Origin of the sequence: Pseudomonas sp. UBA4194, from assembly GCF_002379585.1 — a bacterium.
In the GTDB taxonomy this organism is placed as follows: domain Bacteria; phylum Pseudomonadota; class Gammaproteobacteria; order Pseudomonadales; family Pseudomonadaceae; genus Aquipseudomonas.
The window spans coordinates 1-53,512 of sequence record NZ_DFUE01000021.1 but is presented as its reverse complement, the minus strand read 5'-3'; the positions used below and the strand labels follow the sequence as shown (position 1 = coordinate 53,512).

General features: G+C 64.0%; 44 protein-coding genes. 23 read left to right on the top strand and 21 right to left on the bottom strand.

The features are described from left to right. Positions 1 to 365 precede the first annotated feature (365 nt). Both B3397_RS06125 and B3397_RS06120 read right to left on the bottom strand, forming a co-directional pair. Positions 366 to 572 carry an SEC-C metal-binding domain-containing protein gene (locus B3397_RS06125; protein WP_296248219.1) on the bottom strand — a complete coding sequence of 69 codons (207 nt, stop codon included), beginning with the start codon at positions 570 to 572 and terminating at the stop codon, positions 366 to 368. 152 nt (positions 573 to 724) lie between these two features. Then, complete coding sequence (locus B3397_RS06120; RefSeq protein ID WP_296248217.1) at positions 725 to 1,210, bottom strand: LEA type 2 family protein; 486 nt, start codon at positions 1,208 to 1,210, stop codon at positions 725 to 727. Between the two features lie 134 nt (positions 1,211 to 1,344). On the opposite strand from B3397_RS06120, the gene B3397_RS06115 reads away from it, so the two are divergent. Continuing rightward, positions 1,345 to 1,884: a hypothetical protein gene (locus tag B3397_RS06115; protein WP_296248216.1), complete on the top strand. Its 540-nt coding sequence runs from the start codon at positions 1,345 to 1,347 to the stop codon at positions 1,882 to 1,884. Here the strand turns inward: B3397_RS06115 and B3397_RS06110 are convergent. Continuing rightward, the gene (locus tag B3397_RS06110) at positions 1,874 to 2,350 is read right to left on the bottom strand and encodes a YchJ family protein (protein ID WP_296248214.1); all 477 of its coding nucleotides are present in this window, start codon (positions 2,348 to 2,350) and stop codon (positions 1,874 to 1,876) included. The genes B3397_RS06115 and B3397_RS06110 overlap by 11 nt on opposite strands. A gap of 2 nt (positions 2,351 to 2,352) precedes the next feature. Next, a complete protein-coding gene (locus tag B3397_RS06105; RefSeq protein WP_296248212.1) occupies positions 2,353 to 2,850 on the bottom strand; it encodes a DUF6231 family protein in 498 nt (165 codons plus the stop codon). A 164-nt stretch (positions 2,851 to 3,014) separates the two neighbouring features. On the opposite strand from B3397_RS06105, the gene B3397_RS06100 reads away from it, so the two are divergent. From B3397_RS06100 to B3397_RS06085, 4 genes are all read left to right on the top strand, one after another. Next, positions 3,015 to 3,719: an OmpA family protein gene (locus B3397_RS06100; protein WP_296248210.1), complete on the top strand. Its 705-nt coding sequence runs from the start codon at positions 3,015 to 3,017 to the stop codon at positions 3,717 to 3,719. Between the two features lie 97 nt (positions 3,720 to 3,816). Beyond that, positions 3,817 to 4,545 carry an OmpA family protein gene (locus B3397_RS06095; protein ID WP_296248221.1) on the top strand — a complete coding sequence of 243 codons (729 nt, stop codon included), beginning with the start codon at positions 3,817 to 3,819 and terminating at the stop codon, positions 4,543 to 4,545. A gap of 189 nt (positions 4,546 to 4,734) precedes the next feature. Continuing rightward, complete coding sequence (locus B3397_RS06090; RefSeq protein ID WP_296248209.1) at positions 4,735 to 5,013, top strand: DUF1145 domain-containing protein; 279 nt, start codon at positions 4,735 to 4,737, stop codon at positions 5,011 to 5,013. Beyond that, complete coding sequence (locus B3397_RS06085) at positions 5,006 to 5,764, top strand: collagen-like protein (protein ID WP_296248207.1); 759 nt, start codon at positions 5,006 to 5,008, stop codon at positions 5,762 to 5,764. The genes B3397_RS06090 and B3397_RS06085 overlap by 8 nt, the downstream gene beginning before the upstream one ends. Here the strand turns inward: B3397_RS06085 and B3397_RS06080 are convergent. After that, positions 5,761 to 6,225, bottom strand: a complete 465-nt coding sequence (locus tag B3397_RS06080) for a CopD family protein (RefSeq protein ID WP_296248205.1) — start codon at positions 6,223 to 6,225, stop codon at positions 5,761 to 5,763. The two genes, B3397_RS06085 and B3397_RS06080, sit on opposite strands and share 4 nt — an antisense overlap. Before the next feature lie 97 nt (positions 6,226 to 6,322). On the opposite strand from B3397_RS06080, the gene dinG reads away from it, so the two are divergent. From dinG to B3397_RS06055, 5 genes are all read left to right on the top strand, one after another. Beyond that, positions 6,323 to 8,467: an ATP-dependent DNA helicase DinG gene (gene dinG, locus B3397_RS06075; RefSeq protein WP_296248203.1), complete on the top strand. Its 2,145-nt coding sequence runs from the start codon at positions 6,323 to 6,325 to the stop codon at positions 8,465 to 8,467. Between the two features lie 189 nt (positions 8,468 to 8,656). After that, positions 8,657 to 9,802 (top strand): serine hydrolase domain-containing protein, encoded by a 1,146-nt coding sequence (locus B3397_RS06070; protein ID WP_296248202.1) that lies wholly within the window; start codon positions 8,657 to 8,659, stop codon positions 9,800 to 9,802. A gap of 123 nt (positions 9,803 to 9,925) precedes the next feature. After that, entirely contained in the window at positions 9,926 to 10,894 is a 969-nt protein-coding gene (locus B3397_RS06065) for an OmpA family protein (protein ID WP_296248200.1), read from the top strand. An 18-nt stretch (positions 10,895 to 10,912) separates the two neighbouring features. Beyond that, positions 10,913 to 11,560, top strand: coding sequence for a pyridoxamine 5'-phosphate oxidase (pdxH, locus tag B3397_RS06060; RefSeq protein ID WP_296248198.1), 648 nt, complete (start codon positions 10,913 to 10,915; stop codon positions 11,558 to 11,560). A gap of 169 nt (positions 11,561 to 11,729) precedes the next feature. After that, positions 11,730 to 12,194, top strand: coding sequence for a glycine zipper 2TM domain-containing protein (locus tag B3397_RS06055; protein ID WP_296248196.1), 465 nt, complete (start codon positions 11,730 to 11,732; stop codon positions 12,192 to 12,194). Between the two features lie 193 nt (positions 12,195 to 12,387). Here B3397_RS06055 and B3397_RS06050 read toward each other — a convergent pair whose 3' ends face one another. The 7 genes from B3397_RS06050 to B3397_RS06020 form a co-directional block, all read right to left on the bottom strand. Further along, positions 12,388 to 13,998 (bottom strand): NAD(P)/FAD-dependent oxidoreductase, encoded by a 1,611-nt coding sequence (locus B3397_RS06050; RefSeq protein ID WP_296248194.1) that lies wholly within the window; start codon positions 13,996 to 13,998, stop codon positions 12,388 to 12,390. A gap of 107 nt (positions 13,999 to 14,105) precedes the next feature. After that, complete coding sequence (locus tag B3397_RS06045) at positions 14,106 to 14,783, bottom strand: hypothetical protein (protein WP_296248192.1); 678 nt, start codon at positions 14,781 to 14,783, stop codon at positions 14,106 to 14,108. A 183-nt stretch (positions 14,784 to 14,966) separates the two neighbouring features. After that, positions 14,967 to 15,668, bottom strand: a complete 702-nt coding sequence (locus B3397_RS06040; RefSeq protein WP_296248191.1) for an ABC transporter ATP-binding protein — start codon at positions 15,666 to 15,668, stop codon at positions 14,967 to 14,969. Further along, positions 15,668 to 16,435 carry a high-affinity branched-chain amino acid ABC transporter ATP-binding protein LivG gene (gene livG, locus B3397_RS06035; protein ID WP_296248189.1) on the bottom strand — a complete coding sequence of 256 codons (768 nt, stop codon included), beginning with the start codon at positions 16,433 to 16,435 and terminating at the stop codon, positions 15,668 to 15,670. Before livG ends, B3397_RS06040 begins: the two co-directional genes overlap by 1 nt. Next, positions 16,432 to 17,685 carry a high-affinity branched-chain amino acid ABC transporter permease LivM gene (locus tag B3397_RS06030; RefSeq protein WP_296248187.1) on the bottom strand — a complete coding sequence of 418 codons (1,254 nt, stop codon included), beginning with the start codon at positions 17,683 to 17,685 and terminating at the stop codon, positions 16,432 to 16,434. The genes livG and B3397_RS06030 overlap by 4 nt, the downstream gene beginning before the upstream one ends. After that, positions 17,682 to 18,605 (bottom strand): high-affinity branched-chain amino acid ABC transporter permease LivH, encoded by a 924-nt coding sequence (gene livH, locus B3397_RS06025; RefSeq protein WP_296248185.1) that lies wholly within the window; start codon positions 18,603 to 18,605, stop codon positions 17,682 to 17,684. The genes B3397_RS06030 and livH overlap by 4 nt, the downstream gene beginning before the upstream one ends. Positions 18,606 to 18,816: 211 nt before the next feature. Next, complete coding sequence (locus tag B3397_RS06020) at positions 18,817 to 19,932, bottom strand: branched-chain amino acid ABC transporter substrate-binding protein (protein WP_296248184.1); 1,116 nt, start codon at positions 19,930 to 19,932, stop codon at positions 18,817 to 18,819. 365 nt (positions 19,933 to 20,297) lie between these two features. Here B3397_RS06020 and B3397_RS06015 point away from each other — a divergent pair, with 365 nt between their 5' ends. Further along, the gene (locus tag B3397_RS06015) at positions 20,298 to 20,606 is read left to right on the top strand and encodes a DUF2288 domain-containing protein (protein WP_414704350.1); all 309 of its coding nucleotides are present in this window, start codon (positions 20,298 to 20,300) and stop codon (positions 20,604 to 20,606) included. A 101-nt stretch (positions 20,607 to 20,707) separates the two neighbouring features. Here the strand turns inward: B3397_RS06015 and B3397_RS06010 are convergent, their stop codons facing one another. Together B3397_RS06010 and rapA are read right to left on the bottom strand one after the other, a co-directional pair. Further along, positions 20,708 to 22,882: a putative bifunctional diguanylate cyclase/phosphodiesterase gene (locus B3397_RS06010; RefSeq protein WP_296248182.1), complete on the bottom strand. Its 2,175-nt coding sequence runs from the start codon at positions 22,880 to 22,882 to the stop codon at positions 20,708 to 20,710. Positions 22,883 to 23,140: 258 nt separating this feature from the next. Further along, a complete protein-coding gene (rapA, locus tag B3397_RS06005; protein ID WP_296248181.1) occupies positions 23,141 to 25,987 on the bottom strand; it encodes an RNA polymerase-associated protein RapA in 2,847 nt (948 codons plus the stop codon). Positions 25,988 to 26,152: 165 nt separating this feature from the next. Between rapA and apbC the strand changes: the two genes are divergently transcribed. Beyond that, entirely contained in the window at positions 26,153 to 27,247 is a 1,095-nt protein-coding gene (gene apbC, locus B3397_RS06000; RefSeq protein ID WP_296248178.1) for an iron-sulfur cluster carrier protein ApbC, read from the top strand. A gap of 117 nt (positions 27,248 to 27,364) precedes the next feature. On the opposite strand, the gene B3397_RS05995 is transcribed toward apbC, so the two are convergent. Further along, positions 27,365 to 27,574 carry a cold-shock protein gene (locus tag B3397_RS05995; RefSeq protein ID WP_049862192.1) on the bottom strand — a complete coding sequence of 70 codons (210 nt, stop codon included), beginning with the start codon at positions 27,572 to 27,574 and terminating at the stop codon, positions 27,365 to 27,367. A 348-nt stretch (positions 27,575 to 27,922) separates the two neighbouring features. On the opposite strand from B3397_RS05995, the gene dcd reads away from it, so the two are divergent. Both dcd and B3397_RS05985 read left to right on the top strand, forming a co-directional pair. Beyond that, entirely contained in the window at positions 27,923 to 28,489 is a 567-nt protein-coding gene (gene dcd / locus B3397_RS05990) for a dCTP deaminase (protein ID WP_017126297.1), read from the top strand. Positions 28,490 to 28,587: 98 nt separating this feature from the next. Further along, positions 28,588 to 28,791, top strand: a complete 204-nt coding sequence (locus B3397_RS05985; RefSeq protein ID WP_296248174.1) for a hypothetical protein — start codon at positions 28,588 to 28,590, stop codon at positions 28,789 to 28,791. A 15-nt stretch (positions 28,792 to 28,806) separates the two neighbouring features. Here the strand turns inward: B3397_RS05985 and pdeM are convergent, their stop codons facing one another. The 6 genes from pdeM to mnmC all read right to left on the bottom strand — a co-directional run bounded on the left by pdeM (position 28,807) and on the right by mnmC (position 38,376). Then, entirely contained in the window at positions 28,807 to 29,463 is a 657-nt protein-coding gene (pdeM, locus tag B3397_RS05980) for a ligase-associated DNA damage response endonuclease PdeM (protein ID WP_296248173.1), read from the bottom strand. Further along, positions 29,460 to 31,928: a ligase-associated DNA damage response DEXH box helicase gene (locus B3397_RS05975; RefSeq protein ID WP_296248171.1), complete on the bottom strand. Its 2,469-nt coding sequence runs from the start codon at positions 31,926 to 31,928 to the stop codon at positions 29,460 to 29,462. The genes pdeM and B3397_RS05975 overlap by 4 nt, the downstream gene beginning before the upstream one ends. A 177-nt stretch (positions 31,929 to 32,105) precedes the next feature. Further along, positions 32,106 to 33,179 carry a lipocalin-like domain-containing protein gene (locus B3397_RS05970; RefSeq protein WP_296248170.1) on the bottom strand — a complete coding sequence of 358 codons (1,074 nt, stop codon included), beginning with the start codon at positions 33,177 to 33,179 and terminating at the stop codon, positions 32,106 to 32,108. After that, on the bottom strand, positions 33,169 to 35,640 hold the full coding sequence (locus tag B3397_RS05965; protein ID WP_296248168.1) for an ABC transporter permease: 2,472 nt from the start codon (positions 35,638 to 35,640) through the stop codon (positions 33,169 to 33,171). The genes B3397_RS05970 and B3397_RS05965 overlap by 11 nt, the downstream gene beginning before the upstream one ends. A 1-nt stretch (position 35,641) precedes the next feature. Then, positions 35,642 to 36,310, bottom strand: coding sequence for an ABC transporter ATP-binding protein (locus tag B3397_RS05960; protein ID WP_296248167.1), 669 nt, complete (start codon positions 36,308 to 36,310; stop codon positions 35,642 to 35,644). A 92-nt stretch (positions 36,311 to 36,402) separates the two neighbouring features. Next, complete coding sequence (mnmC, locus tag B3397_RS05955) at positions 36,403 to 38,376, bottom strand: bifunctional tRNA (5-methylaminomethyl-2-thiouridine)(34)-methyltransferase MnmD/FAD-dependent 5-carboxymethylaminomethyl-2-thiouridine(34) oxidoreductase MnmC (protein ID WP_296248165.1); 1,974 nt, start codon at positions 38,374 to 38,376, stop codon at positions 36,403 to 36,405. Positions 38,377 to 38,493: 117 nt separating this feature from the next. Between mnmC and B3397_RS05950 the strand changes: the two genes are divergently transcribed. The 9 genes from B3397_RS05950 to B3397_RS05910 all read left to right on the top strand — a co-directional run bounded on the left by B3397_RS05950 (position 38,494) and on the right by B3397_RS05910 (position 53,069). Continuing rightward, a complete protein-coding gene (locus tag B3397_RS05950; protein WP_296248164.1) occupies positions 38,494 to 42,798 on the top strand; it encodes an NEL-type E3 ubiquitin ligase domain-containing protein in 4,305 nt (1,434 codons plus the stop codon). A 38-nt stretch (positions 42,799 to 42,836) separates the two neighbouring features. Next, on the top strand, positions 42,837 to 44,318 hold the full coding sequence (gene pap / locus B3397_RS05945) for a polyphosphate:AMP phosphotransferase (RefSeq protein ID WP_296248163.1): 1,482 nt from the start codon (positions 42,837 to 42,839) through the stop codon (positions 44,316 to 44,318). A gap of 132 nt (positions 44,319 to 44,450) precedes the next feature. Next, positions 44,451 to 45,458 carry an aspartate-semialdehyde dehydrogenase gene (locus tag B3397_RS05940; RefSeq protein ID WP_296248162.1) on the top strand — a complete coding sequence of 336 codons (1,008 nt, stop codon included), beginning with the start codon at positions 44,451 to 44,453 and terminating at the stop codon, positions 45,456 to 45,458. 112 nt (positions 45,459 to 45,570) lie between these two features. Continuing rightward, positions 45,571 to 48,177 carry a FimV/HubP family polar landmark protein gene (locus B3397_RS05935; protein WP_296248160.1) on the top strand — a complete coding sequence of 869 codons (2,607 nt, stop codon included), beginning with the start codon at positions 45,571 to 45,573 and terminating at the stop codon, positions 48,175 to 48,177. 336 nt (positions 48,178 to 48,513) lie between these two features. Next, positions 48,514 to 49,386, top strand: a complete 873-nt coding sequence (gene truA, locus B3397_RS05930) for a tRNA pseudouridine(38-40) synthase TruA (RefSeq protein WP_296248158.1) — start codon at positions 48,514 to 48,516, stop codon at positions 49,384 to 49,386. Between the two features lie 39 nt (positions 49,387 to 49,425). Further along, positions 49,426 to 50,052: a phosphoribosylanthranilate isomerase gene (locus tag B3397_RS05925; protein ID WP_296248156.1), complete on the top strand. Its 627-nt coding sequence runs from the start codon at positions 49,426 to 49,428 to the stop codon at positions 50,050 to 50,052. Positions 50,053 to 50,222: 170 nt separating this feature from the next. Continuing rightward, on the top strand, positions 50,223 to 51,143 hold the full coding sequence (gene accD / locus B3397_RS05920) for an acetyl-CoA carboxylase, carboxyltransferase subunit beta (protein ID WP_296248155.1): 921 nt from the start codon (positions 50,223 to 50,225) through the stop codon (positions 51,141 to 51,143). Then, positions 51,140 to 52,447: a bifunctional tetrahydrofolate synthase/dihydrofolate synthase gene (folC, locus tag B3397_RS05915; RefSeq protein WP_296248153.1), complete on the top strand. Its 1,308-nt coding sequence runs from the start codon at positions 51,140 to 51,142 to the stop codon at positions 52,445 to 52,447. Before accD ends, folC begins: the two co-directional genes overlap by 4 nt. Then, positions 52,431 to 53,069 carry an SPOR domain-containing protein gene (locus B3397_RS05910; RefSeq protein ID WP_296248151.1) on the top strand — a complete coding sequence of 213 codons (639 nt, stop codon included), beginning with the start codon at positions 52,431 to 52,433 and terminating at the stop codon, positions 53,067 to 53,069. Before folC ends, B3397_RS05910 begins: the two co-directional genes overlap by 17 nt. Positions 53,070 to 53,512 lie beyond the last annotated feature (443 nt).

The window sequence follows — 53,512 nt, the reverse complement described above, 5'->3', positions numbered from 1 at the left end:
CTCTGGCGGGCATGGGGAGAGAGTGCACCGCAAAAATCTCATGTGGGAGCGGGCTCTGCCCGCGATGGAGCCCTTACGGGCGCTGCACATGCTGAATCCTGCGACGCCCGGCACACCGCCATCGCGGGTAGAACCCGCTCCCACAGGGATCTCTGGCGGGCAGGGGGAGAGGGTGCGGCGCAAATCTCATGTGGGATCTCTGGCGGGCAGGGAGCGAGGGTACGCCGCAAATTTCATGTGGGAGCGGGCTCTGCCCGCGATGGGGCCCTTGCGGGCGCTGCACATGCTGAATCCTGCGACGCCCGGCACGCCGCCATCGCGGGTAGAACCCGCTCCCACAAGGGTGCGCCGCGCGCTTGGTTCAATCAGGCGCCATGGCACTTCTTGAATTTCTTCTCGCTGCCGCAGGGGCAGGGATCGTTGCGGCCAACATCTTTCAACGCATTGCGCGTCGGCTCCTGGGGAGCATGATTGCAGTGCGGGCCATGAACGTGGCCATGGTCGTGGTGGTGATGATCGTGGTGATGGTCGTGGTTGCAATCGGGACCGTGCACGTGGGGTTGCTGGGACATCGTGGTGACTCCGCTGTATCGAGATTGGCAGGAATTATCTCACCCAGGATGGGGATGTGAAGGGTGTTATGCGTTCTTTCCCACATATTTGTCAGAAACACTATCGGAACCTATCCCTGGAAACTGGCGGCGCTTCGGCGCTGAAGCCGTGACTAATCTTGCGACCAATCTCCAGGCTTGATCTCCCCGGTATGGTTGAGCACCACGTCGTGCCCGAACAATACGCCGGTGCGCAGTTCGCCTTGCAGGTCGTAGCGGATGGGTTGGTCGGGGTGCTTGAGCATCCGCGCGATGTCGCGCAGGTTGCGCCACAGGTTGGTGCGTACCGGGACTTCGTAGTATTCGCGGCTGTTGGCGGCCACGGTGAACCAGTCGCTGGTCTCCCCCTCGGTCAACAGCATGCCGCCCAGGCGCACGCTGTACGTCAGGCCGCGCACTGGCAGGCTTGAGTCGTTGGGGTTGTCGATACGAAAGCGCAGCATGAATTCCTGCTGCAACAGTTTGGCCTTGATCACCTCGACCTTGACCAGATGCACCTGCGGGTCCTGATAGTTGCCGGTGAACCAGGTGGCGCAGCCCGACAATCCCAGCAGGAAAACCAGGCCGATGCTGCGAAGGAGGACGGTGCGCGCTGACATGCTGAAGCCTCAGTGGATGCCTTCAGTCTAACCATGCCCCGCGCCAGCACAAGCCGAGGTTGTTGCGGCAAAACATCGTGGTCCATAATCCACGCCTCGGTCGCCCCCGTGGCAGCCCTTCAAGGAGAGTCGCCATGAGCTTGTACGAGATCGTCTTTGCCGGTGAACTGGTGCCGGGAGCACCACTGGATCAGGTCAAGAGCAATCTGGCCAAGCTGTTCCAGGCCGACGCTCAGCGGGTTGAAGTGTTGTTCTCTGGCCGCCGTCTGGTGCTCAAGAACAACCTCGATGCCACCAACGCCGAGAAATATCGCAGCACCCTGGCCCGTGCCGGTGCCTTGGTCACGGTCAATGCCATGGCGGTGGACGTCGAAGAAATCGAAATGGCCGCGCCGCCACCCAGCACGCCTGCCCTAGTGAACGTCAGCACCACTCGACGTGCCGAAGTAGTGCCCCGGGATGCGTACATGGCCGCGTTCAGCGACGTTGACGCGCCGGATTTCGACATGGCCGCGGTGGGCGCGGATCTGCAGGATGAGCCGCCGCGCGCGCGGCCTCCGGCGCTGGATCTGGAGCAATTCAGTCTGGCCCCGGCCGGCAGCGATATGGGCCAGGCGTCGCGCTCGGTTCAGGTCCGTGTGCCGGACATCTCCCATCTCAAGCTCATTGGCTGATATAGGCTGCACAGCATTTCTTGAATTTCTGCCCACTGGCGCACGGGCAGGCATCGTTGCGTCCGGCAGCGAGTTTGACGGTGGGGTCGATGAAGTACCAGCGCGCGCCGTTCTGCACGAAAGACGACCGCTCGCGGTGGCAGTGCTCGCCGGCGTTGTCATGCCAACGCGCGGTGAAGCTGACGAAGGCGTGCTCCGGCTGGCCGCCGAAGACTTCGGCGGCCAGTACCTCCAGCCCCAGCCAGGTGCTTTGCGCACTCCATTGGCCAATGGCCTCGCGGTCCAGGCCAGGTTGCTGGGCGGGCAGGGTGGTGGCAACCAGATAGTCCACCAGCCCCAGTACATAGGCGCTGTAGCGCGAACGCATCAGGGTTTGCGCATCGGGCGCTGCGACGCCGCCATGGTAATGCCCGCAGCAGGCATCGAGCAGGCTGCCGCTGCCGCAGGGGCAAATGGATACGCTCATGATCACCACCAATACTTGCCGAAGTTTTCCGGATTCGCCCAGAACTTGGCGTTGAGCCAGTCGGGCACCTGTTTGTATTCGCGCAGGTCGTAGGTGTAGAGCTTGAGAACCTGCTCGTCACGTTTGAAGCGTTCGCTGGCTTGCAAGGCCAGCGAGTAGAAATCGGTGTCGCTCCAGCCGCTGGCCGCGGGGTCGGTGAGCACGGCGATGCGGCTGGCGTTCAAGTTGCGGATGCCGCCCAGCAGGCGCAGGCCGTCGGGCTTGTTCAGGTGCTCCAGGCAATCGACGACCAGGGCCAGGTCGAAGCGTTGGCTGGCCAGATCGGCGCTCAGGGGACCGGGCGCGGCGAGCGCCACAACGGTTTCGGGGTGCGCAACCTGAAAGGCTTCCAGGGCCGGAAACTCGCTGGCGCCGATCAGCAGCAGGCGCTGCGGCGCATAGCGCTCGAGCAGCGCCGCCAGGGCCTGTTGCGGGGTGCGGGAAGAAAACGCGTCTGTCATCGAAGCTCCTCGGTCTGAGCCCACAAGATTATAGGGCTACGCGGCCGTGGCCCAGCATTGATTGGCGTTGCTCCTTCATGGCTTATTGCTGGCGCATATGCAAACGGCGGTCTTTACTCCCAGAGCATCGGTCTTATTACCGATTCCCCTAAGGAGAAACCTTGATGAGCATAGTTCGGACAGCATTACCCCTGGTTCTGCTAACCAGCGTGTTGACTGGTTGTGCAGGCTTGCAGAAAACCGATTGGCCGATGTGTGCTGCCGTCGGTGGCGTCACCGGTGCGGCATTGGGTGCCATCGAGAGCGGTTCGCTGGCCGCGGGTGTGGGCGCGGCGGCGGCCGGCGTGGGCGCGGCCTACTGCTGGGTGCATGGCGATGGCGATGAAGACGGGGATGGCGTACCGGACAGCCGCGACAAGTGCCCAGGTACTCCTAAAGGCACGCCGGTAGACGCCGACGGCTGTCCACCGCCTGCTCCAGCACCGGCTCCCGTGGTCACGGAACCTGCGCCGTTGCCCAAGGAAGAAACCATCGTGATCCGCAATGTGCACTTCGAGTTCGACAAGGCCACCTTGACCACCGCCGACAAAACCCAGCTTGATACCGTTGCCAGCCGTCTCAAGACCGAAGCCAGCAGCGCTAGGCTGAGCGTCAGCGGTCACACCGACAGTGTCGGCAGCGACAGCTACAACCAGCGTCTGTCCGAGAAACGTGCCACGTCGGTGCGTGATTACCTGATCAGCAGCGGCGTGCCGAGCAGCAGCTTCATTTCGGTCAAGGGCGTGGGTGAGGCCCAGCCGGTCGCGGACAACAAGACCGCCGATGGGCGTGCCATGAACCGTCGTACCGAGATCCTTATCCAGCGTTGAACCTTTCGTCGCTGTCGTGAGTCGCCTTGTGAAGTGACCAACGGCAGGCTTTACTCCGGGTTGCCGGCGCCTGCCGGTGACTCAGGAGCATTGAATGATGAGAGATTTCTCGCGGGCGTTACTCCCCGTTCTTCTGGTCAGTAGTGTTCTCTCCGGTTGTGCCACTACCAGCGATGGGAGTTCCCCGCTCAACCAGAGAACTTGGCCTGTTTGCAGTGTCCTCGGCGGTCTCGCCGGGGGTGGATTGGGCGCTATCGAAAGTGGCGCCTGGGCTGCCGGTGGCGGCCTTGCCGGTGCCGTGGCCGGTGGGCTGATCTGCTATGCCCTGGACGGTGACGAAGATGGCGATGGCGTGTTCGATCGCCGCGACCGTTGCCCGGATACTCCCGCCAATACGCCGGTCAAGCACAACGGCTGCCCGCTGCCCAATTATCCGGCCGTGGTCAAAACCCCCGAACCCATACCTCCCGCCGCGCCCCAGGTCATCACCCTGAGCGACGCCGGGGATGTGCTGTTCGAGTTCGATCGCTCCGATCTGACCCCCGCGGCGCGTACCGAGTTGACCGCGCTGATGCCGCAGCTGATGGCAGCCGATGTGGTGAGCGTCAAGGTGGTCGGCCATACCGACAGCAAAGGGAGTGATGCGTACAACCAGTCGCTGTCCGAGCGGCGCGCGGCCAGTGTGGTGGCATTCGTCCTCAGCCAGGGCGTGCCGACCAGCAAGTTGAGCAGCGAGGGTCGTGGCGAGAGTGAACCGGTGGACACCAACGACACCGACGCGGGTCGGGCGAAGAATCGGCGAGTGGAGATTCATTTGAATCAGTGAGGGGTGTGTAGGCTCTCGGCCTCATCGCGGGTAGAACCCGCTCCCAGAGGGGATCTGCGTTGCAGCCTTAATCCTCTGTGGGCGCGGGTTCTACCCGCGATGGTGTCGCCACTTTCTATCAAGATCCACTGGCATCCCCACCCCCTCAGCCGTTACTGTGCCTCCAGCACAAATGGCCGAGAGGAGCATATGAAGGGATTCCTGGTTCTGGGTAAATGCTTGACGCTGGTGTTCTGGTGGGTAGTCCTGCTCAACCTGTTCATGCCAATGGTCAAGCCGTTTCATGCACTGATCAATCTGGCCGGTGCCACATTGCTGGTGTTGCATCTGCTGGAAATCATCGGCTTCGGCAAGCGCCTGCGGGGGCGCACCCATCCCTGGTTTGACCGCCTGCAGATTCTGCTGCTGGGCATCTTTCACATTCAATCCATTCCCAAGCCGCTCATTGCCGAGGCTCCCCATGCGTAACCTGTGTCTATTGGCGGCATTGTTCAGCCCTCTGGCGCTGGCTGAATCGGTCAGCGTCGATGCGCACTCGCTGTTGCGCCTGCCGGCCAATTCCAGCGTCTTGAGCCTGGAACGCCTGGACGTGGCCGACTACGGCACGCTGTTGATTCCTGCCAATCTGACTGACTTGAGCGTGGGCGAACTGCGGTTGGGTCATGAGGCGCGTATTGCCCTGGTGCCCAGCGAGCGGGAATTGCACCTCTATGCCGCCCATGCCGAACTGGGCACGGGCAGCCAGATCCTTGCGCGTGGCGCGCCCGGTACCCATCAGAAGGCGGCGCGTCCTGGGCGCAATCTGGACCTGCAACTGCAGTCTCTCGATGCCGTCGAGCTGAACATCGATGGCCGCGGCGGGGCGGGGGCCGCTGGGTACGCTGGGCTGGACGGTGGCAGTGGCCAGGCGCCGGGGTGCACCTGGGGCGCGGCCGGACGAGGCGGCAACGGCGACAATGGTGGCGATGGCCTGCCGGGCGCTGCGGGTGCCCAGGTACGCGTGCGGCTGCCGGCCAGCTTCGCCGCCGACGCTATCAAGGTAAGGACCGACGGCGGCAATGGCGGTGAAGCCGGAGCGCCTGGCAAAGCCGGAGCGGGCGGAAAATCCAAGGGCTGTCTGGTCTATCGCGCCGACGGCGGCAAGGCCGGCCGCGAAGGGTTGCCTGGCCGCCCCGGAGAGACGGGTGCGGCTGGCTCGGTGAGCATTCAGCGCTTCTAGAACATGGGGCGGGCGGCCGCCAGCGCCACCACGGCCATACCGATCAGCAAGTTGATGCCCACCAGCCGGCGGATATGGCCCATGATCGTCGCGCCGTCGGCCCACGCCTGAGCCGCCACCGCCTTGCGCAGTTGCGGGAGCTGCAGGCCCTGGATGCGCAGAAACAGCGCCACCATTACCACATACAGGCCCATCATGATCTGCACATAGCGTGGCGCCGTCTCGAAACCGGCGAAGCGCATGTGCACGATGGCCACGCCGCTGATCGGAAGAATCACCACGGCGAGCCAGACCCAGACGAAAAAGCGTGGGAAAATTTCCCCCCACAACTGCAGCCGCGCCGGCCCCTGCAAGGCTGCAACCGCCGCAGGGCGCAGGATCATCCAGGCGAAGAACGTGCCCCCTACCCATACCAGGGCAGCCAGGACGTGCAAAGTGTAGAACAAGGCAAAAGCAGTCACGGGTATCTCCGTTCAGCACATCGGGGTTGAGCGCGGTATGATAGCGGCCCGTTGAGAAACACTGAAAATATATCCAGCCTTTCACCATGACGCGTCGATGATCAGTAACGAACTCAAAACCACCATCCAGGGCGCGTACACGCGTTTTCTCGAGGCCAAGAGCCTCAAGCCGCGCTATGGGCAACGCCTGATGATCGCCGAAGTCGCCAAGGTACTGGGCGATATCGACTGCGACGACGAAGGCCGGCGCAGCGGTGAGCCGGCGGTGGTCGCCGTGGAGGCGGGTACTGGTACCGGCAAGACGGTGGCCTACAGCCTGGCAGCGATTCCCGCAGCCAAGGCAGCGGGCAAGCGCCTGGTGATCGCCACAGCGACAGTCGCCCTGCAGGAACAGATCGTCTTCAAGGACCTGCCGGACCTGATGCGCAACAGCGGCCTGAATTTCACCTTCTCGCTGGCCAAGGGGCGCGGTCGCTACCTGTGCCTGTCCAAGCTCGACGTGCTGCTGCAGGAAGGGCATGCGCAGACAGCCACGGCGCAGCTGTTCGAGGAGGAAGGCTTCAAGATCGAAGTCGACGAGGCCAGCCAGAAGCTGTTCACCAGCATGATCGAGAAGCTGGCCGGCAACAAATGGGACGGCGATCGCGACAGCTGGCCCGTGGCCCTGGAAGATGCGCAATGGTCACGCCTGACCACCGACCACAGCCAATGCACCACACGCCACTGCCCCAACTTTCAGCAGTGCGCTTTCTACAAGGCCCGCGAGGGTATGGGCAAGGTGGATGTCATCGTCACCAACCACGACATGGTGCTGGCCGACCTGGCGCTGGGTGGTGGAGCGGTACTGCCGGACCCGCGCGACACCCTCTATGTGTTCGACGAAGGCCATCACCTGCCAGACAAGGCGATTGGTCACTTCGCTCACTACAGTCGCTTGCGTTCCACGGCGGACTGGCTGGAAACCACGGCCAAGAATCTTACCAAGTTGCTGGCGCAACACCCGCTGCCCGGCGACCTGGGACGGCTGATCGAACAGGTGCCGGAGCTGGCCCGCGAGATCAAGACCCAGCAGCAGTTCATGTTTTCGGCTTGCGAGCAACTTGCCGACTTCAAGCCCGGCGAAGACATGGAAGGCCGCGAGCGGCCGCGCCATCGCTTCGTAGGGGGGGTGATTCCCGAGCACATGCGCGAGATGGGCATCGAGCTCAAGAAAGGCTTTTCCAAGCTCACCGACTTGTTCACCCGCTTGAGCGACCTGCTCAAGGAAGGTATGGACGGCGAGAAGAACATCGGCATTGCCAGCCATCAGGCCGAAGAATGGTATCCCCTGTTCGGCAGTCTGTTGGCGCGTGCGCAGGGCAGTTGGGAACTGTGGACGGCCTTCACGGCCGAGGATCCGGAAGACAGCCCGCCCATGGCCCGGTGGCTGACCCTGGCCGACAGCGGCGCAATGTACGACATCGAGGTCAACGCCAGCCCCATCCTGGCTGCGGAAATGCTGCGTCGCAATTTGTGGAATGTGTGTTACGGAGCGTTGGTTACGTCGGCGACCCTGACCGCCCTGGGCAAGTTCGATCGTTACCGCATGCGTGCCGGCATTCCCAAGGCCTCGGTTACCACTATCGTGCCCAGCCCGTTTCACCATGCCGATGCCGGTGTGTTACGGGTGCCGGATCTGCGCGCCGACCCGCGCGATGCCCCGGCTCATACCGCGGCGATCATCCGCGACCTGCCCGACCTGGTGGAAGGCTACCGTGGTTCGCTGGTGCTGTTCTCGTCGCGTAAGCAGATGCAGGACGTGTTCGACGGCCTGGATCGGGATTGGCGCAAGCAGGTGTTCATCCAGGGCAACCTGTCCAAGCAGGAAACCCTGAACAAACACAAGGCGCGGGTCGATGGCGGGGACTCCAGCGTGTTGTTTGGCCTGGCGAGCTTCGCCGAGGGTGTCGACTTGCCCGGGGCGTACTGCGAGCACGTGATCATTGCCAAGATTCCGTTCGCCGTACCGGACGATCCGGTAGAGGCGGCACTGGCTGAGTGGATCGAGGCGCGGGGTGGGAACCCGTTCATGGAAATTGCCGTGCCCGATGCATCGCTGCGCTTGATTCAGGCCTGTGGACGCTTGCTGCGTACCGAACAGGACCGGGGCACGATTACCTTGTTGGACCGCCGCGTGGTGACGCAGCGGTATGGCAAGGCCATTCTGAATGCGCTGCCGCCGTTTCGGCGGGAGATTTCCTGATCGGTGCTGGAGGGTCTCCTCACCTCAGCCTTCTCCCTTTGGGAGAGGGCGCCGTTCGCAGTACGCTTGGGGTGAGGCGAGCGTTGACCCGCGGTCGAGAAACAAATCTCCCCAACCCGCCGGTTCACAAAACCACCATTCACTGAAACAATGCCCGTCATTTTTCGCAGCGCGGTCGCGGGAGTCAGGGTGCAGGTTCAAGGTCATTTCGAGCTCAAGTTCGAAGCCGTACGCGAAGCGTTCGCGGCGTTGTTCGATAATCCCCAGGAGCGCGGGGCAGCGCTGTGCATACAGGTGGGCGGCGAGACCATGGTCGACCTGTGGGCCGGCAGCGCCGACAAGGACCACAGCGAGGCTTGGCACAGCGATACCATTCTCAATCTGTTCTCCTGCACCAAGACCTTCACCGCGGTCACTGCCCTGCAGTTGGTGGCCGAAGGCAAGCTGTCACTGGATGCACCCGTTGCCAACTACTGGCCCGAATTCGCCGCCGCCGGCAAACAATCGATCACCCTGCGTCAATTGCTCAGCCATCAGGCCGGTCTGCCTGCATTGCGCGACTTGCTGCCTGCCGAAGCCCTGTATGACTGGCAGGCCATGACCGCAGCACTGGCGGCCGAAACGCCCTGGTGGGAGCCTGGCAAGGGGCATGGTTATGCGGCTATCACCTATGGCTGGCTGGTCGGTGAATTGCTCCGTCGCGCCGACGGTCGCGGCCCGGGGGAGTCTATCGTGGCGCGAGTGGCCAAGCCCCTGGGGCTGGATTTCCATGTCGGCCTGGCGGATGAGGAATTCCATCGCGTCGCTCATATCGCTCGGGGCAAGGGCAACGTCGGTGACGAAGCCGCCCAGCGTCTGCTGCAGGTGACGCTGCGCGAACCCGAGGCGATGGCTACCCGCGCCTTCACCAACCCGCCGTCGGTGCTCACCAGCACCAACAAGCCGCAATGGCGTCGCATGCAGCAGCCTGCCGCCAATGGTCACGGCAATGCGCGCAGCCTGGCGGGTTTCTATGCGGGGCTGCTCGACGGCAGCCTGCTGGAGTCGGAATTGCTGCAGGAGCTGACCCGCGAGCACAGCATTGGTATCGACAAAACCCTGATGACCCAGACCCGCTTCGGCCTGGGTTGCATGCTCGATCAGCCGACCGTGGCCAATGCCACCTTTGGCCTGGGCAGTCGCGCCTTTGGTCACCCCGGGGCAGGGGGCTCGGTAGGTTTTGCCGATCCCGAGTACGACGTGGCCTTTGGTTTTGCCGTCAACACGCTGGGCCCTTACGTGTTGATGGACCCGCGGGCGCAACATCTGGTACAGGTTTTACGCAGCTGTCTGTAAGGCAGTTGATCAGAAATCGACCAGCGGTCATCTATTCCTCTATCACTGCTCTACTCTATCAATCAATAATTTAGGCCGGTTTGTTCATCCGGTTTGTATCTACCAACATCTCGTGGAAGCACCATGTCACCGAATAAATCCATTGCATTTGCCTTGTGCCTGGCCGCTACCGGTTGCGCTCAAACTCCTCAAGACGCGTCGGCCCAGGGCGGGCACAGTTGGTGGCCGTTCGGCCGCGACGAAGTGGCCAGCAAAGCGGCGGACAAGGACGTGGAACAGGCGATCACCGACAAGGTGGCCAAGGCCGATGCCAAGTCCGACAGCGAAAGCCGCTGGTGGTGGCCGTTCGGTGATACCAAGCCGCAAGCGCCAAAAGTCGCCGAAGTACCCAAGATCGATCCGAAGGTGACCCAGGCCTGGCTCGATGCCTATGAGCCAAAAGTGCGCGAAGCCATCAAGGACAGCAAGTTCGAACTCGAGCGTCGTGAAGACCTGCTGGTGGTCACCGCGCCCGTGGACTCCTCGTTCAACCCGGACCGTCCCTCCATGCTGCTGCCTGTCAGCCTGGGCCCGATCACCCGCGTGGCCAAGGCTGTCGACGCCGACACCAAGACCGCCGTACTGGTACTGGGCCACGCCGACACCAGTGGTGCCGCGCCGTTGAACCAGAAACTCAGCCAGGAACGCGCCCAGTCGGTGGCCGCCATCTTCCGCCTCAGCGGCCTGCAGCGTGACCGTCTGATGCTGCGCGGCATGGGTTCGGTAATGCCACGTGCCGCCAACGACAGCGTCGAAGGCCGCTCGCTGAACCGCCGTGTGGAAATTCTGCTGACGCCGCAGAACACCATGCTGGCGCTGTTGGCCAAGTACAACCAGCCAACCTTCACCGCGGCTGAAATGGTGGCGACCCAGGACATCAAGGCTGTACCGGCCCCTGCTGCCAAGGCCGCCGCCAAACCGGCCGCCAAGGCTCCGGCCAAGGCGACGGCGAAAAAGGCTGCCGCCAAGCCTGCAGTGGCCAAGAAAGCCGCGCCTGCGAAGAAGACCGTGGCCAAGAAGGCCGCGAGCAACGACCAGGCCAAAGCCAACTGATGCGCAAGGACTGACGCCATGACGCAATCGCTGGCCGATATGCGCCGTAACTACGCTCGCGATGGCCTGGCTGAAGAGCAGGCCCCTGGCGAGCCGCTGGAGTTGTTTCGGCGCTGGTTCGACGAGGCGGTGAAAACCGAGCAGCCGCCGGTGGAAGCCAACGCCATGACCCTGGCCACGGTGGACGGCGAAGGCCGTCCGCATTGCCGGGTGTTGTTGCTCAAGGGGCTGGACGACCAGGGCTTCACCTTCTTCAGCAACTACGACAGCGCCAAGGGTCAGCAGCTTGCGGCCCGGCCGTTTGCCGCCATGACGTTTTTCTGGCCCACCCTGGAACGCCAGGTGCGCATCGAGGGCAGGGTGGTGAAGGTCAGCGCGCAAGAATCGGACGCGTACTTCCGGGTTCGCCCGCTGGGAAGTCGACTCGGTGCCTGGGCTTCGCCGCAAAGTCGGGTCATTGCCGATCGCGGTGAACTCGAAGGCTTGCTCAAGGCGACCGAGCAGCGCTTCAGCGATACCCAGCCCCATTGTCCCGAGCACTGGGGTGGCTACCGCTTGCTGCCTGAGCGTATCGAGTTCTGGCAGGGCAGGCCGAGCCGGCTGCACGATCGCCTCAATTACCGCATCGATGGCCCCGCCTGGGTCCGCGAACGTCTCGCGCCCTGAGACCATCCGTTTGACCTTTCGCCACTGAGCGCTGTCCAGAGGTTCAGTGGCCGGTCAAAACATCCAGTCGTACAAGCCCTGTACCGGACGCAAATTTATACAGCTTGTGTCGTGACAGCCGTTTGCCGACGGCGTCTAATAAACACATGTCTCATGGAGTCCTGCCAAAATGCGCAAGTCAGTAATGCTAGTTGCCTGCTTCACCACCATGTCCCTGTTGTTGGGCGGTTGTGCTTCCAACCTCTCCGGTGACTCCTACTCACGCGATGAAGCGCGTCGGGTGCAGACCGTGCGCATGGGCACCATCGAATCGCTGCGTCCGGTGAAGATCGAGGGCACCAAGACCCCGATCGGCGGCGGCGCAGGTGCGGTTGTCGGCGGCGTGGCCGGCAGTGCCGTCGGCGGTGGCCGCGGCAGCATCGTAGCGGCGGTCATTGGTGCAGTCGCCGGTGGCCTGCTGGGCTCGGCCACTGAAGAGGGCCTGACCCGCACTCAGGGTGTGGAAATCACCGTTCGCGAAGACGACGGCAGCATGCGCGCTTATGTTCAAGCCGTGCAGGAAAACGAGATCTTCCGTGTCGGCGAGCGTGTTCGCATCATGACGGTTGATGGCACCAGCCGGGTTTCGCACTGATCGAAGTCTGGATGTAAAAAAACCGGCCACCTCTCAGTGGCCGGTTTTTTTTATGGCGCGTCAGTGGCGGCCTCATCGCGGGTAGAACCCGCTCCCACAATAGATCATCAGCGCATTGGATATTCGCGCAAGACACTTTCCCCTGTGGGAGCGGGTTCTACCCGCGATGGGGCCGGTACGGGCACCCCGCCGATTACTGCGCGTCGAGGATATCCCGCACCACGGCCTCGGCAATCCGAATCCCATCGACACCCGCCGACAAGATCCCGCCCGCGTACCCCGCACCTTCACCCGCCGGGAACAAGCCCCGCACGTTAAGGCTCTGGTAATCCGCGCCGCGGGTGATACGCAGGGGCGAAGAAGTACGGGTTTCGATGCCGGTCAGCACCGCGTCATGCATCGAGAAGCCCTTGATCTGGCGCTCGAACGCCGGCAGCGCTTCGCGGATGGCCTCGATGGCGAAGTCGGGCAGCGACAGGGCCAGGTCACCCAAGGTGACGCCGGGTTTGTAGGACGGCTCGACACTGCCCAAGGCGGTTGACGGCTTGCCTGCCACGAAATCGCCCAGCAGTTGCGCCGGCGCCTGATAATTGCTGCCGCCCAACAGGTACGCCGTGGACTCCAGCTTCTCCTGCAGCTCGATACCGGCCAGTGGGCCGCCGGGATAGTCCTGCTCCGGGGTGATCCCGACCACGATGCCCGAGTTGGCGTTGCGCTCGTTGCGCGAGTACTGACTCATGCCATTGGTCACCACACGGCCTGGCTCCGACGTCGCGGCAACCACGGTGCCCCCTGGGCACATGCAGAAGCTGTAGACCGAGCGGCCGTTCTTGGCGTGGTGCACCAGTTTGTAATCGGCAGCACCCAGCTTCGGGTGGCCGGCATACTTGCCCAGCCGTGCCTGATCGATGATGCCCTGAGGGTGCTCGACCCGGAAGCCGATGGAGAACGGCTTGGCTTCCATGAACACCCCGCGGGCGTCGAGCATGCGGAAGGTGTCCCGGGCGCTGTGGCCCAGCGCCAGCACCACGTGCCGCGAAGCGATCTGTTCGCCGCCCTCCAGCATCACACCCTGTACCTGGCCGCCCTCGATCAGCAGGTCGGTGACCTTTTGTTCAAAGCGCACCTCGCCACCCAGGGCGATGATTTCCTGACGCATGTTCTCGACCATGCCGGTCAGGCGGAAGGTACCGATGTGCGGTTTGCTGACGTAGAGGATTTCCTCGGGTGCGCCAGCCTTGACGAACTCATGCAGGACCTTGCGACCGTGGTGCTGCGGGTCCTTGATCTGGCTGTACAGTTTGCCGTCGGAGAAGGTGCCCGCACCGCCTTCGCCAAACTGCACGTTGGACTCGGGATTGAGCACGTTCTTGCGCCACAGGCCCCAGGTGTCCTTGGTGCGCTGGCGCACTTCCTTGCCGCGCTCCAGGATGATCGGCTTGAAGCCCATCTGCGCCAGCAGCAGCCCGGCAAAGATGCCGCACGGGCCGAAACCCACCACCAGTGGGCGATCGCTGTAGTCGGCAGGGGCATGACCCACCACCTTGTAGCTGACATCCGGGGCCGGGTTGACGTTGTGGTCGTCGGCGAAGCGCGCGAGCACGTCGGCTTCGTTGTTCAGCTCCAGGTCGAGGGTGTAGATGAACTGCAGTTCACTGTTCTTCTTGCGCGCATCGTAGCTGCGCTTGAACAGGGTGAAGTCCAGCAGGTCGGCGTCGGCGATGGCCAGTCGCTGCACGATGGCAGGGCGCAAGGCGTCGTCGGAGTGATCCAGGGGCAGCTTGAGTTCGGTGATTCGTAGCATGACAGGTCCAAAAATCCGGGCGCGCCCCGGGGGCATAGCAGAACCCGGCATTATAAACGCGATGGGGTGTTCGCCGTCAGGTAAAAAACGCCCGACGGCTTGCGACGTCAGTCGTTGCGAGCGCCACCAAAGGTCGCGCAGCCCTTTTGCACCTGGTCATTGACGCGCAACTCGGCGGTCATGAACTGCACGCCATCACTGCGGGGGTCGACGCAGCGCTGCGGGGCTATCCACAGTTCCACCCGCTGGCCGTTGGCTTCGGTGGACAGGTTGAAGCGGCCATCGCCTACCTGCTCTTCCATATAGGGCACAGCCAAGGTGGGCTGGCCTTCACGGTTGACCTCCATGCCCTGCTGGCTGACCTTGACGTCCCAGGCTGGCTGCGCACCACCGGCACTGAGGCTGAGCAATTTGAAGTTCGGGTCTTTGCAGGCGGCCAGAGAGCGGTCGAGGCGGTACAGCTGATGCAAGGCGAGTCGGCCATCGGTGCCGCCCGTGGCGCTGGCATCGAAGCGGCCGCGCAGGTCGGCGTATACCACTGGGCGATTGCCGGCCAGATCGGAGGCTTCCTGCAGCACGCCGGTGTCGTTGGCGTCGGTGACGGCATAGCGCCGAGGATTGCCACACGGCTGGAAGAACAGCTGCCCACCGTCACCCTGCAGGGTACCTTGCATGCGGGTCATGCCAGCGGTGGAAGTGGGCGGGGGGCTGGTGCTGAACAGCGATTGGCACCCGGCGAACAGTGGCAGCAGGGCGAGAAGGGCGATTGAGCGGGGCAGGTGCATCGATGGGTCTCCTGAGCGATGGTGGGAAGGTAGCACAGGAGGGGTGAAAATCGTGTTGGGTGGGGTTGGGTTGGAGGGCTGGTTTGGGGTTTGGGGTGAATGGTCCCCTCACCCCAGCCCTCTCCCTGAGGGAGAGGGAGCCGTACGCGGTGTACTTTCATGGGGTGGGGGAGCATTCGGACATCAACCCCCCAGATACGCCTCGCGCACCTTGGGATCGGTCAGCAAAGCCTCGCCGGTGCCCTGCATCACCACGCGGCCGTTCTCCAGCACGTACGCCCGGTCGGCGATCTTCAGGGCCTGGTTGGCGTTCTGCTCCACCAGGAACACCGTTACACCGTCCCGGCGCAGCTGTTCGATGATGTCGAAGATCTGCTGAATGATGATGGGCGCCAGCCCCAGCGAAGGTTCGTCGAGCAGCAGCAGCTTGGGCTTGCTCATCAGCGCCCGGCCAATGGCCAACATCTGCTGTTCGCCGCCGGACATGGTGCCGCCCCGCTGGCTGAAGCGTTCCTTGAGTCGCGGAAACAGCGCCAGCACCTTGTCCATCTGCTCCTGGTAATCGCCTTTTTCGGTAAAGAACCCGCCCATGGCCAGGTTTTCTTCCACGGTCAGGCGAGCAAACACCCGGCGACCTTCGGGCACCACGGCGATGCTCTTGCGCATGATCACCGCCGATTCCTGGCCCACCAGTTCTTCACCCATGTAGCGGATGCTGCCCGAATGCGCCCGGGGCGATCCGCACAGGGTCATCAACAGGGTCGACTTGCCGGCTCCGTTGGCGCCGATCAGGGTGACGATTTCGCCTTGGCGCACCTCGACGTTGACGTCGTGCAACGCCTGGATCTTGCCGTAGAACGTGGAAACGTTTTCGAACTGCAGCATTACGCTTCCCCCAGATAGGCTTTGATCACTTCAGGGTTGTCCCGAATCTGTTGCGGCGTCCCGTCGGCCAACGGTGTGCCCTGGTTGATCACCACGATGTGGTCGGAAATGCTCATGACCAGCTTCATGTCATGCTCGATCAGCAACACCGTGGCGTTGTGTTCCTCACGCAGCACGCCGATCAGCGCCTTGAGGTCGTCGGTTTCCCGCGGGTTGAGCCCCGCCGCGGGCTCGTCGAGCATGAGGATGCGCGGCCGGGTCATCATGCACCGGGCAATTTCCAGCCGACGTTGCTGGCCGTACGCCAAGGTACCGGCGGTGCGGTTGGCGAACTCCTTGAGGTTGACCTTCTCCAGCCAGTACTCGGCGTATTCCAGGGCCTCTTTTTCGCTTCTGCGAAAACTCGGAGTCTTCAGCAAACCGGCAAAGAAGTTGGTGTTCAAATGCCGATGCTGGGCGATCAACAGGTTTTCCAGCGCGGTCATTTCTTTGAACAGCCGCACGTTCTGGAAGGTGCGCACCACGCCCTTGCGGGCGATCTGATGACCGGGCAATCCCTGGATCGGCTGACCATCGAGCAGGATGCTGCCGCCACTGGGTTTGTAGAAACCGGTCAGGCAGTTGAACACCGTGGTCTTGCCGGCGCCGTTGGGGCCGATCAGGGCCACTACCTGTTTTTCCTTGACCGTCAGGGCCACGCCGTTCACGGCCAGCAGGCCGCCGAAACGCATGCTCAGGTCGCTGACTTGCAGAATGTTCTGGCTCATTTGCGCAGCTCCATGTGTGGACGCTGCATCGGGAGCAAGCCTTGCGGACGCCAGATCATCATCAGCACCATCAGGGCGCCGAACATCAACATGCGGTAGTCGCTGAACTCACGCATCAATTCGGGCAGCAGGATCATCACGATCGCCGCCAGGATCACGCCCAACTGGGAGCCCATACCACCCAGCACGACGATCGCCAGGATGATCGCCGATTCGATGAACGTGAACGACTCGGGAGTGACCAGCCCCTGGCGCGCAGCAAAGAAGCTGCCGGCGAAGCCCGCAAAGGCGGCGCCCAGAGTAAAGGCCGAAAGCTTGATCACGGTAGGGTTCAGGCCCAGCGCGCGACAGGCGATCTCGTCTTCACGCAGGGCTTCCCAAGCCCGACCGATGGGCATGCGCAGCAGGCGATTGATCACGAACAGCGCTGCCAGGGCCATCAGCAGGGCAATCAGGTAAAGGAAGATGACCTTGCTGATCGGGCTGTATTCCAAGCCGAAGAACTGATGGAAGGTCTGGCTGCCCTCGGCCGCGCGACGCTCGAAGCTGAGGCCGAACAGCGTGGGCTTTTCGATGTTGCTGATGCCGTTGGGGCCGCCGGTGATGTCGGTCAGGTTACGCAGGAAGATACGGATGATTTCGCCGAAGCCCAGCGTCACGATGGCCAGGTAATCACCGCGCAAGCGCAGCACCGGAAAGCCCAGCAGGAAGCCGAAGGTGGCCGCCAACAGGCCGGCCAGCGGCAGGCACTCCCAGAAGCTCAGGCCGAAATAGTGCGACAGCAACGCGTAGCCATAGGCGCCCACGGCATAGAAGCCGACGTAACCCAGGTCGAGCAGACCGGCCAGGCCCACCACGATGTTCAGGCCAAGGCCCAGCATCACGTAGATGAGGATCAGCGTGGCGATGTCCACTGCGCCGCGTGAACCGAAGAACGGCCATACGAACGCCAGCACTATCAGCGCCAGGATGAACCAGCGCTGAGTGCTGGGCAGGGTCAGGAAGTTCGAGGCTTTGGCTGGGATCAACGGTTTGCTGGAATCGCGGCGCAGGCCGCCGATGCGGTCAGCGAACAATACCCGCAGGAACATCAGCACCGAACAGGCAGCGATGATCAGCAGGGTACTGGTGCTGGCGTTCTGCACCACCAGGGTCACTCCGGAAAAGGCCAGTTTCAGGCCCAGCACCGGGTAGGCCACGGCCCACACCAGCGCTGCGCTGAACAACGCGGATCTAAGAGACTTGCTCATACTTTCTCAACCTCCGGACGGCCCAGGATGCCGGTCGGCCGGAACAATAGAACCAGGACCAGCAAACCGAAGGACACGACGTCCTTGTACTGATCACCGAAGATGTCTGCGCCGAAGGCCTCGGCAACACCCAGCACCAGCCCGCCGAGCATGGCGCCGGGGATACTGCCGATGCCGCCCAGAACGGCTGCGGTGAAGGCCTTCAGGCCCACCAGGAAGCCGGCGCTGGGGTTGATCACGCCGTACTGCATGCTCAGCAGCACCGCTGCCACCGCCGCCAGGGCCGCACCGACCACGAAGGTCAGGGCAATGATGGCGTTGGTGTTGATGCCCAGCAGGTTGGCCATCTTCATGTCCTCGGCGCAGGCGCGGCAGGCACGGCCCATGCGCGAGCGGGAAATGAACAGGGTCAGGCCATACATGGCCGCCACGGTCACCACGAACACCAGAATCTGCATGTAGGAAATCTGCACTTCCTCGGCGCCACCGGGGCCGAAGGTCAGACTGCCGGGCAGCAGATTGGGGATGGCGAAGTTGCCGGAACCCTGGGACAACTGCACCGAGTTCTGCAGGAAGATCGACATGCCGATGGCGGAAATCAGCGGGATCAGGCGGTTGCTGTTGCGCAGTGGCCGATAGGCGACCCGCTCGATGCTGTAACCGTAGGCACTGGTGACCAGGATGGCCGCGGCAAAGCCTGCGATCATCAGCACCGGTAAACTGTGGATGCCCAGCATGGCCAAGCCTGCCAGGACGATGAAGGTGACATAGGAACCGATCATGTACACCTCGCCGTGGGCGAAGTTGATCATTCCGATGATGCCGTAGACCATCGTGTAGCCGATGGCGATCAATGCATAGGTGCTGCCGATGGTCAGGCCATTCACCAGCTGCTGCATGTAGTGGAAAATTTCGGGCATTTACCGCGCTCCTAAAAACCTGCTCTGCATTTCTCCAGCCATGCCTGTGCGCTTTCCTTGTCGCGGTCTTTCAGGGCAGGGCGGGTGAACCGCGGGTAGCGGTTTCAAGATTTTCAGGGGGCCAGCCTCCGGATCGCGGTAGGCAGGCCCGTCACTCGTAAAACAAAACCCACTGCGAACGCAGTGGGTCTCGAGGGTTTTGCGTCAGGTGTTACTTGGCAGCTTCGGTCTTGGGTTTGCCGAAGTGCCACTCGTAGACCACGAACTGGAAGTTCTTCAGGTCACCCTTGTCGTCGTAGCTCAGCTCGCCCATCGGGGTCTTGAAGGTACCGGCGTGGATGGCTTCGGCGACCTTGTCGGTGTCCTCGCTCTTGGCCTTCTCAATGGCTTGGGCCACGACCTCCACTGCGGAGTACGACGGGTACACGAACGGACCGCTCGGGTCCTGCTTCTTGGCCTGGAAGGCTTCTGTCAGCGCTTGGTTCGCAGAGTCCTTGTCGAAGGATTTCGGCAAGGTCACCAGCAGGCCCTCGGAGGCATCACCGGCGATCTGCGAAATGGACTCGTTGCCCACGCCTTCAGGACCCATGAACTTGGCGTTCAGGCCCTTCTCCTTGGATTGGCGCAGGATCTGGCCCAGCTCCGGGTGGTAGCCGCCGTAGTAGACGAAGTCGACGTTGGCTTGCTTGAGCTTGGCGATCAGCGAGGAGAAGTCCTTGTCGCCGGCATTGATGCCTTCGAACACGGCCACTTTCACGCCCTTGCCTTCCAGGGTTTTCTTCACGGCGCTGGCAATGCCTTCACCGTACTGTTGCTTGTCGTGGATCACGGCAACAATCTTGGGTTTGACCACGTCGGCAATGTAGTTGCCGGCAGCCGGGCCCTGGGCGCTGTCCAGGCCGATGGTACGGAACACCAGCTTGTAGCCACGGCTGGTGATGTCCGGGCTGGTGGCAGCCGGGGTGACCATGATGATGCCTTCGTCTTCGTAGACGTCGGAGGCCGGCTGGGCGGAGCTGGAACACAGGTGACCGATCACGTACTTGACGCCATCGTTGACCACTTTGTTAGCAACCGCGACCGCTTGCTTGGGATCGCAGGCGTCATCGTATTCCACGGCTTCGAGCTTCTTGCCGTCTACGCCGCCTTTGGCGTTGATCTGTTCGATGGCCATTTTTGCGCCGTTGAACTGCATGGTGCCGTACTCGGCCACCGGCCCGGTTTTCGGACCGGCGATGCCGATCTTGATGGTGTCGGCGGCGAACGAATGGCTGGCGACGCCGGCCAGAACCAGAGCTGCAAACAGTTTGGAAATCTGCTTATTCATTGGTGCTCCACGTTTGTGTTGTATTTCTTATAGTCCTAGCCGTTCAGGCGCCGGACCGAATCTTGCCATTTGCGCGCATCACCCCGCGACACGAAATGGCCGACGACGTTCGGATCTGCCCCTGCCAACTGTACCGGTACAGTGTAGAGCGCCAGTTTGCTCGTTGGAAAGCTGGCGATTGCAGGCAAATCAGTAGGTTGTCGCTAAATCGACATAAAGTTACAGAATAACGGCGGGCTTGAACGCACTGGTTCACTTACGTCCCTGTTTTCCTGGACCCTGGGTCGATCATTGATATTGCAACCGGGTTTTTCCAGCGGCAGGTCGCCGCTATCATGGCGACGATTTTCCTTCTGGTGAAACCCATGACTGAACAACCTAGCACCCTCTATGCCAAGCTGCTCGGCGAAACCGCAATAATTGGCTGGCCGGAGCTGCAACCCTTTTTTGCGCGCGGCGCCCTGTTGTGGGTCGACCCGGCGCTGGATCTGATCACCGTAGCGCAAGCACTGGCCGAAGACAGACGTGACATTTTCGCCGCCTGGCTGCAGGCAGGCGAGGTAGAAAAGCTCTCTGAAACAAGGGCTTTGGCATTTGTCGAGGGGAATCCGACCCTCTGGGCAGTGGTGGTCTCGCCTTGGGTAGTGATCCAGGAAAGAGCACAGCCGCAGTAGTCGACTCTTTTTGGTGCGTGCGCGGTGGTGCTTTCATGTGTGGCGCGGGACACCCTGCTGATCGGCTGGCCAGGCGTTTCCATGGACCCTTCGTTGCCGCCTCATACCAACATCAGGTGCCGGCGTTCCAACCGATTCAATACTGCCGGGATCTCCACCAACGGCACCGGCCGGCTCAACAGATAACCCTGCACGTGATCGCACTGCGACCCTTCCAGGAACGTCATCTGCTCTGCCGTCTCGACGCCTTCCGTTACCACCTGCAAGCGCAGGGTGTGAGCCATGGCGATGATGGCCTGCACCAACTCGCGATCCTTCAAGGCTTCAGGCACGTGGGTGATGAACGAGCGGTCGATCTTCACGGTGTCCAGCGGCAGGTTGCGCAGGTAGGCCAGCGACGAATGCCCCGTACCGAAGTCGTCGATTGAAATCGTCACGCCCTGGGCCTTGATCTCGTCCAGTCGTGCGACGGTTTGTTGGATGTTGGTCATCAACGCATGCTCGGTGATCTCCAGCTCCAGCCTGTGGGCTGCCAGCCCGGTTTCAGCCAGCGCCTGGGCCACTTCGCCCGGCCAGGAGGGACGAGCCAGGGTCTGCGGCGAGCAGTTGATCGCCACCCGCAACGATGCATCGCCTTGGCGGCCGAAGCTTGCCAGATCGCGGCAGGCGCGACGCATGACCCATGCATCGAGCTCCATGATCAAGCCATTGGTGCGAGCCACTTCCAGAAATCGGTCCGGGGCCAGCAGGCCATGTTGCGGATGCCGCCAGCGTATCAGGGCTTCCAGCTTGCCGACCCGGCCGCTGCGCAGATCGAGGATTGGCTGATAGTGCAGCTCCAGGCCGCCCTCGTGATGCAGGGCGTTGCGCAATTCCTCTTCAAGCTGCAAGGCGAGGGTGGCCTTGGCCCGAAGATCGCCACTGAAGAAATGCAGGCTGTTGCGGCCACTGCCCTTGGACTGGTAGAGCGCCAGGTCGGCATTCTTCAGCAGCTCCTCGCAGGTATCGCCATTGTCGGGAAAGACGCTGACGCCAATGCTGGTGGTCATGACGAGGCGCCGTCCGGCCAGTTCGATGGGTTGCTTCATGCGCGTCATGATGCGCTGGGCCAGGAACTTGGCGTCGTCACGCTTGTTCATGGCGATCAGAATGCAGAATTCATCGCCGCCGAAGCGCGCCACGACATCGTCGTCGCGGCGGGTCGCGCCTTTAATGATCTGCGCGATGGCCTTGAGCAACGCATCGCCGACGTCGTGGCCGAGGCTGTCATTGATGCGCTTGAAGTGGTCGATGTCCAGGAACATCACTGCCAGCATGCCCTGGTCGCGCTGCTGCACGGCCAGGCGCTGGGCGAACAGTTCGTTGAAACCGCGCCGGTTGACCAGGCTGGTCAGCGCGTCGTAATGCGCCGCTTGCTGCAACTGCACGCGCGCCTGGTCGAGCTGGCTGAGCAGGGCGTTGACCCGGCGCAGATCCAGTTCCTTGCTCAACAGTTTCTTGTCGGCCAGGGCCGAGCTGATGCTGCTGGCGATGATCAGCAGCGTGATGGTGGCGATGGTCAGGCTCAGTTGCAGCCCGTTGTCGGTGCCTGAGTGATCCATCAGCCGCCCGGTGGGTACGGTCAGGTGCAACGCCGCCATGCCGCTGAAGTGGGCACTGACGATGCCCGTTCCCATCAGTGCGCTGGCGGCGTATTTGAGGGCCACACCCAGCGACCCCGAACCCTGGCGAAAATGTCGGGCCATGGCCAGGGCCATCAGGCTCACGACGATGGCCAGTGCGATCGAGCCGGCGAAGGGCCAGGGGGCGTAGTAGGCCTGGGCGTCGGAGCGCATGGCGGCCATGCCGATGTAATGCATGGCGCAGATGGCCAGGCCCATGCCGGCGGCCGTCAGGGCGTAGTGCTTGAGGCGCACGGTGGGGCGGCTGAGCAGATTCATGGCCAGCAGCCCGGCGAACAGGGCAATCAGTAGCGACGCGATGGTGATGGGCAGGTCGTAGTGCACGTCCATGGCCGTCTGGAACGCCAGCATGCTGATGAAGTGCATCGCCCAGATGCCGCAAGCCAGGCAGGCAGCCCCCAGCCAGCGCCAGCGCCGCCGTGCTCCGGCGGTTTCCGACTGGGCCAGGCGTTCGGCCATGTCCAGGGTGGCAAAGCTTCCGGCACAGGCGATCAGATAGGCCAGCAGCACCAGCCACGGGTTGTGGGTGCAGTGCAGCAGCATTTGCCCTGCGGGGGGAAACTCACTGAGGAAACGAATGCCTAGCCAGTCCATAGCTTGCCTCGAAAACAGAGTCTTTGTTTTCGGGGATTATAGGATGGCGGGAGGTGAGTGGTGGCATATTGATGCCAATCGATTGGCGATTGAGGGTATAGCCAGGGGGAATAAGGGTGGTTTTGCGGGCGTCTTCGCGGCTAGCGCGCCGCTCCTACAGGGGCGGGGTGGGGGGCTTCGCGGCTGGACGCCGCTCCTACAGGGGGACTTCTGTAGGAGCGGCGTGCTAGCCGCGAAGGCGTCGGAACTACTAATGCATCAGCCGGCGACCAGCACTCGGATCGCTTCCAGGCGCAGCGCGGCTTTTTCCAGCATCGCCAGGCCTTCTTCCTGCTGTTTGCGCAACGCCACCAGCTCGCTGTCGCGCACGGTCGGGTTGACCGCCTGCAGTGCCGTCAGGCGGGCCAGCTCTTCCTCGGTTTCGGCTGCCAAGCGACGTTGGGCTTCGGCGACGCGCTCGGCATGGCGAGGGGCAATCTTGGCTTCCCCGGCGTTGATCCGCGGCGCCAGTACGTCACGCTGGGCCTGGATGAACTTGTTGGCGCTGGCCTTGGGCACGCTTTCCAACTGCTCGTTGAGGGTGTCGAACGACACCCGTGAAGCCAGGTCGTTGCCGTTGGTGTCCAGCAGGCAGCGCAGCGCGGCAGGCGGCAGGTACCGGCCCAGTTGCAGCGACCGCGGCGCGACCACTTCACTCACGTAAAGCAGTTCGAGCAGCACGGTGCCGGGCTTCAGTGCCTTGTTCTTGATCAGCGCCACGGCCGTGTTGCCCATGGAGCCGGCCAGTACCAGGTCCATGCCGCCCTGCACCATGGGGTGTTCCCAGGTGATGAACTGCATGTCTTCGCGTGACAGCGCCTGGTGGCGGTCGTAGGTGATGGTGACACCTTCGTCGTCGCCCAGCGGGAAGCTGGCGTCCAGCATCTTCTCGCTTGGGCGCAGAATCAAAGCGTTTTCCGAATGGTCTTCGCTGTCGATACCGAACGCATCGAACAAGGTTTCCATATAGATCGGCAAGGCGAATTGATCGTCCTGCTCCTCGATCGCGGCTACCAGCGCCTGACCTTCACCGTCGCCCCCGGAATTGAGTTCCAGCAGGCGGTCACGACCGGTATGCAGTTCGCTTTCCAGTTGCTCGCGTTGGGCGCGGGCTTCGGTCACCAGGGCTTGCCACTCGCCGTCATCGGCGTTTTCCAGCATCGGCAACAGGCGTGGGCCGAACTGGTGCTGCAGGGCGTTGCCGGTGGGGCAGGTGTTGAGGAACGCATTGAGCGCACCGTGGTACCACTGGAACAGGCGCTCCTGCGGGCTGTTCTCCAGGTACGGCACGTGCAGTTCAATAATGTGCTTCTGACCGATGCGGTCCAGGCGGCCGATGCGTTGCTCGAGCAGGTCCGGGTGAGCGGGCAGGTCGAAGAGCACCAGGTGGTGGGCGAACTGGAAGTTGCGGCCCTCACTGCCGATCTCCGAACAGATCAGCACCTGCGCGCCGAACTCTTCGTCGGCGAAATAGGCGGCCGCACGGTCGCGCTCCAGAATGCTCATGCCTTCATGGAACACCGTGGCCGGGATGCCCGAGCGTACGCGCAGGGCGTCTTCCAGGTCCATTGCGGTTTCGGCGTGGGCGCAGATCACCAGGACCTTGGTACGCTTGAGCATCTTGAGGGTGTCGATCAGCCATTCGACCCGTGGGTCGAAGCGCCACCAGCGTTCCTCGGCACCGTCTTCGGCCTGGGCCTGGAAGCTCACTTCCGGGTACAGCTCGGCGTGTTCGCCCAGGGGCAATTCCAGGTACTCGTCCGGGCAAGGCAGTGGGTAGGGGTGCAGCTTGCGTTCCGGGAAACCCTGCACGGCGGCACGGGTGTTGCGGAACAACACCCGGCCAGTGCCATGGCGATCGAGCAGCTCGCGGATCAGGCGCGGGCCGGCGTCGTTGTCGCCGGCGTTGATCGCCGCCACCAGGCTGTCGCCCTCGCTGCCCAGAAGGCCATGGATGGTAGCCTGCGCGCCAGGCGAGAGTCGGCCTTTGTCCAGCAGCTCCTGCACGGCTTCGGCCACCGGGCGGTAGTTCTCGCTCTCGGCGCGGAAAGCGGCCAGGTCGTGGAAGCGGTTAGGGTCGAGCAGGCGCAGGCGCGCGAAGTGGCTGTCCTGGCCCAATTGCTCCGGGGTCGCGGTCAGCAGCAAAACGCCGGGAATGACTTCAGCCAACTGTTCGACCAACGAATATTGCGGGCTGGCTTTTTCTTCATGCCAGACCAGATGGTGGGCCTCGTCGACCACCAGCATGTCCCAGCCGGCGGCGAACAGGGCGTCCTGGGCTTTTTCGTCTTCAGTCACCCATTCCAGCGAGACCAGCGCCAGTTGCGCGTCTTCGAAGGGATTGCTGGCGTCGCTCTCGATAAAACGTTCGGCATCGAACAGCGCGACCTGCAAGTTGAAGCGGCGACGCATTTCCACCAGCCACTGGTGCTGCAGGTTCTCCGGCACCAGGATCAGTACGCGGCTGGCACGTCCGGACAGCAGCTGGCGGTGGATCACCAGGCCCGCTTCAATGGTCTTGCCCAGGCCCACTTCGTCGGCCAGCAGCACCCGCGGCGCAATCCGGTCGGCCACTTCGCGAGCGATATGCAACTGGTGAGCGATAGGTTGCGCGCGCACACCGCCCAGGCCCCACAGCGAGGACTGCAACTGTTTGCTGGTGTGCTCCAGGGTGTTGTAGCGCAGCGAGAACCACGGCAGCGGGTCGATTTGGCCGGCGAACAGACGGTCGCTGGCCAGGCGGAACTGGATGAAGTTCGACAGCTGGGTTTCCGGCAGGGTGCAGGCATTGTTCTGCGCGTCGAGGCCGTGGTAGACCAGCAGGCCATCGACGTCCTCGACTTCGCGCACGGTCAGCTTCCAGCCTTCGAAGTGGGTGATCATGTCGCCGGGAGAGAAACGCACCCGCGTGAGGGGCGCGTTGCGCAGGGCGTACTGGCGAGTGTCGCCAGTGGCCGGGTAGAGCACGGTCAACAAGCGACCGTCCTGGGCCAGGACGGTGCCCAGGCCGAGCTCTGCTTCGCTGTCGCTGATCCAGCGTTGCCCCGGTTGATACTGCTGCGCCATGCTGCCTGACTCCCGCTTTTGAAAAGGCGGTGATTCTAACGGATTGGGGGGGATAGGGCCAAAGGTATGAGCATTATTGTAGGGGCGCAAATCCGATCTGCCGACCGGGCACCAGACGCGTTACGATACCCGACTGATTTTCAACGTCTCTGATCGGGAGTAGCCATGAGCGCCGTCAATCGCGCAGCAGTGGAAGCCGTGCTTCGCCAATACACCGACCCTTACCTGGACCAGGACCCGGTCAGCGCCGGCTGCGTGCAGGCCATCGATATCCAGGGCGCGGCGGTGACTGTGCACTTGCGCCTGGGTTACGCGGCCGGCCTGTTCAAGAACGGCTGGGCGCAGGTGTTGCAAACCGCCATCGAGGGCATCGAAGGCGTAACCTCGGCCAAGGTCCAGATCGACTGCGTGATCGAGCCGCACAAGGCCCAGGGCCAGATTCCGGGTATGGCCAACGTCAAGAACATCGTTGCGGTGGCGTCCGGCAAAGGCGGAGTGGGCAAGTCCACCACGGCTGCCAACCTCGCCCTGGCGCTGGCCCGGGAAGGCGCACGGGTGGGAATTCTCGATGCTGACATCTATGGGCCCAGCCAGGGGGTGATGTTCGGTATTGCCGAAGGCACCCGGCCAAAGGTCAAGGACCAGAAGTGGTTCGTGCCGATTCAGGCCCATGGGGTGCAAGTCATGTCCATGGCATTCCTGACCGACGACAACACGCCCATGGTCTGGCGCGGGCCAATGGTTTCCGGGGCGCTGCTGCAACTGATCACCCAAACCGCCTGGGATGATCTGGACTATCTGGTCATCGACATGCCCCCTGGTACGGGCGACATCCAGCTCACCCTTGCGCAGAAAGTACCCGTGGCCGGATCGGTCATCGTCACCACCCCCCAGGACCTGGCCTTGCTGGATGCCAGGAAAGGCGTGGAAATGTTCCGCAAGGTCAATATCCCCGTGCTGGGGGTGGTGGAGAACATGGCCGTGCACATCTGTTCGAACTGTGGCCATGCCGAACATCTGTTCGGTGAAGGCGGCGGTGAGAAGCTGGCGTCGCAGTATGGGGTGGAGTTGCTGGCATCGTTGCCATTGTCGATGCTGATTCGAGAACAGGCCGATGGTGGCAAGCCGACGGCAGCCGCGGAGCCGGAGAGCCAGATTGCCATGGTGTATCAGGAACTGGCGCGACGGGTGGGTGCGCGGATCGTGCTGCAGGAGGCAGCGGCACCGGCGATGCCGAGCATTACGGTTTCCGATGACTGAGCAGCGGCGGGGATTTGCGGTGCATGAACCCTGCACCGCCTACCTGCGACCCACCTCAAATCCCACCCATAAAAAAACCCCGCCGAAGCGGGGTTTTTTGAAGCGATTCAGCTCAAGTTAGACAACTTGAACTTCTTCAGCTTGCATGCCTTTCTGACCGCGGGTAGCGATGAAAGAGACCTGCTGGCCTTCTTTCAGGCTTTTGAAGCCGTCAGCCTGGATGGCTTTGAAGTGTACGAACAGGTCGTCACCGGATTGTGGAGTGATGAAGCCGAAGCCTTTTTCATCGTTGAACCACTTAACGGTACCGGTTTGGCGATTGGACATGGTGTATCTCCTTGGACAAAGTTAACTGCGGTTCAGGAAACGCCCTGGCCGAGACTGAGTGCAAAGAGCAGGAAAATTCATGAAGATGTTGGACATCGGGTAGAGATTCTCAGTGACACAAGCAACACAGTGGCGCCACCTTACCCCTTTTTCCGGAACGTGCCAATGGTCTTTGCAGGGTTTATCACAAATATGATCGACGGCACTCGAAACCGCACATAACCTGCGATTTACGGGCCTCCGGCGACAAAAGCGCGGCAGTCTTTGAACGCAGGCGTCATGCCCGGTAAGATGCGCGCAGTTTCCCTTCACCCGCAATTATTCACCTCGCAACCCAGGACACCCGCCATGAGCATCAAATCGGACAAGTGGATTCGCCGCATGGCGCAAGAGCACGGCATGATCGAACCTTTCGTCGAGCGCCAGATGCGTGGCGAAGGCGCCGACCGGTTGATCTCCTTCGGTGTCTCCAGCTACGGCTACGACGTGCGCTGCGCCGATGAATTCAAGGTGTTCACCAACATCAACTCAGCCACGGTCGACCCCAAGAACTTCGACGAGAAAAGCTTCGTCGATATCAAGAGCGACGTGTGCATCATCCCGCCGAACTCGTTCGCCCTGGCCCGCACCGTCGAGTATTTCCGCATCCCGCGCAATGTGCTGACCATCTGCCTGGGCAAAAGCACCTACGCGCGCTGCGGCATCATCGTCAACGTCACGCCGCTGGAGCCGGAGTGGGAAGGCCACGTGACCCTGGAGTTCTCCAACACCACCACGCTGCCGGCCAAGATCTACGCCAACGAGGGCGTGGCGCAGATGCTGTTTCTGGAATCCGACGAAGAGTGCGAAGTGTCCTACAAGGACCGTGGCGGCAAGTACCAGGGCCAGCGCGGCGTGACCCTGCCACGCACCTGATCCGACGAAGCCTGCGAACTAGTTCTGGATTTGCGACTCCATATGAGTGAACCGCCCGGTTTGCGCTGTCTGCGCCGGGCCATCGCTCAGGAGTGTCTATGAAAATCGACCCGACTATCAGTGCTCAGTTGGCCAAGCTTCAGCCCAATTCCATCGGAGTGCTTGCCTGGTCGCTTCTGGCAAACCCCCTTGCCCAGGTGGCAGGCGGGATACCCGGCCAGCCCGACCCCGATACCCAGCAGCCCACCGAACCTGGTGTGCCCACCGTGCCTGACGAGCCGCCTCCCGCCCCCGTAGCCTGATTTCAGTCAGTCGACTCAGTCGACCCGCCACACGCCGCCATCGCCGACCACGTATAACCGCTGGTCGGCGATGGCGTCGACGTTGAACCCTCCGGTAAACGCTCCGAATGCAGGTAGCAGGCTGACCCGCGACCCCAGCTGATAGCACGGCAGACGCAGGCTTTGCCGGCCTTTTCCGTACAGTCTGTAGACCGGATGCACGTGGCCGGCCAGCACGTGCAGCGACGCGTGCGGCTCAGGCTCGTGCTGCAGCGCCAACGGGCCCATCTCCAGCGGTTCGGCCACCACGTTGAAGCCCAGCTCCGCAGGCGGGTCGCCGGCGCGGCGATCGTGGTTGCCTCGGATCAGCGTGATCGCCAGAGCGGGTACTTGCCGCCGCCAGGCCGCCAAGGCGCTCAGGGTGCCCGCCGCGTGAGAGCCTGGCGCGTGCAGGAAGTCTCCCAGGAACACCAGGTGCTCACACCGATAAGCAGCCAGGATCCGGTCCAGTACTTCAAGGTTGCTGGCCGTGGTGCCATGGGGCACTGGCTGGCCCAGCTTGCGGTAGGCGGCTGCTTTGCCGAAGTGGGCGTCGGCGATCAGCAAGGTCTTGCGCTCCGGCCAGTACACGGCTTTTTCCGCCAATAACCACAACTCGGTACCGGCCAATTCAACACTGCAATAAGCACTCATCCAGCAGCTTTCTCCAGGTCGCCGACCATGCGGCGGATACGGTCAGCCAGTTTCTCCGAACTGAGGCTTTCACGAAAGCGTTCCACCAGCAGCGGAAAGCCCAATGGCGTAGGGCGCTTGACGGCGTGCAGGTCCAGGCGTCGGTTGGCGATCTGCTCCAGCACATGCTCCAGGCGCTGCACTTCGAGCTCCTGGCGCAGTACTTCCTCCTGAGCCTGGGTCAGCAGCAGATTACCCGCGTCGTATTGCTTGAACACCTGAAAGAACAGCCCGCTGGAGGCCTGCACCTGGCGGGTGCTTTTCTGCGCGCCGGGGTAGCCACCGAACACCAGCCCCGAGATCCGCGCGATTTCGCGAAAACGCCGCAGCGCCAGTTCGCCGGCATTGAGGCTGGCCAACACGTCGTGCAGCAGGTTGTCTGCGCTCAAAAGCTCGCCGTCCAGCTCGCTCGCCCAGTCCACCGGGGTGGCGCTGAGTAGTTCAAGGCCGTAGTCGTTGACGGCGATGGAAAAGGTCAAGGGTTGGCGCTGGCCCATGCGCCAGGCGAGCAGGCTGCCCAGGCCCAGATGCACCTGGCGACCGCCGAACGGGTAAAGAAACAGGTGCCAGCCCTCGCGGGATTTCAGGGTCTCGACCAGCAGCGTGGTTTCACTGGGCAAGGCCGACCACTGCTGTTGTACCTCCAGCAGCGGGCGCACGGCGCGCATCTCGGCGCTGGCGTATTCGCCGCGCGCGGCGGCGCCGAGCTTTTCCACCAGGGCATCGGCCAATTCGCCGGACAGTGGCATACGCCCGCCATTCCAGCGCGGCACGGCCGCTTTCTTGGCAGTGCTGCGCTTGACGTAGGCGGTCATGTCCTCGACCCGTACAAGCTCCAACTGGCGACCGGCGAAGAGAAAACCGTCACCAGGTTTGAGCCGTGCGATAAAGCCTTCCTCGACGCTGCCCAGCGACCGTCCGCCGCCGCCCTTGCTCCAGTATTTGAGCTGCAGGCTGGCGTCGCTGACGATGGTGCCGATGCCCATGCGATGGCGCCGGGCCAGACGCGCGTCAGGCACTCGCCAGACCCCGTGTTCGTCCGGCTCGACCCGGCGGTAGTCCGGGTAAGCGGTCAGCGAAAGGCCGCCGTGGCGAACGAACGCCAGCGCCCACTGCCACTCGTCATCCGTGAGGTTGCGGTAGGCCCACGCGCTGCGCACTTCGCTGAGCAGGGCGTCGGGCAAGAAGCCGCCGCCCAGGGCCATGCTGACCAGGTGCTGAACGAGCACGTCCAAGGGCTTGTCGGGCGATTCGCGGGGCTCGATACGACGTTGCGCCACGGCGTCATGGGCGGCGGCTGCTTCCACCAGCTCCATGCTATGGGTCGGCACCAGAGTCACTCGTGAAGCCCTTCCCGGGGCGTGACCGGAGCGTCCAGCGCGCTGCATCAGGCGGGCGATACCCTTGGCCGAGCCGATCTGCAACACCCGCTCGACCGGCAGGAAGTCGACGCCCAGATCCAGGCTGGAGGTGCAGACCACGGCTTTGAGCTGGCCATCCTTGAGCGCCCGCTCGACCCATTCGCGCACTTCTCTGGCCAGAGAGCTGTGGTGCAGGGCGATGATGCCAGCCCAATCAGGCCGAGCGTCGAGAATCGCCTGGAACCAGATTTCCGACTGCGCCCGAGTGTTGGTGAACACCAGGCAACTGGTGCTGCCGTCGATTTCGCTGACCACCTGATCAAGCATCCGCAGGCCCATGTGCCCGCCCCAGGGGAAACGTTCGATGGCCGTCGGCAACAAGGTGTCCACCTCGATGGTCTTGGCCTGGGCGCCTTGCACGCTGACACTGGCTTGCCCTGGCAGCAGGACTTCCTGAGCGTGGGCCTGGTTGCCGAGCGTGGCGGAAATCCCCCATACGATCAGTTGCGGGTTCCAACGGCGCAGCCTGGCCAGCGCCAACTGAAGCTGCACACCTCGCTTGTTGCCGATCAGTTCATGCCACTCGTCCACCACCACCATGGCCACGCTGGCCAGCTCTTCTTCGGCTTTGTCGCGAGCCAGCAGCAGCGTCAGGCTTTCCGGCGTGGTCACCAGTGCCGAGGGCAGGCGGCGACTTTGCCGGGCGCGCTCGCTGCTGCTGGTATCGCCAGTGCGCAGGCCCAGGCTCCAGGCAATCTGCAGTTCGTCGACAGGAGCTTGCAGGGCTCGCAGGGTGTCGGCGGCCAAGGCACGCATGGGGGTGATCCACAGCACCGTCAGCGGAGCCATGGCGGGTTTGCGTTTGCCGGTGGTCACAGGTTTGGTGCTGGCGAAACGCTGCAGGGCAGCGAACCATACCGCGTAGGTCTTGCCGGCACCGGTGCTGGCGTGAAGCATGCCGGATTCACCGCGCTTGACTGCGGCCCAGACGTCTTTCTGGAATGGGAAGGGCTTCCACAGGCGGCTGGCGAACCAGTGTTTGGCGAAGGTGCTGGGTGTCGGCATGCCGGCAGGGATGTCCTGGGGGTGTTAGTACAGGGACCGTCAGGGGAGGGGGATAGTTTGAAATTTGTGCTGGGTGTACCGGGCCCTTCGCGGCTGTACGCCGCTCCTACAGGAGATCACCGTGCCCTGTAGGAGCGGCGTAAAGCCGCGAAGAGGCCACCAAAAGCACCGCTACCCTCAATACCCGGTCATTTCCAGATACCCCTCACCCTGCTGACTGCCACTCAAGCTCACCGGGCCTTCCCAATACGGCGTCCCTACTTCCATCCAGGCCTTGGGGTTCAACGCCGTGGTTTGCACGTGCAATCCGCGGCTGGGGATGTCGATGGCCCAGCGCGTGGGCACTGCCCGGCCCGCCACGTCGGTGTGTGCCAGTGTTCGCAAGCTGATGCTGCCTGGTGCCAGCGGCACGCTACGGCCTTGGGCATCGATCCAGTTGCCACTGAGAAAATGCTGATCTGCCTTGCCTCGCAGCCGGAACAACATCAACTGCTGACCGTCGTCCAGGTGCAGTGAAAACCAGTCCCAGCCGGACTGATCGGCGGCCAGCGGCTGGCTGCTCCATTCGCGGTCGAGCCAGGCACGGCCCTTTACCCGATAGGTTTTGCCGTCGATGCGCAGTTCGCCGGCGGCGGTGAAGAACGGCTGGCTGTAGTAGTAGGAAGCCTGACCGGCCTCGGATTTGCGGCTGTAGCCTTGCTCGCCTTGCAGCACCAGCGGCCGACTGCTGCGCAGCTCCAGTCGATACTCGAACCCCGCGCCACGGGCTTGCACATCCATGACTGCCAAGGCCTCGGCGGCCTGGGGCTGGCTGCGTAGATGCCAATCATCGATCCAGGCCTGGAACGGCTGCGCTTGTACGCCGGCCTGACCAATGCCGCCGCGCGCCAGTCGCTGGGCGCTGTACTGGCGCGTGGCAGTGGTAAGGCCGGCGTGGCCGATCCACAGGTTGCGGTTGCTCCAGCCGGCCTCGGTGCTGCCCGGTGCCAGGGCACTGCGGAACAACGTCCATTGCACACCGAATGCCTGGCCCTGATCGTCCTCCAGATTGGCCGTGAGGTACCACCACTCGATGCGAAAATCAGGATGGGCGCCGTGGTCCTGAGGGAATACGAACGGCCGGCCCGGGCGCACATCGGCGAACGCGCCCGCTTGCCCGCCCAGGCCGGCGAAGCCGCTGGGAGGGGGTTCGGCATCGCAGCCGGCCAGCACCGTCAGCACCAGTAACAACAGCAGGGCTCTAGCGTTCATCGGCCATCACTCGCAGCAGGTCGGCAGGTTGGCTGCGGCGCAGCCGGTACAGCGGCCAGGCCGAGGCCAGGGCCGTCGCCAGCATCGCCAGGCCACAGAGTTGCAGGATCTGTCCAGGGAACACCTGCAGAGGCAAGCGCCAGCCGAAGGCCTGGACATTGATCACGGCCACCAGGCACCAGGCCACCAATACCCCCAGGGGAATGGCCAACAGCAAGGTCAGCAGGGCCATCAGCCAGGTTTGTGCCAGGTTGAGCAGCATCAAGCGGCTGCGGGCCACGCCCATGGCCCAAAGGGGCGCCAGCTGGCCCAGGCGATTCTGGCTCTGGGTCAGCAGGCCGATGAACAGCGCCACGCCGGCCACGCCCAGGGTCAAGGCGTTGAGCGCTGCGGTGGCAGCGAAGGTGCGCTCGAATACCTGAGACGCCCAGCGCTTGAGCTGTTGCTGCTCGACCACATGGCTGTCGTCCAGGGAGAAGGCCTGTTGCAACCGTGGCTTGAGCGCGGCGACATCCTCGCTGGCCATGCGCAAGGCAAAACGCGCCGGGAGCTGGCCGGGCCAGTGCCGCAGCAGGCTGGCAGCGCTGACCAGTACATGGCCCTTGGGGTTGCCGTAATCGGCATAGATGCCGACCACCCGAGCGGTCCAGTCACCCTGTGCCGAAGGCAGCGTCAGCGCGTCGCCAATCGACAGCTTCAGGCGCCGCGCCAACTGCTCGCTGAGCATCAGCGTCTGGCCGCCGAACAATTGATCCCATGGGTTGCCCTCGACCTGCTCCAGCAGCGGCCAGTGCTGGCGATACAGCGGGGCATCGATCACCGCGGCCAGTTCCGTGGGCCAGCCTTGCAGGCGCAGGTCCATTTCCCAGCCAGGCAATACCCGTTCGACGCTCGGCTGCTCGGTAAGCCAGCGACCCATGGCCTGGGCTTGACCGGCATGCTGCGGGCGCACGTAGAGTTCGGCGCTCAGACGTTGCTCCAGCCAGCCGCTGAAGGTCTGGCGAAAACCTTCGGTCATGCTGGCAGCGCCGATATTGGCGGCCAGCGCCAGCAGCAGCGCCATCAGCGCCAGGCTCAGCCCGGGCAACTGCTGCCGGCAATCGGCCAGGAACCACTGAGCCAAAGGGCCGGCCGTGCGCCGCGAGAGCAGTGTCAGCGCGGTGCTGAGCAGCACCGGCAGGGCCAGCGCTGCGGCCAGCAACACGCTGCCCATCAACAGGAAGCCGCTGGCCAGGCGATTGCCGAACAAGGTGCAGAGCACGGCCACCAGCGCCGCGCCGAGGGCGACCCAGGCCTGGCGGCGCAACCACTGCCGGTGGGCCTGGTGCCAGGCTTCGCCGCCCGCCAGTGCCAGCAGTGGCAGTCGCGCCGCGCGCCACAGGCTGTCTGCGCCGGCCAGCAACACGCCGGTCAGGCTCAGGCCCAGCCCGCCCAGCCACCAGATCGGGCTCAGGGTCAGTTGCCCGGCAACACTGGCGCCATACAAGCCACGCAGGCTGGCCGCCACGTCCGGCAGCAGCAGGCTGGCCAGGAAGTAGCCGCTGGCAATGCCAGCCACCCCGCCGAGCAGCGCCAGCACGGTCAGCTCCAGGGCCAGCGCCGACACCAGTCGTGCCGCGCTCACGCCACAGGCGCGCAGGGTCCGCAGCAGGCCGCGGCGCTGCTCCAGGGCCAGGCCAATGGCCGCATGTACGATGAACAGGCCGACCACGAACGCCAGCAAGCCCAGCGCGGTCAGGTTCAGGTGAAAACTGTCGGTCAGCCGCGCCAGGTCGCCGTCGGCACTGCTGTGATTGATCTGCAGCGTTGCGCGGTAGGGCTCGGGCAGTTTTTCGGGATAATCGATCGGCAGAAGCAGGCGCGATACCCGCTGTGCCGCCTGCAGCACCCGTTGGGCCGGGCCTATGTCCATGACCAGCGTGCCAGGGGCCATCTGTGCCTTGATCTGCAAGGGCGGCAGCGGCTGGCCGTCGGTGGTGTGTGGTCGATCGCCTTCGCGCAGCCCCAGTTCACGCAATGTCTGCGCGGCCAGCCAGGTGCGGCCGGGTTCGACGATGAAGGCGGTCAGGGCTTCGGCGTCGGGCAACTCTCCTGCCAGGCTGCCACCGCTGGGCAGGGTCATGGGTTCGATACCGAGCAGATTCAGCCGCAGCTCCGGCTTTGCGCTCAGGTTCAGACGGCCTTCCAGCACCGGTGATACCGGCCAACCCTGGCGGCGCAGGGCGATGAACACCGATTGATCCATGCCCGAGCCGTCCCGGGCAACGATGCTGGTAGCGCCTTGCCCGCCGAGCATCTGGCTGGCCAGTGCATAGCTTTGCCGCGCCTGGCTGTTGAGCGCCAGCACACCGGTGAACAGCGCCGTGGCCAGCCACAGGCCCGCGAGCAGGGCGAGGCCCTGTACCGGATGCTTGCGCCAGTGACTGAGCAAGGTGCGCAAGGTCCAGTACATCGTATTCATTTCAGGCTCCGCTCGCAGGCAGGATGTGGCCACGGTGCAGGACCACACGGTGCGCCAGCCGCGCCGCCACCAAGGGGCTGTGGGTGACCATCAGCAAGGTGCTGCCAGTGGCGGCGAGCAGTTCCAGCATCAGGTCCAGGGCCTGATCGCTGGTGGCTTCGTCGAGGTTGCCGGTAGGCTCGTCGGCCAGCAGCAACGGCGGGCGCGACGCCAATGCGCGACCCAATGCCACCCGTTGCTGCTGGCCGCCGGAGAGTTGTTCGGGGTAGCGCTGCAGCAAGGTGCTCAACCCCAGGCGCTCGGCCAGCTCGGCCTGCCAGCGCGGGTCGTGACGGCCGGCCAGACGGGCCTGGAAGGCCAGGTTATCGGCGACGCTCAGGCTGGTGACCAGGTTGAACTGCTGAAAGATCAAGCCGATCTCACAGCGCCGCCACTGCGCCAGTTGCCGCTCGCTCATGTCGGTCAGCACCTGGCCTGCCGCTTCGATACGCCCGCTGTCAGCGCTGTCCAGGCCAGCCACCAGGTGCAGCAGGGTACTCTTGCCGCTGCCCGATTCGCCCATCAATGCCAGGCTGGCACCGCGTTCCAGACGCAGGTCGATGCCTTGCAGCACCGGCAGTGGGCCTTGGGGCGTGGGGTAGGTCTTGTGCAGCGCCTGAATGTGCAGCATGGGGTGGTCTGTCGTTGGCGGGGGGAAAGGGGATAGTCGGGGTTGGGGCAGCAGGAGGCAAGGGTAATGTGGGGCCGTGCCGCGCCCATCGCTCAACCCTTGCCCCGTACCAACCCGCGCACCAGGAACCGGCTGGGATGGCAGGCTTCGGCTACGGCCGTGGGTACTGGCAGCGGTTCAGCGTCGAGCCAGGCCGCGATCAGTTCCCCCGACAAGGGCGCGGTGATCAGGCCGCGCGAGCCGTGGCCGCTGTTCACGTACAACCCTTCCAGCCATGGACAGGGCACGTCCGGGATCTGGCGGGCATCCTTGGCCAGCACGCCATAGCGCTCGGCGAACAGGGCCTGATCAGGCATCGGCCCGATGATCGGCAGGTAGTCGGGACTGGTGCAGCGCAGGGCAGCGCGCCCTTGCAGGGTCTGCACGGGCGTGGCATCCAGGCCCAGCCGGTCGGCGAGGTCGGGGGATATTTCGTCCAGCAGCGCCAGGTTGCTGGTGTGCTCGGCCAGCGTCGGAGTGAGGTCCTGGTTGGTGAAATCGAAACTGGCCCCCAGGGTATGTTCGCCCAACCGGGCTGGCGCCACGTAGCCCTCGGCGCAGACCACCGTGGCCAGGGCCTGGCTGCGCGCCGTGGCGGCCAGCCGGGTGATCTGTCCGCGAATGCCCTTGAGCGGCAGCCAGCGGCTTTGGGCGAACGCCTTGGCCTGAGCGGCGCAGGCAATCACCACCACGCTGGCGCTGGCCACGCAGTGCTGCCCGTCCCAGGCCTGCCACTGCCCGTCGATCCGACGCAGGTCGAGGATCTGCTGGTGCGGCACCAGGCTGATGCCCGCTTGCTCGGCCTGCCAGCGGCACAGGGCGGGCGGATGCACCCAACCGCCTTCGGGGTAGTACAAGCCACCGTGGGCCAGGCTCACGCCCGCCCGGCCCTGGGCCTGGTCGCGGTCGAGCCGATGCAGCAGCTCAGGCTCGAATGCCTCGGCCAGTACCTGCTGGCGGCCTGCTTCCTTGCTGTCGAACGCCAGCTGCAGTACGCCACACGCGTCCCAGTCCCGACCCCGCTGCAGGTGTTCGAGCAAACGGCGGGTGTAACCGAAACCGGCCAGGATCAACTGCGACAAGGCCGTGCCGTGGGCCGAAAGCTTGAGGTACAGCACGCCCTGGGGGTTGCCCGATGCCTCGGCGGCGTCGGCGCCGTGGCGCTCCAGCAGGCTCACGCGCCAGCCGCGGGCGGCCAGGCTCGCCGCCGTTGCACAGCCGGCCAGCCCGGCGCCGATGACCATGGCGTGGCGTTCACCGGTCGGGCGTGGCGGCCGGCTGAACCAGGGCTTGCCCTGGCGGGGCGCAGGGCCTTCAAGCCCGACGAACACCCCGCGCAACACCTCCCATTTATGTCCGATCCCCGGCACCCGTTTCATCCTGAAGCCGGCGGCCTTGAGGCTGCGTCGCACCCAGCCTGTGCTGGTGAACGTACCCAGTGTGGCGCCCGGCGCTGCCAGCCTGGCCAGCTGGGCAAACAATTCAGGGGTCCACATCTCGGGGTTCTTCGCCGGCGCGAAGCCATCGAGAAACCAGGCATCGATCGGGCCTTCCAGCTGCGGCAGTTGCTCCAGAGCGTCCCCGATCAGCAGGGTCAAGGTCACCCGCCCGCCGTCGAACACCAGGCGCTGAAAACCACGGTGAATCGCCGAGTACTGCGCCAGCAGCGCGGCGCTGTAGCGTTGCAACGATGGCCACAGTGCCAGCGCGCGTGTCAGGTCGGCGCGGTTCAGCGGGTACTTTTCGACGCTGACGAAGTGCAGTCGCGCCGTTGCGTTCGCGCATTGCTCGAACACCTGCCAGGCACACAGAAAGTTGAGCCCGGTACCGAAGCCGGTCTCGCCGATCACCAATCGCCCCCCCTCGGGCAGGGCGCCGAAGCGCGCACTCAGGTCGTTCTGATCGATGAAGACATGACGCGTCTCTTCCAGGCCGGTGTGGGCGAAATAGACGTCGCCGTACTGGCGAGACTGCGGGTGGCCATCAGCGTCCCAATCGATCTGGGCGTGCAGCGGTTCGGTACTCATGGGCGGCTCGGCGGTGAACAAGGCCGCCATTCTAGCGGCGGGTGGTGTTTATTGCCCCTTTAAACGCCGGCGGGACCGTTATGTTGGGCCCTTGTACTCAATGGCAAGGAGCCAGGCATGCTGTCCATCTACCCACCGCTTCCCCGTCCAGACGATGCGATTGCCAGTCGCCACAGCCAGTTGGTCGCTCAGCAGCTGCCCGCCTGGCTGGCGCAGGCGACCCCGGCCATGCGCCAGGCACTGAGCGCCAGCCAGGCCACTGCCCACGCTGCCAAGGCAGCGCTGAAGGTGCATCTGGCCGAGCTGCGAGACGTACTCGAATTCTGCGACGAGCAACTGCGCAGCGAGCTCAAGACCCGCCATCAACTGGACATCGAGCCCCGCGCGCATTCGCTGGTGCGCATGATCCGCCACGCCGGGCTGGGCTACGACCACAAGCTTCCCCAGGAGCACAACCTGTTGGTGGCGGCCATGCAGAATTTCGAACACGACGCGCCATTTGCCAGCGGTTCGATGCTGTTGCCTGGCGACGCACTGATCTACCGTACCGAGGACGGTGTCACCACGTTCTTCCAGCGTCGCGACAAGCCCGAACTGGCCCTCACGGCTCACGAGTTCGCAGCGACCTGCCGTCGCCTGGATCTGGGCCAGCGCTACCAGCAGCATCTGGACAGCGTGTTCAAGCCTGCGGGCAAGGTTGCCGAAAGATCCGAGTCGTTCATGGCGAATGATCGCGCCACCCTGGCCGTGCTGGCGCACATTGCGCGCCTGCGCGACGACATCGGCCAGAGCGCTTACCAGATGCTGCTGCAACTGGCTGCCCAGCCCTTCGGCCAGACACCGCTGACCTGGGGTACACAGGCGGTACGTTGCTGCGCCTTGCGCATGCTCGAAAGCGGCGATTTCAGCGGTGGCTCAGTCTTCGGTGCCCTGCTGATCGAACGTAGCGATGGCAGTGCCGGCTGCATCGTGCTGCTGCCGGGTGACCCCGATCATCCGCTCAAGCAATACCCATCGTTTGCCGAGTTCGCCAAGCAACTGGCGGCGAAGCTCAAGGCCCCGGCCTACCGGAAGTACTGGCGTGGCAAGGTGGCCGAGCGCGTCACGGCAAGCTTCTTCGAACGCTTGCAAGGCCGGCTTGAAAGCACGACCAAAGACTGGGTCCAGCACCTCAACCTGACCCGGCACACGGTCACTGGCGATCCGTTCGTTCACCTGCACAACGACCGCCTGATCAAGCTTTATGAAGACGCCCGTACCCTGGTCGTGCCTACCGCCGACCAGGATGCCATCGCCCTTGAGCGCCGCCACCAGCGCTACCTGGCCGCGGGCCAGGACCTGCTCAACTTTGCCGGCCTGGTGGTGCCGGTAGTGGGCGCGGCGATGCTCGCCTGCGCGGCTGTGCAACTGCTGCGTGAGGTGTTCGTGGGTGTTGATGACTGGCGGCACGGAGACGATCAGGGGGCGTTCACCCACGCCATGAGTGTGGCCGCAAACGTGGCGACCATGGCCCTGTTCGCCGGTGCCGTGAAAACCGGCAAGACCTGGCTGGCGCCCCGCACCGCAACGGTGCCAGTGGGCAGCCAACTGGCCGAGCTCAAGGCGGTGACCCTGAGCGACGGCAGTCACCGCCTGTGGCGCCCGGACCTTTCCGCCTATGCCAGCCCGACGCCATTGCCGGCCGATCTGCTGCCGGAAAGCGATGGGCTCTACAGCGATGGCGCACGCGACTGCGTGGTGATCGAGGAGCGTCTGCACGAGGTGCGATTCGACGAGGATCGTCAGCGGTGGCGCATCACCCACCCCAACGACAGCACAGCCTATGAACCCCTGATCGAACCCGCCGGCAGCGGCTGGCAGTTGGCTGCCGAGCAGCAACCCGCAGCGCCTTCGGCCACGTTGCGCGAACGCATCGCCCATGAGGTTGCCCAGTTCAGCGCCGAGCAACAACGCCAGGCGCTGGCCTGCGCCGACATCGCGCCAGCGAGCCTGGACACCGCGTTTGCCAGCGAGCAGAAACCCTCGGCGTTACTGCTGGACACCTTGCGCCGTTTCGAGCTGCACCGCCAGGTCGCGCTGGACACCGAGCTGGAGGCTGTCCAGGCCCGGTCCGCATTTGCCGAGCGCTATGAAGCGGCGCAGTTCGGTCATGACGCCCAGACCCGACTGCTTCGCCGCGACTTTCCATCGCTGAGTGTGGCGGCGGCCGAGGAGGCCTTGCAGGGCATCGCGCCCGCCCAGCGCCAAGCCCTGCTGACAACGGGCAGGGTGCCGTTGGCCCTGGCCGAGCGGGCGCGCCTGTACCAGCAAGCGCAGCGGCTCAACCGAGCGTTGGAAGGGTTGTGCTGGGTGTCGGCGCAAAGCACCGATAGCCAGACCTTGTATCAGGGACTCAAGGCACATCTGGGCAGTGAGGCCACGGCGGCGAGCATTCGCGAGCACGCCCTCAGCCACCGTCGACAGTGTGCCGAGCTATTGGGGCAGCATGCACCGCAGCGCGGTTTCAACGCCCCCATGCGCGATGCCCACGGGCGCATCGGCTATGCCTTGAGCGGGCGCGGCCGGGCCGAAGTGGCGATCAGCCGTCGAGTGCTGGTGGCGCGCATCCAGAACCTCTATCCCGGTACCAGCCGCCAGGCTGCCATGGATCTGCTGGGCCTGTACCAGCAGGCCGGGCTGAGCCGCCGGGACGTCAGCCTGGGCCTGGACAACCTGACCCACGAGCGTGCGCAGATGTTCGCCCAGCTCGAAGCCTGGCAGCGGGCCCCGGCCTCCAGCGCCTTGACGGCGCGTTTCGGCGCCCAGGATGTGGCGTTCTACCGTGCCGATGTGACTTCCCGGCTGAACATTGCCTGGCGCCGCCAGCTGCCCGAAGAAACCGTCGGCCAGCAGACCCGCTATCACCTGAACCTGACCCACATGCCGCTGCTGGATTTCCCGGCGGTCACGGCCAACCTGTCGTACGTTACCCATCTGAACCTGACCGCCAGCGTGCTCGACGCCCAAAGCCTGACCCGGGTGCTGGCCCTGTTTCCCCACCTGCGCAGCCTGACGCTGCGCAGTTGCCGGCTCGGTGGCGTGCCCCCTGCGGTCGATGCCTTGACCGAGCTGCGCGAGCTGGACCTGAGCAACACCGACCTGCACGTCGACCAGGCGCTGCTCGACCGTCTCGGACGCCTGCCGCAGTTGGTGGTGTTGAGCCTCAACGGCAACCGCTTGGGCAGCATCGTTTCAACCACCGGTTTCACCCGCCTGCAGCAGCTCAACCTGGCGGGTATCGACATGTCCGGTTGGCCCCATTGGGCCAGTCGACTCCCGGCCCTGAGCACCTTGAATCTGTATCGCACCCGATTGCGCGAGATTCCCGCCGACGTGTATGACGAATTGGCGGCAGGACGCGAAGTCGATGTGTTCATGGAGCGCAATGCCTTGAGCGCTGAAACCGCCCGTCTGTTGCAGCGGCCGCGGGGGCTGGGCCGGCGTTTCCAGTTCTTTACCCATCGCTTCAGCGAGGCGCCGGTCACCCGCCCCACCCACGCCAGGGTCGATCCCTGGCTGGTGGGTGCCGGCGAGCGCGAACGCGCCAGCCGCATTGCGCTGTGGCGAGCCCTGGAGGACGAACAGGGCTCCGAGCCGTTGCTGCAATTGATCGAATACCTGCGGCGTACGCCGGATTATCTGCGCGACCCCATCGACGTCAGTCGCCGCGTCTGGGAGGTGCTCAGTGCGGCATCTGGCAACCGTGAACTGCGTCAGCGTTTCTACACCATGGCGGCCAACCTCAACACCTGTGTCGACGGCCAGCGCCTGATGTTCAGCGATATGGAAGTGCAGGTGCTGCAGCACGAGGCATTGCAGGGCGTGGCGGCCTCGCAGCGCGGGCAGCGGTTGTATCGCCTGGCGCGAGGCTTGTTCCGCCTCGAGCGGCTGGAAGGCATCGCTCGCCGCCTGATCGCTTCGCGGCGCAGCCACGGCGTGGCTGTGGACGAAGCGGAAGTGCGCATGGCCTTGCGCACCTATCTGGCCAACCGCCTGGCACTGCCCGGCCAGCCGCACACCATGGCCTATGCCGCCACGGCGGGCATCGGCGTCGACAGCTTCGACGCTGCACAACTGGAGGTCGAACGGGCCGAAGCCGACAGCGCGTTCACCGACTTCATGGGTGACCAGGCGTTCTGGGCCGATTACCTGCACGAGCAATACGCCGAGCGCTTCGAAGCCCGCCTGCAGCCCTTCGCCGACGAGATGACCGCCCTGGACGAAGACCAGGAACCTGGCAGCAGCGCTGACTATCTGCGCCGCGCCAACGCTATCGCGGCACGCCGACGAGCCGCGGAAATCGCCTTGCTGGGCGAACTAACCCGCCTGGAGCAGGTCGGCTTCGATAGTGCTGTCGACTCGGGCCAAGGCCCCAGCGGCTGAAATCCCTACGCTTTTCATTGCAGAGGAACACCTGCCCTATGTTCGAATCCGCAGAAATTGGCCATGCCATCGACAAGGACGATTACGAGGCGCAGTTGCCGGCATTGCGTGAGGCGCTGCTCGAGGCGCAGTACGAACTCAAGCAGCAGGCGCGGTTTCCGGTGATCGTGCTGATCAACGGTATCGAAGGGGCAGGCAAGGGCGAGACGGTCAAGCTGCTCAATGAATGGATGGACCCGCGCCTGATCGAGGTGCGCACGTTCGACGAAAAGACCGACGAAGAGCTGGCTCGCCCACCGGCCTGGCGCTACTGGCGACAGTTGCCGGCCAAAGGGCGGATGGGCGTGTTCTTCGGTAACTGGTACAGCCAGATGATCCAGGATCGGGTACACGGCGATATCAAGGATGCGCGCCTGGACCAGGCCATCAACAACGCCGAGCGGCTGGAACAGATGCTCTGCGACGAAGGCGCACTGATCTTCAAGTTCTGGTTTCACCTGTCCAAGAAGCAGATGAAAGCACGGCTCAAGTCGCTGCGTGACGACCCGCTGCACAGCTGGCGCATCAGCCCGCTGGACTGGCAGCAATCGAAAACCTACGACCGCTTCGTGCGTTTCGGTGAGCGGGTGATTCGCCGCACCAGTCGGGACTTCGCGCCCTGGCATGTGATCGAAGGGGTGGATGCGCATTACCGCAGTCTGGCGGTCGGGCGCATCCTGCTCGAAGGCTTGCAGGCCGCCCTCAAGTCGCCCACCGAGCCGTTGCACCAGTCGATGCCGCCATTGGGCGAGAGCATCGACAAACGTACCTTGCTGGGCAGCCTGGATCTGGACCGACGCCTGAGCAAGGATGACTACAACGACCAGCTGATTACCGAGCAGGCCCGCCTGGCGCGCCTGATGCGCGACAAGCGCATGCGTCGCCATTCGCTGGTGGCGGTGTTCGAAGGCAACGATGCCGCGGGCAAGGGCGGTGCCATCAAGCGGGTAGCCGCGGCCCTGGACCCACGCCAATACCACATCGTGCCGATTGCCGCGCCGACTCAGGATGAGCTGGCCCAGCCGTATTTGTGGCGCTTCTGGCGACAGTTGCCAGCGCGAGGCAAGTTCACCGTGTTCGATCGCTCCTGGTATGGCCGGGTGCTGGTTGAACGCGTCGAGGGCTTCTGCTCCCCGGGCGACTGGATGCGCGCCTACAGCGAGATCAACGATTTCGAGGAGCAATTGGTGGAAGACGGCGTGGTGCTGGTGAAGTTCTGGCTGGCGATCGACGAGCAGACGCAGTTGGAGCGTTTCCAGGAGCGCGAGCAGATCCCTTTCAAACGCTTCAAGATCACCGAAGACGATTGGCGCAACCGCGAGAAGTGGGGCGCCTACCGCGACGCGGTGGGGGATATGGTCGACCGCACCAGTACCGAGATCGCCCCCTGGACCCTGGTCGAGGCCAACGACAAACGCTGGGCCCGCATAAAAGTCCTGCGCACCCTCAACGACGCCCTGGAATCCGCCTTCAAAAAGTAGCAGCGGCGTAAGCCGCGTCAAACAATCCCCCAAATTCCCGCCCTCATACCTCAACAGATATGACGCGGCTCATTTGACGCGGCTTACGCCGCTGCTACAGTGCGGGCCTGTTTTGAGCTTGAGGAAGCTGTTGTGACCCTGACTTTCGATATTGCCGTGATCGGCGCCACCGGCACCGTTGGCGAAACCCTTGTGCAAGTGCTCGAGGAGCGGGACTTTCCCGTGGGTGCGCTGCATCTGCTGGCCAGCAGCGAGTCCGCCGGTGCTTCCGTAGCCTTTCGCGGCAAGAACGTTCGGGTGCGCGAAGTCGACGCGTTCGACTTCAGCAAGGTCAAGCTGGCGTTCTTCGCCGCTGGCCCCGCGGTGACCCGCAGTTTTGCCGCCCGTGCCAGCGCCGCCGGTTGCCTGGTCATCGACCTGTCCGCCGGCTTGCCGGTCGCCGAAGCGCCGAACGTCGTCCCGGAAGCCAATGCCCAGGTACTGGCCGGCCTCAAGCATCCTGCCCAGGTGGCCAGCCCCAGCGCCGCCGCTACCGCGCTGGCAGTGCTGCTGGCGCCCTTGCGCAACCTGCTGGACCTGCAACAGGTGAACGTCACCGCTTGCCTGGCCGTCTCGGCGCTGGGCCGTGAGGCGGTCAGCGAACTGGCCCGACAAACCGCGGAACTGCTCAACGTGCGGCCACTGGAGCCGCGCTTCTTCGACCGTCAGGTGGCGTTCAATCTGCTCGCCCAGGTGGGCAAGCCAGACGAACAAGGACACGTCCCTCTGGAACGCCGGCTGGTCAGCGAGTTGCGTGAACTGCTGGATATGCCTTTACTAAAGATTTCCGTCACTTGCGTCCAGGCGCCGGTGTTCTTCGGCGACAGCTACAGTATCTCTCTGCACAGCGCGCGACCGGTCGATCTGGCAGGCGTGGCCAAGGCGCTCGAAGACGCTGCCGGTGTCGAAGTGGTGGAGGACGATTATCCCACCGCCGTGGGCGATGCCGTCGGCCAGGATGTGGTGTACGTTGGGCGGCTACGGGCCGGCATCGACGACCCGCAGGCACTGCAACTCTGGGCGACGGTGGACAATGTGCGCAAGGGTGCGGCGCTGAATGCCGTGCAGGTGGCCGAGTTGTTGATAAAAGACCTTGGCTAAAAGATACTTGGCATCAATTTGTAAAACGTTTTCCAGCTTTGCCCAGCTGTCGCGACGCGGTGGCGCAAGCTTCTTCTCGCTTGCCGAGGAATGTTCAGACAAGGATCAGGCCATGCTTCAAGTCCGCAAACTGGTGTTAGCAATAGCCGCCGCCTCGGCGCTGTCCTCCGGTATGGCCAACGCCCTGGAGCTGGGGGAACTGACCCTGAAGTCCGCGGTGAACCAGCCCTTGCTGGCCGAGATCGAGCTGCTGGACGTGCGCGGGCTGACCGCCGCCGAAATTTCCCCCAGCCTGGCGCCTGCTACCGACTTCAGCCAGGCCGGGGTCGAGCGCCAGGCGTTTCTCGACAGTCTGACTTTCACCCCCGACATCAACCCGCGCGGACGCAGCGTCATCCGTGTGACCTCCAGCCAGCCGCTGTCGGCACCTTTGGTGCGTCTGCTGGTGCAGGTGAACTTCCCCAGCGGCCGGCTGCTGCGTGACTACAGCATGCTGCTCGATCCCTCGCGTTTCTCGCCGCAAGCTGCCCAAGCCGCGCAGAACGCGCCGACCCCGGCGGTCAGCGCACCGACCAGCAGCGCCAGCGGCGCGACCTACACCACCGGGACGCGCGACACCTTGTGGGAAATTGCCGCGCGCAATCGCCAGGGTGGTTCGGTGCAACAGGCCATGCTGGCGATTCAGGCGCTGAATCCGGACGCCTTTCTGGACGGCAACATCAATCGGCTGAAGACCGGCCAGGTCCTGCGCCTGCCGGACCCGCAACAAACCACTGCCACGGCCCAGGGGCCGGCGATCGCCGAAGTGGCCCGGCAGAACGCCGCCTGGCGCGAGGGTCGGCGATTGGGTCCGCGGGCGCAGCAGGTGGACGCCACTCGGCGCGGCGGCAACGGTAGCGCGCCGGCTGCCCAGGCGCCGCGCGACAGCTTGAGCCTGGTGGCCGGTACCAATAACGCCCAGGGCCCCGCTGGCGATGCCAAGGCCTTGAGCGAGAAGCTGGCAGTCACCGAGGAGGCGCTGGATTCCACCCGCCGCGCCAACGATGAACTGAACAGCCGCAACGCGGACCTGCAAAGCCAGCTCGACAAGCTGCAAAAGCTGATCCAGCTGAAGAATGACCAACTGGCCAGAATGCAGGCCGCCGGCGCCGACGTGCCCGTGCCCGCCGACACCACGGGTGCCGTGGCCGATAGCGGCGAAGCCGCGCAAGGCGCGACGCCGCCGATTTCCGCCGAACTGGCCCCCGCGCCGGTTGTTCCCGGCGCTGTGGAGCAGGTCAACCCCGACGCCGCCGCCAGCACCCCTCCTGCGCCTCAGGGTGAGCCGATAGGCCTGGACCCGGCCGCCACCAACGACGAGCAAACCGAGCCACAGCACACCAGTCCGTTGCTGTTGGGTCTGGTAGGCGGCGGTGCGCTGCTGGTATTGCTGGTCCTGCTGCTGTTGCTGGCGCGTCGTCGCAAGGCGCAGCAGGAAGCGGAGAAACACACTCGCATGGCCCGCGCACTGGCCGAGGAGTCCGAGCACAACGCGGACCTGGACCTGCCCGACAGCAGCTTCGAAGGGTTGGAGCGCCCGGCGGCCAGCGTGCACCTGACGCCGGCGATGGTTGCCGCCTCGGTGGCAGGCGCCCGGGCCAACGCGGCGCCATTGAATTTCGCACCGCCGCCGCCCCAGACCGTGGTGCCGACGCCGTCGCTCACGCCGAGCATGGACACCGATGAAGCGCTGTTCGCCGAAGTCGAGCAGAGCATTGCCCGTGGCCGTCTGAATCACGCTGCTCAGTTGCTGGAAGCTGCCACCGAGCGCGAGCCCAAACGCAGCGACTTGCGCCTCAAGTTGATGGAAGTCTACGGCTTGCAGGGCGACCGCGATGGTTTCATCGGCCAGGAGCGGCAGTTGGTGGCGACCGGGCAGAATCATGCCGATGTCGAGCAATTGAAGAATCGTTTTCCGGCCATGCTCGGCGTTGCGGCAGTGGCCGCCAGTGCAGCCGCCGTGGCAGCGCAGATGGATGCCCAGTACGTCAAGGAGCTGTTGCAGGATGAGCCGGGCTCGGCGGATTCGCTGGATGGGACGTTCGACAGCGATTTCGATCTGAACCTGGACGATACCCTGGAGCCCGAAACCGCTCGGGACCTGGATTTCGACAGCCTGCTGGCCGAACAGCAGGCCGCGGCGGCCGGCAACGTCGATGATCTGGACGATTTCAACCTCGACATTCCCGATGACAAGGCGCCGGACCCCCAGCTCTCCAATCTGGACGACCTGGACATCGACGCCGATCTGGCCGCGTTCGACGAGTCGCTGGACCTGGCCAAGCCGGACCTGGAACCGGGTACGGATGCCGACCTGGGCCTGGCCGATGATTTCGACCTGTCGCTGGCCGACGAGCCAGACGCGCCGGCCGGTCGCGAGTCGGACCTGAACGAAGTGAATGCCGAGCTCGACAAGCTGTCCGACAGCTTTGCCCGAACCCCGATTGCCGAGCCGTTCGCCACGCCGCCCAGACCCGAAGACCTGCCGCCGATCGACGACGAAGACGACTTCGACTTCCTCGACGGCGGCGACGAGGCCGGCACCAAGCTGGATCTGGCCCGTGCCTACATCGAAATGGGCGACAACGAAGGCGCCCGCGACATTCTCGACGAGGTGCTCAAGGAAGGCAGCGCCGGTCAGCAGGGTGAAGCGAAGGAGATGTTGGGCAGGATCAGTTGATCCCGGACAGTCTGGGCGGGCCCCATCGCGGGTAGAACCCGCTCCCACAGGAGATCTTCACCTGCCAGGAGATCTCCGATGCACCAAAGCCCCCTGTGTGAGGGGACCTGCAATGCACCAAAGCCCCTGTGTGTGAAGGGGTCTGCAATGCACCGAAGCCCCTGTATGGAAAGGGATCTCCAATTTACCGAAGCGCCCCCCTGTGGGAGGGAATCTGCAATTCACCCTCGTCCCCTGTGGGAGCGGGTTCTACCCGCGATGGCGTCCGTCCAGCCACCACACCTCTGCGATCCCGTATAATCCCCGCCATCGCTTACCCAACAGGCTGTAACCCCCGTGCAAATCATCGACAACTCGGCCGCCGAATCGGCGGCCGATGGCTTTTACCGCATCGCCCTGGGCGTGGAATACAAAGGCTCGCGCTATCGCGGCTGGCAGCGCCAGGCCTCCGGCGTGCGCACTGTTCAGGAAACCCTGGAAGACGCCCTGGGCAAAGTCGCCAACGCCCCCGTGTCGCTGATGTGCGCCGGGCGCACCGACGCCGGCGTGCATGCCTGCGGCCAGGTGGTGCATTTCGACACGCAGGCCGAGCGCAGCATGAAAGCCTGGGTCATGGGCGCCAACATCAATCTGCCCCACGATGTCAGCGTCACCTGGGCCAAGGTCATGCCGCCCCATTTCCATGCCCGGTTCAAGGCCATCGCCCGGCGCTACCGCTACGTCATCTACAACGACCAGATCCGCCCTGCACACCTGGGCGAGGAGATCACCTGGAACCACCGTCCGCTGGACGTCACACGCATGGCCGCCGCAGCTCAGGCGCTGGTGGGGACTCACGATTTCAGTGCGTTTCGCGCGGGTCAGTGCCAGGCCAAGTCGCCGATCAAGCAGCTGCATCACCTGCGCGTCACCCAGCACGGCAAGATGATCGTCATCGACATCCGCGCCAATGCCTTCCTGCACCATATGGTTCGAAACATTGCCGGGGTCCTGATGACCATCGGTACCGGTGAACGGCCTATCGAATGGGCCGGCGAAGTGCTTGAGAGCCGCGTGCGCCGGACCGGCGGGGTGACGGCGCACCCCTTTGGCCTGTACCTGGTCCAGGTGGAATACCGCGACGAGTTTCCGTTGCCCGAGCGCTACATCGGCCCGCACTTCCTGACCGGATTCGACACATTGGCTGACGTCACCGATAGCATTTGCTAAGATCCCGAGCTTCATAGCCAAGTCGAGGTATTCGCCGACATGTCAGCCGTTCGCAGCAAAATCTGCGGTATTACCCGCATAGAGGATGCTCTGGCCGCTGCTCAAGCGGGTGCCGATGCCATTGGCCTGGTGTTCTACGCCAAAAGCCCGCGCGCGGTAAGCGTGCAGCAGGCGCGGGACATCATTGCGGCGTTGCCGCCGTTCATCACCACGGTTGGGCTGTTCGTCAACGCCAGCCGCTGTGAGCTCACGGAAATCCTCGAGGCGGTGCCGCTGGATCTGCTGCAGTTCCACGGTGATGAAACCCCGGCCGATTGCGAGGGCTACCACCGTCCCTACATCAAGGCTCTGCGGGTGCGTCCGGGTGATGATCTGGTGGCGGCCTGCCGCGCCTACGCCAATGCCAGCGGTATTTTGCTGGACACCTATGTCGCCGGGGTACCGGGCGGCACCGGCGAAGCGTTCGACTGGGCGCTGGTGCCGGAGCATCTGAGCAAGCCCATCGTACTGGCTGGCGGGTTGTCGGCCGGCAACGTTGCCGAGGCCATTGCGCGGGTCAAACCCTGGGCGGTGGACGTCAGCGGCGGGGTGGAGGCCAGCAAGGGCATCAAGGATCACGGCAAGATCACGGCATTCATCGATGCCGTCAGCGGGGCGGGTATGTGACGGCTGGCTGAGAGCCGCCGTCCATACCTTTCGCGGCATTTTGCAGGTGGCTCGACCCAGCCTCTGGAATGATCCGCCACGAATTTGTTTCACATTTGAATAAGCTCAAGGGCATGCGCGGGACCTGGCAACGCTAGCGCGTTCGGTCCCCGGTACTGGAGAAAGAAAGCATGAGCAACTGGTTGGTAGACAAGCTGATCCCTTCGATCATGCGTTCGGAAGTCAAGAAAAGCTCGGTCCCTGAAGGCCTGTGGCACAAATGCCCATCCTGCGAGGCGGTGCTGTACCGTCCCGAGCTGGAAAAAACCCTGGATGTCTGCCCCAAGTGCAACCATCACATGCGCATCGGCGCCCGTGCGCGACTGGACATCTTCCTCGATGAAGACGGCCGTGCCGAGCTGGGTGCGGACCTGGAGCCGGTCGATCGACTGAAATTCCGCGACAGCAAGAAGTACAAGGACCGCCTCACCGGCGCGCAGAAGCAGACCGGCGAAAAAGACGCGCTGATCTCCATGAGCGGCACCCTGCTGGGCATGCCCGTGGTGGCCAGCGCCTTCGAATTCTCCTTCATGGGCGGCTCCATGGGTGCCATCGTCGGCGAGCGCTTCGTGCGCGCGGCCAACTATGCCCTGGAAAATCGCTGCCCGATGGTCTGCTTTGCGGCCTCCGGTGGTGCGCGCATGCAGGAGGCGCTGATCTCGCTGATGCAGATGGCCAAGACCTCGGCTGTGCTCGCCCGTCTGCGCGAAGAAGGCATTCCGTTCATTTCCGTGCTGACCGATCCGGTCTACGGCGGCGTATCAGCCAGCCTGGCGATGCTGGGCGACGTGATCGTGGCCGAGCCCAAGGCGCTGATCGGCTTTGCCGGCCCGCGGGTGATCGAGCAGACCGTGCGCGAAAAACTGCCTGAAGGCTTCCAGCGCAGCGAATTCCTGATCGAACACGGCGCCATCGACATGATCGTTTCCCGTCAGGAGCTGCGTCCACGTCTGGGTAGCCTGCTGGCCCAAATGATGGGCTTGCCGACGCCGACCTACGTGGCCAAGCCGATTGAACCGATCGTGGTACCGCCGGTACCTGCCAACGTATGATCGAACGCAGCCTTGGGCAATGGCTCGCCTACCTTGAACAGTTGCATCCGTCGGCGATCGACATGGGCCTGGACCGTTCCCGGGAGGTGGCAGCCCGGCTGGGGCTGGGCAAGCCCGCCGAGCGTGTGGTAACGGTCACGGGCACCAATGGCAAGGGTTCGACCTGCGCCTTCATCGCTGCCCTGATGCAGGACCGCGAGATGAAGGTGGGCGTGTATGCCTCCCCCCATCTGCTGCGCTACAACGAGCGGGTGCTGATCAACGGCGCGCCGGTCAGTGACGCGCAGTTGTGCGAAGCATTCAGTGCGGTCGAAGCCGCGCGCGGCGATACCACCCTGACCTATTTCGAAATGGGTACCCTGGCTGCTTTATGGCTGTTCCAGCAGGCCGGCCTCGATGCCGTGGTGCTGGAAGTGGGCCTGGGCGGTCGTCTGGACGCCGTCAATCTGGTGGACGCGGATGTCGCGGTGGTCACCAGCATCGGCCTGGACCACGCCGAATACCTAGGCGATACCCGGGAGTCGGTAGCATTCGAGAAGGCCGGTATCCTGCGCGCCGCGGCGCCTGCACTGTGCGGCGACCTCGATCCTCCACAGCCGCTGCTGGACAAGGTTGCCGAGCTGGGCTGCCCGTTCTATCAGCGGGGTCGCGACTATGATTTCAGCGTCGACGACCAGCACTGGTCCTGGCGTGGCGTCGATGCCGAAGGCTATGCGGTGGAATTGCTGTCGCTGCCCCTGCCGGCGCTGCCGATCGAAAACGCCGCACTGGCCCTGCAAGCCTATGTCGCCCTGGGTCTGCCTCGGGATGCCGCGCGCATCGGCTGGGCCCTGGAGCACACCCGGGTAGCGGGGCGCCTGGACCGCCATCGAGTGATCTGGAACAGCAAACCGGTGAATCTGTTGCTGGACGTGGGTCATAACCCGCACGCGGCGCGCTATCTGGCCGGCCATCTGGCTCGCCATGCTCCCGCCGGCGAACGTCTGGCGGTGTTCGGTCTGTTGCAGGACAAGGACCTTGCAGGGGTGGTCGAACCGCTGATCGACGTCGTTCACCATTGGGCAGTGGCGCCGCTGAAAACGGGCCGTACACGGCCTGTTGCAGAGTTGCAGGCCAGCGTGCAGAACCTTGGCGGCGCAGTGGCGTCTCATGCCAGTGTCGCCGATGCGCTCGAAGCTCAATGCGAGCGGGCAGGCGAGGGCGACGAGATTCTGGTGTTCGGCTCATTCTATTGCGTGGCCGAAGCGCTGAAGTGGTTGTACGGCAACGTTCAGGAGGACAACACGGATGGCATTGCCCGGTAAAGTGTTCAAGCAACGCATGATCGGCGCCCTGGTGCTGATTGCCCTGGCCGTGGTGTTTCTGCCGATGTTGTTCACCCGCCAGGACGAGATGCGTCAGGTGCAGGTCGACCCGCCGGCCGCGCCGCAAGCGCCTGCTGCACCCGAAGTGAAAGTGGAGCCGGTACCGGTGCCCGAGCCTCAGGTGTTGCCGCAGGAGCCGGTGCCGACGGATGCTGAAATCGCCCAGCAAAGCCAGGCGCCCAGCCAGCCGATTCAACCGATCCAGCCCGCACCGGCGACCAAGAAGCCGGTCGAGACCGTGCAGCCCTCGGCGCCGGTAGCTGCCGCCAAGGTGCCACCGGTGGCCAAGCCGGACACAGCCAGCAAGATCGACCCCAACGGTCTGCCGGTGAGCTGGTCGGTGCAACTGGCCAGCCTGTCCAACCGCGCCGGCGCCGACAATCTCCAGAAAAGCCTGCGTGCCCAGGGCTATAACGCCTATGTCCGTTCGGCCGATAGCAAGAATCGGGTGTTCGTCGGGCCTCTGGTCGAGCGTGCCGAGGCCGAGCGACTGCGCGATGTGATCAATCGCCAGCAGAATCTGAAAGGGTTCGTGGTGCGGTTCGAGCCTGAGCGGGGGTGATTGGCGGGGGGATCTGTGGTGGATGGTCCCCTCACCCCAGCCCTCTCCCTGAGGGAGAGGGAGCCGATCTTCGTCAGCCGCAACACCGCGATCCGCTTCTAGCCCCCTCTCCCTGAGGGAGAGGGGGTCGATCTTCGTCACCCGCAACACCGCGATCCGCTTCTAGCTCCCTCTCCCCCAGGGAGAGGGCTGGGGTGAGGGGACCATCCACCGCAGATCCCCGATCCATTCCCAACCCCAACCCCAAACCCCCCCCCCCACCCCCCCCCCCGCCCCCACACCCACTCAACCCCCCCCCCCCCCTCCCCCACAACACGCCCCCCTATCCGTCCCCCAGCCCGCCCTCGGGCATTACCCTGGCTGCCTGTGCGACCACTGCGGCCATCGCCCACCCTCCACCCACACACTCGGCCCGCCGCCTCGACAACGACACCCCGCCGCTC

Bases quoted from the DNA above. Each gene is read 5' to 3' on its own strand.
- B3397_RS06125 (WP_296248219.1), bottom strand. From the start codon at position 572: ATGTCCCAGCAACCCCACGTGCACGGTCCCGATTGCAACCACGACCAT.
- B3397_RS06120 (WP_296248217.1), bottom strand. From the start codon at position 1,210: ATGTCAGCGCGCACCGTCCTCCTTCGCAGCATCGGCCTGGTTTTCCTG.
- B3397_RS06115 (WP_296248216.1), top strand. From the start codon at position 1,345: ATGAGCTTGTACGAGATCGTCTTTGCCGGTGAACTGGTGCCGGGAGCA.
- B3397_RS06110 (WP_296248214.1), bottom strand. From the start codon at position 2,350: ATGAGCGTATCCATTTGCCCCTGCGGCAGCGGCAGCCTGCTCGATGCC.
- B3397_RS06105 (WP_296248212.1), bottom strand. From the start codon at position 2,850: ATGACAGACGCGTTTTCTTCCCGCACCCCGCAACAGGCCCTGGCGGCG.
- B3397_RS06100 (WP_296248210.1), top strand. From the start codon at position 3,015: ATGAGCATAGTTCGGACAGCATTACCCCTGGTTCTGCTAACCAGCGTG.
- B3397_RS06095 (WP_296248221.1), top strand. From the start codon at position 3,817: ATGAGAGATTTCTCGCGGGCGTTACTCCCCGTTCTTCTGGTCAGTAGT.
- B3397_RS06090 (WP_296248209.1), top strand. From the start codon at position 4,735: ATGAAGGGATTCCTGGTTCTGGGTAAATGCTTGACGCTGGTGTTCTGG.
- B3397_RS06085 (WP_296248207.1), top strand. From the start codon at position 5,006: ATGCGTAACCTGTGTCTATTGGCGGCATTGTTCAGCCCTCTGGCGCTG.
- dinG (WP_296248203.1), top strand. From the start codon at position 6,323: ATGATCAGTAACGAACTCAAAACCACCATCCAGGGCGCGTACACGCGT.
- B3397_RS06065 (WP_296248200.1), top strand. From the start codon at position 9,926: ATGTCACCGAATAAATCCATTGCATTTGCCTTGTGCCTGGCCGCTACC.
- pdxH (WP_296248198.1), top strand. From the start codon at position 10,913: ATGACGCAATCGCTGGCCGATATGCGCCGTAACTACGCTCGCGATGGC.
- B3397_RS06055 (WP_296248196.1), top strand. From the start codon at position 11,730: ATGCGCAAGTCAGTAATGCTAGTTGCCTGCTTCACCACCATGTCCCTG.
- B3397_RS06050 (WP_296248194.1), bottom strand. From the start codon at position 13,998: ATGCTACGAATCACCGAACTCAAGCTGCCCCTGGATCACTCCGACGAC.
- B3397_RS06045 (WP_296248192.1), bottom strand. From the start codon at position 14,783: ATGCACCTGCCCCGCTCAATCGCCCTTCTCGCCCTGCTGCCACTGTTC.
- B3397_RS06040 (WP_296248191.1), bottom strand. From the start codon at position 15,668: ATGCTGCAGTTCGAAAACGTTTCCACGTTCTACGGCAAGATCCAGGCG.
- livG (WP_296248189.1), bottom strand. From the start codon at position 16,435: ATGAGCCAGAACATTCTGCAAGTCAGCGACCTGAGCATGCGTTTCGGC.
- B3397_RS06030 (WP_296248187.1), bottom strand. From the start codon at position 17,685: ATGAGCAAGTCTCTTAGATCCGCGTTGTTCAGCGCAGCGCTGGTGTGG.
- livH (WP_296248185.1), bottom strand. From the start codon at position 18,605: ATGCCCGAAATTTTCCACTACATGCAGCAGCTGGTGAATGGCCTGACC.
- B3397_RS06020 (WP_296248184.1), bottom strand. From the start codon at position 19,932: ATGAATAAGCAGATTTCCAAACTGTTTGCAGCTCTGGTTCTGGCCGGC.
- B3397_RS06015 (WP_414704350.1), top strand. From the start codon at position 20,298: ATGACTGAACAACCTAGCACCCTCTATGCCAAGCTGCTCGGCGAAACC.
- B3397_RS06010 (WP_296248182.1), bottom strand. From the start codon at position 22,882: ATGGACTGGCTAGGCATTCGTTTCCTCAGTGAGTTTCCCCCCGCAGGG.
- rapA (WP_296248181.1), bottom strand. From the start codon at position 25,987: ATGGCGCAGCAGTATCAACCGGGGCAACGCTGGATCAGCGACAGCGAA.
- apbC (WP_296248178.1), top strand. From the start codon at position 26,153: ATGAGCGCCGTCAATCGCGCAGCAGTGGAAGCCGTGCTTCGCCAATAC.
- B3397_RS05995 (WP_049862192.1), bottom strand. From the start codon at position 27,574: ATGTCCAATCGCCAAACCGGTACCGTTAAGTGGTTCAACGATGAAAAA.
- dcd (WP_017126297.1), top strand. From the start codon at position 27,923: ATGAGCATCAAATCGGACAAGTGGATTCGCCGCATGGCGCAAGAGCAC.
- B3397_RS05985 (WP_296248174.1), top strand. From the start codon at position 28,588: ATGAAAATCGACCCGACTATCAGTGCTCAGTTGGCCAAGCTTCAGCCC.
- pdeM (WP_296248173.1), bottom strand. From the start codon at position 29,463: ATGAGTGCTTATTGCAGTGTTGAATTGGCCGGTACCGAGTTGTGGTTA.
- B3397_RS05975 (WP_296248171.1), bottom strand. From the start codon at position 31,928: ATGCCGACACCCAGCACCTTCGCCAAACACTGGTTCGCCAGCCGCCTG.
- B3397_RS05970 (WP_296248170.1), bottom strand. From the start codon at position 33,179: ATGAACGCTAGAGCCCTGCTGTTGTTACTGGTGCTGACGGTGCTGGCC.
- B3397_RS05965 (WP_296248168.1), bottom strand. From the start codon at position 35,640: ATGAATACGATGTACTGGACCTTGCGCACCTTGCTCAGTCACTGGCGC.
- B3397_RS05960 (WP_296248167.1), bottom strand. From the start codon at position 36,310: ATGCTGCACATTCAGGCGCTGCACAAGACCTACCCCACGCCCCAAGGC.
- mnmC (WP_296248165.1), bottom strand. From the start codon at position 38,376: ATGAGTACCGAACCGCTGCACGCCCAGATCGATTGGGACGCTGATGGC.
- B3397_RS05950 (WP_296248164.1), top strand. From the start codon at position 38,494: ATGCTGTCCATCTACCCACCGCTTCCCCGTCCAGACGATGCGATTGCC.
- pap (WP_296248163.1), top strand. From the start codon at position 42,837: ATGTTCGAATCCGCAGAAATTGGCCATGCCATCGACAAGGACGATTAC.
- B3397_RS05935 (WP_296248160.1), top strand. From the start codon at position 45,571: ATGCTTCAAGTCCGCAAACTGGTGTTAGCAATAGCCGCCGCCTCGGCG.
- B3397_RS05925 (WP_296248156.1), top strand. From the start codon at position 49,426: ATGTCAGCCGTTCGCAGCAAAATCTGCGGTATTACCCGCATAGAGGAT.
- accD (WP_296248155.1), top strand. From the start codon at position 50,223: ATGAGCAACTGGTTGGTAGACAAGCTGATCCCTTCGATCATGCGTTCG.
- folC (WP_296248153.1), top strand. From the start codon at position 51,140: ATGATCGAACGCAGCCTTGGGCAATGGCTCGCCTACCTTGAACAGTTG.
- B3397_RS05910 (WP_296248151.1), top strand. From the start codon at position 52,431: ATGGCATTGCCCGGTAAAGTGTTCAAGCAACGCATGATCGGCGCCCTG.